The 57671-nt window shown below is 31.5% G+C and carries 68 protein-coding genes and 1 pseudogene (1 of these 69 running past the window's edge); 27 read left to right on the top strand and 42 right to left on the bottom strand.

Translation table 11 applies throughout. The annotated features are described in order from the left end of the window. From clpX to V7S50_RS09430, 9 genes are all read right to left on the bottom strand, one after another. Positions 1-221, bottom strand: partial view of an ATP-dependent Clp protease ATP-binding subunit ClpX gene (gene clpX, locus V7S50_RS09470; protein ID WP_283747731.1) — the beginning only. Its footprint begins 967 nt before the window's first position; the window shows 221 of its 1188 coding nt (coding positions 1-221); the start codon lies at positions 219-221; the stop codon falls past the left edge of the window. A gap of 148 nt (positions 222-369) precedes the next feature. Then, a complete protein-coding gene (locus V7S50_RS09465) occupies positions 370-888 on the bottom strand; it encodes a hypothetical protein (RefSeq protein ID WP_336376198.1) in 519 nt (172 codons plus the stop codon). Positions 889-1012: 124 nt separating this feature from the next. Continuing rightward, positions 1013-1369: a hypothetical protein gene (locus V7S50_RS09460; RefSeq protein ID WP_336376199.1), complete on the bottom strand. Its 357-nt coding sequence runs from the start codon at positions 1367-1369 to the stop codon at positions 1013-1015. Between the two features lie 40 nt (positions 1370-1409). Beyond that, positions 1410-1754, bottom strand: coding sequence for a hypothetical protein (locus V7S50_RS09455; protein WP_336376200.1), 345 nt, complete (start codon positions 1752-1754; stop codon positions 1410-1412). A 116-nt stretch (positions 1755-1870) separates the two neighbouring features. Next, positions 1871-2272 carry a HepT-like ribonuclease domain-containing protein gene (locus V7S50_RS09450; RefSeq protein ID WP_098434109.1) on the bottom strand — a complete coding sequence of 134 codons (402 nt, stop codon included), beginning with the start codon at positions 2270-2272 and terminating at the stop codon, positions 1871-1873. Next, positions 2244-2558, bottom strand: a complete 315-nt coding sequence (locus V7S50_RS09445; RefSeq protein WP_098297223.1) for a nucleotidyltransferase family protein — start codon at positions 2556-2558, stop codon at positions 2244-2246. Before V7S50_RS09445 ends, V7S50_RS09450 begins: the two co-directional genes overlap by 29 nt. 92 nt (positions 2559-2650) lie before the next feature. Then, positions 2651-3412 (bottom strand): hypothetical protein, encoded by a 762-nt coding sequence (locus V7S50_RS09440; RefSeq protein ID WP_242298848.1) that lies wholly within the window; start codon positions 3410-3412, stop codon positions 2651-2653. 104 nt (positions 3413-3516) lie between these two features. Next, positions 3517-3738 (bottom strand): hypothetical protein, encoded by a 222-nt coding sequence (locus V7S50_RS09435; protein WP_336376201.1) that lies wholly within the window; start codon positions 3736-3738, stop codon positions 3517-3519. Positions 3739-3743: 5 nt separating this feature from the next. Continuing rightward, positions 3744-3941, bottom strand: a complete 198-nt coding sequence (locus V7S50_RS09430; RefSeq protein WP_098297225.1) for a hypothetical protein — start codon at positions 3939-3941, stop codon at positions 3744-3746. Between the two features lie 244 nt (positions 3942-4185). Between V7S50_RS09430 and V7S50_RS09425 the strand changes: the two genes are divergently transcribed. The 10 genes from V7S50_RS09425 to V7S50_RS09380 all read left to right on the top strand — a co-directional run bounded on the left by V7S50_RS09425 (position 4186) and on the right by V7S50_RS09380 (position 7562). Then, entirely contained in the window at positions 4186-4404 is a 219-nt protein-coding gene (locus V7S50_RS09425) for a DeoR family transcriptional regulator (protein ID WP_061662738.1), read from the top strand. Positions 4405-4470: 66 nt separating this feature from the next. Continuing rightward, entirely contained in the window at positions 4471-4704 is a 234-nt protein-coding gene (locus V7S50_RS09420; protein WP_336376202.1) for a hypothetical protein, read from the top strand. 38 nt (positions 4705-4742) lie between these two features. Then, on the top strand, positions 4743-4907 hold the full coding sequence (locus tag V7S50_RS09415) for a hypothetical protein (RefSeq protein WP_172796989.1): 165 nt from the start codon (positions 4743-4745) through the stop codon (positions 4905-4907). Between the two features lie 47 nt (positions 4908-4954). Then, positions 4955-5269, top strand: a complete 315-nt coding sequence (locus tag V7S50_RS09410; protein WP_336376203.1) for a hypothetical protein — start codon at positions 4955-4957, stop codon at positions 5267-5269. Positions 5270-5321: 52 nt separating this feature from the next. Beyond that, positions 5322-5534, top strand: a complete 213-nt coding sequence (locus V7S50_RS09405) for a hypothetical protein (protein ID WP_242298842.1) — start codon at positions 5322-5324, stop codon at positions 5532-5534. Between the two features lie 30 nt (positions 5535-5564). Then, the gene (locus V7S50_RS09400; protein ID WP_000864872.1) at positions 5565-5711 is read left to right on the top strand and encodes a hypothetical protein; all 147 of its coding nucleotides are present in this window, start codon (positions 5565-5567) and stop codon (positions 5709-5711) included. Between the two features lie 282 nt (positions 5712-5993). Next, entirely contained in the window at positions 5994-6299 is a 306-nt protein-coding gene (locus tag V7S50_RS09395; protein WP_242298841.1) for a hypothetical protein, read from the top strand. Positions 6300-6341: 42 nt separating this feature from the next. After that, positions 6342-6860: a YopX family protein gene (locus tag V7S50_RS09390; RefSeq protein ID WP_001208314.1), complete on the top strand. Its 519-nt coding sequence runs from the start codon at positions 6342-6344 to the stop codon at positions 6858-6860. 74 nt (positions 6861-6934) lie between these two features. Further along, positions 6935-7093, top strand: a complete 159-nt coding sequence (locus V7S50_RS09385) for a hypothetical protein (protein ID WP_000452100.1) — start codon at positions 6935-6937, stop codon at positions 7091-7093. A gap of 271 nt (positions 7094-7364) precedes the next feature. Beyond that, positions 7365-7562 carry a hypothetical protein gene (locus V7S50_RS09380; RefSeq protein WP_000453185.1) on the top strand — a complete coding sequence of 66 codons (198 nt, stop codon included), beginning with the start codon at positions 7365-7367 and terminating at the stop codon, positions 7560-7562. 196 nt (positions 7563-7758) lie between these two features. Here V7S50_RS09380 and V7S50_RS09375 read toward each other — a convergent pair whose 3' ends face one another. From V7S50_RS09375 to V7S50_RS09350, 6 genes are all read right to left on the bottom strand, one after another. Continuing rightward, positions 7759-7992, bottom strand: a complete 234-nt coding sequence (locus tag V7S50_RS09375) for a hypothetical protein (RefSeq protein WP_086877571.1) — start codon at positions 7990-7992, stop codon at positions 7759-7761. Positions 7993-8014: 22 nt separating this feature from the next. Continuing rightward, complete coding sequence (locus V7S50_RS09370; RefSeq protein ID WP_086877573.1) at positions 8015-8203, bottom strand: hypothetical protein; 189 nt, start codon at positions 8201-8203, stop codon at positions 8015-8017. Between the two features lie 132 nt (positions 8204-8335). Next, the gene (locus tag V7S50_RS09365; RefSeq protein ID WP_098349617.1) at positions 8336-8692 is read right to left on the bottom strand and encodes a hypothetical protein; all 357 of its coding nucleotides are present in this window, start codon (positions 8690-8692) and stop codon (positions 8336-8338) included. A 68-nt stretch (positions 8693-8760) separates the two neighbouring features. Continuing rightward, positions 8761-9273, bottom strand: a complete 513-nt coding sequence (locus V7S50_RS09360) for a hypothetical protein (protein ID WP_336376204.1) — start codon at positions 9271-9273, stop codon at positions 8761-8763. Positions 9274-9396: 123 nt separating this feature from the next. After that, positions 9397-9990 carry a hypothetical protein gene (locus V7S50_RS09355; RefSeq protein WP_336376205.1) on the bottom strand — a complete coding sequence of 198 codons (594 nt, stop codon included), beginning with the start codon at positions 9988-9990 and terminating at the stop codon, positions 9397-9399. Between the two features lie 555 nt (positions 9991-10545). Continuing rightward, positions 10546-10905 carry a hypothetical protein gene (locus V7S50_RS09350; RefSeq protein ID WP_336376206.1) on the bottom strand — a complete coding sequence of 120 codons (360 nt, stop codon included), beginning with the start codon at positions 10903-10905 and terminating at the stop codon, positions 10546-10548. A 163-nt stretch (positions 10906-11068) separates the two neighbouring features. Here V7S50_RS09350 and V7S50_RS09345 point away from each other — a divergent pair, with 163 nt between their 5' ends. From V7S50_RS09345 to V7S50_RS09335, 3 genes are all read left to right on the top strand, one after another. Beyond that, positions 11069-12496 carry a hypothetical protein gene (locus V7S50_RS09345; RefSeq protein ID WP_061662749.1) on the top strand — a complete coding sequence of 476 codons (1428 nt, stop codon included), beginning with the start codon at positions 11069-11071 and terminating at the stop codon, positions 12494-12496. Between the two features lie 703 nt (positions 12497-13199). Then, on the top strand, positions 13200-14378 hold the full coding sequence (locus tag V7S50_RS09340) for a hypothetical protein (protein WP_336376207.1): 1179 nt from the start codon (positions 13200-13202) through the stop codon (positions 14376-14378). Between the two features lie 554 nt (positions 14379-14932). Next, complete coding sequence (locus V7S50_RS09335; RefSeq protein ID WP_000669342.1) at positions 14933-15346, top strand: PH domain-containing protein; 414 nt, start codon at positions 14933-14935, stop codon at positions 15344-15346. Positions 15347-15406: 60 nt separating this feature from the next. On the opposite strand, the gene V7S50_RS09330 is transcribed toward V7S50_RS09335, so the two are convergent. The 17 genes from V7S50_RS09330 to V7S50_RS09250 all read right to left on the bottom strand — a co-directional run bounded on the left by V7S50_RS09330 (position 15407) and on the right by V7S50_RS09250 (position 33169). Then, positions 15407-15952 carry a hypothetical protein gene (locus V7S50_RS09330; protein ID WP_336376208.1) on the bottom strand — a complete coding sequence of 182 codons (546 nt, stop codon included), beginning with the start codon at positions 15950-15952 and terminating at the stop codon, positions 15407-15409. 113 nt (positions 15953-16065) lie between these two features. After that, positions 16066-16626 (bottom strand): 3'-5' exonuclease, encoded by a 561-nt coding sequence (locus V7S50_RS09325; protein ID WP_336376209.1) that lies wholly within the window; start codon positions 16624-16626, stop codon positions 16066-16068. Between the two features lie 15 nt (positions 16627-16641). Beyond that, a complete protein-coding gene (locus V7S50_RS09320) occupies positions 16642-17166 on the bottom strand; it encodes a hypothetical protein (protein ID WP_336376210.1) in 525 nt (174 codons plus the stop codon). A 109-nt stretch (positions 17167-17275) separates the two neighbouring features. After that, positions 17276-18448, bottom strand: a complete 1173-nt coding sequence (locus tag V7S50_RS09315; RefSeq protein ID WP_336376211.1) for an RtcB family protein — start codon at positions 18446-18448, stop codon at positions 17276-17278. 43 nt (positions 18449-18491) lie between these two features. Then, positions 18492-19205, bottom strand: coding sequence for a hypothetical protein (locus V7S50_RS09310; RefSeq protein ID WP_336376212.1), 714 nt, complete (start codon positions 19203-19205; stop codon positions 18492-18494). 142 nt (positions 19206-19347) lie between these two features. Then, positions 19348-20346: a DevR family CRISPR-associated autoregulator gene (locus tag V7S50_RS09305; protein WP_336376213.1), complete on the bottom strand. Its 999-nt coding sequence runs from the start codon at positions 20344-20346 to the stop codon at positions 19348-19350. A gap of 24 nt (positions 20347-20370) precedes the next feature. Further along, positions 20371-21753, bottom strand: coding sequence for a hypothetical protein (locus V7S50_RS09300; protein ID WP_336376214.1), 1383 nt, complete (start codon positions 21751-21753; stop codon positions 20371-20373). After that, a complete protein-coding gene (locus V7S50_RS09295; RefSeq protein WP_080451506.1) occupies positions 21754-22404 on the bottom strand; it encodes a CRISPR-associated endoribonuclease Cas6 in 651 nt (216 codons plus the stop codon). 208 nt (positions 22405-22612) lie between these two features. Further along, positions 22613-23173 carry a hypothetical protein gene (locus tag V7S50_RS09290; protein ID WP_336376215.1) on the bottom strand — a complete coding sequence of 187 codons (561 nt, stop codon included), beginning with the start codon at positions 23171-23173 and terminating at the stop codon, positions 22613-22615. Between the two features lie 126 nt (positions 23174-23299). Next, entirely contained in the window at positions 23300-23902 is a 603-nt protein-coding gene (gene fic / locus V7S50_RS09285) for a protein adenylyltransferase Fic (RefSeq protein WP_000243323.1), read from the bottom strand. Positions 23903-24040: 138 nt separating this feature from the next. Continuing rightward, positions 24041-24403, bottom strand: coding sequence for a hypothetical protein (locus tag V7S50_RS09280; protein ID WP_000060400.1), 363 nt, complete (start codon positions 24401-24403; stop codon positions 24041-24043). Positions 24404-24492: 89 nt separating this feature from the next. Then, positions 24493-26529: a class I SAM-dependent methyltransferase gene (locus V7S50_RS09275; RefSeq protein WP_336376216.1), complete on the bottom strand. Its 2037-nt coding sequence runs from the start codon at positions 26527-26529 to the stop codon at positions 24493-24495. Between the two features lie 98 nt (positions 26530-26627). Then, positions 26628-28715 (bottom strand): CRISPR-associated helicase Cas3', encoded by a 2088-nt coding sequence (gene cas3 / locus V7S50_RS09270; RefSeq protein ID WP_336376217.1) that lies wholly within the window; start codon positions 28713-28715, stop codon positions 26628-26630. Positions 28716-29100: 385 nt separating this feature from the next. Then, positions 29101-29604, bottom strand: coding sequence for a hypothetical protein (locus V7S50_RS09265; protein WP_336376218.1), 504 nt, complete (start codon positions 29602-29604; stop codon positions 29101-29103). A gap of 27 nt (positions 29605-29631) precedes the next feature. Then, positions 29632-30018 carry a hypothetical protein gene (locus V7S50_RS09260; protein WP_336376219.1) on the bottom strand — a complete coding sequence of 129 codons (387 nt, stop codon included), beginning with the start codon at positions 30016-30018 and terminating at the stop codon, positions 29632-29634. Between the two features lie 343 nt (positions 30019-30361). Then, a complete protein-coding gene (locus V7S50_RS09255) occupies positions 30362-30670 on the bottom strand; it encodes a hypothetical protein (RefSeq protein WP_000135419.1) in 309 nt (102 codons plus the stop codon). A 54-nt stretch (positions 30671-30724) separates the two neighbouring features. Then, entirely contained in the window at positions 30725-33169 is a 2445-nt protein-coding gene (locus V7S50_RS09250) for a metallophosphoesterase (RefSeq protein ID WP_336376220.1), read from the bottom strand. A gap of 492 nt (positions 33170-33661) precedes the next feature. Between V7S50_RS09250 and V7S50_RS09245 the strand changes: the two genes are divergently transcribed. Together V7S50_RS09245 and hpf are read left to right on the top strand one after the other, a co-directional pair. Beyond that, positions 33662-34015 carry a hypothetical protein gene (locus tag V7S50_RS09245; RefSeq protein ID WP_000350848.1) on the top strand — a complete coding sequence of 118 codons (354 nt, stop codon included), beginning with the start codon at positions 33662-33664 and terminating at the stop codon, positions 34013-34015. A 151-nt stretch (positions 34016-34166) separates the two neighbouring features. Further along, entirely contained in the window at positions 34167-34703 is a 537-nt protein-coding gene (hpf, locus tag V7S50_RS09240) for a ribosome hibernation-promoting factor, HPF/YfiA family (protein ID WP_242290161.1), read from the top strand. Positions 34704-34864: 161 nt separating this feature from the next. Here hpf and V7S50_RS09235 read toward each other — a convergent pair whose 3' ends face one another. The 3 genes from V7S50_RS09235 to V7S50_RS09225 all read right to left on the bottom strand — a co-directional run bounded on the left by V7S50_RS09235 (position 34865) and on the right by V7S50_RS09225 (position 40457). Beyond that, positions 34865-37063, bottom strand: coding sequence for a type IV secretory system conjugative DNA transfer family protein (locus V7S50_RS09235; RefSeq protein ID WP_336376221.1), 2199 nt, complete (start codon positions 37061-37063; stop codon positions 34865-34867). Next, a complete protein-coding gene (locus tag V7S50_RS09230) occupies positions 37063-37980 on the bottom strand; it encodes a hypothetical protein (protein ID WP_098369006.1) in 918 nt (305 codons plus the stop codon). The genes V7S50_RS09235 and V7S50_RS09230 overlap by 1 nt, the downstream gene beginning before the upstream one ends. A gap of 122 nt (positions 37981-38102) precedes the next feature. Beyond that, on the bottom strand, positions 38103-40457 hold the full coding sequence (locus V7S50_RS09225) for a type IA DNA topoisomerase (protein WP_336376222.1): 2355 nt from the start codon (positions 40455-40457) through the stop codon (positions 38103-38105). Between the two features lie 464 nt (positions 40458-40921). On the opposite strand from V7S50_RS09225, the gene V7S50_RS09220 reads away from it, so the two are divergent. Further along, positions 40922-41209, top strand: coding sequence for a hypothetical protein (locus tag V7S50_RS09220; RefSeq protein ID WP_086877616.1), 288 nt, complete (start codon positions 40922-40924; stop codon positions 41207-41209). 34 nt (positions 41210-41243) lie between these two features. Further along, the gene (locus V7S50_RS09215; RefSeq protein ID WP_086877618.1) at positions 41244-41603 is read left to right on the top strand and encodes a hypothetical protein; all 360 of its coding nucleotides are present in this window, start codon (positions 41244-41246) and stop codon (positions 41601-41603) included. Between the two features lie 50 nt (positions 41604-41653). Here V7S50_RS09215 and V7S50_RS09210 read toward each other — a convergent pair whose 3' ends face one another. The 4 genes from V7S50_RS09210 to V7S50_RS09195 form a co-directional block, all read right to left on the bottom strand. After that, entirely contained in the window at positions 41654-41893 is a 240-nt protein-coding gene (locus V7S50_RS09210; RefSeq protein ID WP_086877620.1) for a hypothetical protein, read from the bottom strand. 77 nt (positions 41894-41970) lie between these two features. Beyond that, entirely contained in the window at positions 41971-42168 is a 198-nt protein-coding gene (locus V7S50_RS09205; protein WP_242299180.1) for a hypothetical protein, read from the bottom strand. A gap of 167 nt (positions 42169-42335) precedes the next feature. After that, complete coding sequence (gene recD2 / locus V7S50_RS09200) at positions 42336-44588, bottom strand: SF1B family DNA helicase RecD2 (RefSeq protein ID WP_336376223.1); 2253 nt, start codon at positions 44586-44588, stop codon at positions 42336-42338. Between the two features lie 15 nt (positions 44589-44603). Then, complete coding sequence (locus tag V7S50_RS09195; RefSeq protein WP_098297262.1) at positions 44604-45140, bottom strand: hypothetical protein; 537 nt, start codon at positions 45138-45140, stop codon at positions 44604-44606. Between the two features lie 197 nt (positions 45141-45337). Between V7S50_RS09195 and V7S50_RS09190 the strand changes: the two genes are divergently transcribed. The 3 genes from V7S50_RS09190 (at position 45338) to V7S50_RS09180 (ending at position 48335) form a co-directional block, all read left to right on the top strand. After that, entirely contained in the window at positions 45338-46528 is a 1191-nt protein-coding gene (locus V7S50_RS09190; protein ID WP_336376428.1) for a response regulator, read from the top strand. Between the two features lie 13 nt (positions 46529-46541). Beyond that, positions 46542-47309, top strand: a complete 768-nt coding sequence (locus tag V7S50_RS09185) for a S1 RNA-binding domain-containing protein (RefSeq protein WP_000426104.1) — start codon at positions 46542-46544, stop codon at positions 47307-47309. A gap of 78 nt (positions 47310-47387) precedes the next feature. Beyond that, a complete protein-coding gene (locus tag V7S50_RS09180) occupies positions 47388-48335 on the top strand; it encodes a hypothetical protein (RefSeq protein ID WP_000281095.1) in 948 nt (315 codons plus the stop codon). A 28-nt stretch (positions 48336-48363) separates the two neighbouring features. Here V7S50_RS09180 and V7S50_RS09175 read toward each other — a convergent pair whose 3' ends face one another. After that, the gene (locus tag V7S50_RS09175; RefSeq protein ID WP_336376224.1) at positions 48364-48723 is read right to left on the bottom strand and encodes a hypothetical protein; all 360 of its coding nucleotides are present in this window, start codon (positions 48721-48723) and stop codon (positions 48364-48366) included. Positions 48724-48922: 199 nt separating this feature from the next. Here V7S50_RS09175 and tmk point away from each other — a divergent pair, with 199 nt between their 5' ends. The 4 genes from tmk (at position 48923) to V7S50_RS09155 (ending at position 51798) form a co-directional block, all read left to right on the top strand. Beyond that, entirely contained in the window at positions 48923-49543 is a 621-nt protein-coding gene (gene tmk / locus V7S50_RS09170; RefSeq protein WP_336376225.1) for a dTMP kinase, read from the top strand. A gap of 133 nt (positions 49544-49676) precedes the next feature. Beyond that, positions 49677-50330, top strand: coding sequence for a helix-turn-helix transcriptional regulator (locus V7S50_RS09165; RefSeq protein WP_336376226.1), 654 nt, complete (start codon positions 49677-49679; stop codon positions 50328-50330). 114 nt (positions 50331-50444) lie between these two features. Further along, positions 50445-50963, top strand: a complete 519-nt coding sequence (locus V7S50_RS09160; RefSeq protein ID WP_001015460.1) for a metal-dependent hydrolase — start codon at positions 50445-50447, stop codon at positions 50961-50963. Between the two features lie 118 nt (positions 50964-51081). Beyond that, complete coding sequence (locus V7S50_RS09155; RefSeq protein ID WP_098615756.1) at positions 51082-51798, top strand: hypothetical protein; 717 nt, start codon at positions 51082-51084, stop codon at positions 51796-51798. A 218-nt stretch (positions 51799-52016) separates the two neighbouring features. Here the strand turns inward: V7S50_RS09155 and V7S50_RS09150 are convergent, their stop codons facing one another. Both V7S50_RS09150 and V7S50_RS09145 read right to left on the bottom strand, forming a co-directional pair. Further along, on the bottom strand, positions 52017-52196 hold the full coding sequence (locus V7S50_RS09150; RefSeq protein WP_086877637.1) for a hypothetical protein: 180 nt from the start codon (positions 52194-52196) through the stop codon (positions 52017-52019). Further along, entirely contained in the window at positions 52180-52959 is a 780-nt protein-coding gene (locus V7S50_RS09145; protein WP_098297268.1) for a type II toxin-antitoxin system SpoIISA family toxin, read from the bottom strand. Before V7S50_RS09145 ends, V7S50_RS09150 begins: the two co-directional genes overlap by 17 nt. A gap of 170 nt (positions 52960-53129) precedes the next feature. Here V7S50_RS09145 and recJ point away from each other — a divergent pair, with 170 nt between their 5' ends. From recJ to V7S50_RS09130, 3 genes and pseudogenes are all read left to right on the top strand, one after another. Further along, complete coding sequence (gene recJ, locus V7S50_RS09140; RefSeq protein ID WP_336376227.1) at positions 53130-54851, top strand: single-stranded-DNA-specific exonuclease RecJ; 1722 nt, start codon at positions 53130-53132, stop codon at positions 54849-54851. 285 nt (positions 54852-55136) lie between these two features. Continuing rightward, positions 55137-56729 (top strand): copper amine oxidase N-terminal domain-containing protein, encoded by a 1593-nt coding sequence (locus V7S50_RS09135; RefSeq protein ID WP_336376228.1) that lies wholly within the window; start codon positions 55137-55139, stop codon positions 56727-56729. Between the two features lie 170 nt (positions 56730-56899). Next, a pseudogene (locus V7S50_RS09130) lies at positions 56900-57671 on the top strand (hypothetical protein); the annotation flags it as partial.

Here is a 57671-nt window from a genome sequence, read left to right as displayed (position 1 = left end):
TCTTTATCTAATCTATTTTTTATTTCATGTGGTTTTAAAGGACGTGAATACAACGGTGATGCTTGTTTTTTATTTGTACTCTCCTTGTTATGCTTATCTATTTTCCCATGAAAGTGTTCAAATGCAATTGGTGAACAAGTCTTGCAAATCCCAACTCCTTCCTGCATGGCAGGTAAGAAGTCTTTTTTTTCAAAACCACAAAATGAACATTTTTTCCCCATAGACGCATCCCTCCTTATAAAATGAATTACTTCATTATATGAATATTTTTTCACTATAGTAAACAAAATAAGTGTTCTATCTCTTTCAATACAACAATTCACAAAAAAATAAAAACAGCACATCAAAATGTACTGTTTCAAAATTTCATCATATAATATTTGCGAACCTACTTAATGCATTAATTCTTAAGTGCAGTTCTTGTTCTTTTGGTGTAATAGAATTTAGATTGCCTCTCAATTCCTTTGCGAAAGATAATACTTCCATTTTGTTCATCCTATATATTTGACCTATATCATCCAATAAATAGGTGAAATCCTCTTCTAATACGTTCAGTTCTTTGATTTCAATTAAGATTCGAACAAACATTGTATGTACAACCAGTTCTCTTTCCTGAAGCACAACATCTGTAGAACAAAAATGTTCTTGTAGTACCTGATGTTCAGGATGATGAATCAGCAAATACTCAAGGAAGAATGTCTCAGCTTCTCTACATAAGGAATATGTATATTCGTCCGAAATATCCTTATCTAATGTCTTTACTTCTGCTTCCCACATATGAATATCTTTTGAAGAACTCATTCCCAATAATAATTTCCAAATTAATTCTTTCATTCGCTTGTTTTCTTCTCTGAAAAATAAAGAGTTTTCTTTATGTAATGTATTCATGATGAATCACTCCCCCTTCTGTATACCTCATTATAGTAAGGGTTATTAGATTTTATCATTTGGTTCTGTCATACTATCAGCCCAAGTCTATTCATAATAAAAAGCCATACCACGTTGATATGACCTATACTAATGAATATAAGAAATCTGTTTCTTCTGCACTGCACTCTTCTATTCGTACTGATTGAAACGTCAACATGTTTTCTCTTACCAAAAATATTAGAAATACATTTCCATACTTTGAAAAAGATGAAAATATAATCGTGTTTAATTCTTCAGCTATATCATGTTGAATGTCCACTCTTCCAAATTCGTGTTTCACTCGTTGTAAATCCATATGGACATTACGAGATTTCATAAATAAAGTTTCTTTAAATGAATTCCATCGTTTTGTCTTGTGAACCAACTCATTTATATGGATAGATTCCCCTTGTAGAGTAACTTGCATACTTTTCACCTGATTCTCAATTAGAATTGTCATCATCATTCTCTCCTTTTTAAAAGTTATCTTCATAACTTGACTAAACTAATGCATACACCTGTTTATAAAAATCTGTTTTGATTTCATTAAACGTTAATTCATTACTATTAATCTGATACCAAACTTCAACATGACCATACTTGCTGTAATAGAAAAGTCCTAATTCATCTGCGTTTCTATCAGAATCTGTTATAATTTCAAAGTCCATTGTTTCCTTATGAAGTCGTTGAAATGTTTTAAACAAACGTTTGATTAATACTTGTGTGTGCTCATAAAAGACACACCAATCATAATCTTCACAAACAATATCCATCATAGAAAAAGACTTTTTACATACTTCTTTTTTTAGTTGCTGTACATTTTTCTCAATTAATTGATTACTCATGCCACCTATCTCCTTTTAAATTGAAACCTAAGTTCACCTGTTTATATATTCCATGTATTATAGTTGTTTTTAAGCTGTTTCATAAAAGAGCAAATAAAAAACGCAAGGATTTCTCCTTACGCTTCTACTTTATGATATGTTCTTTGCTTTGATTTTTTATATGCTTTTGGATTCGATGTTTTAGGGTTTTTTAGCAATCTATCCATTTGCTTCTTTAATGGAGGCACTTCGTTTTTTAAAACGTCCCACACTAAATCTAAATCAATCGCATGATACACATGAATAAGTACATTTCTAAACTTAACCCACGCCCACCAAGAAATATCTTTATGTTTTTGTTGATATTCTTTTGGAATACGATTCATTGCTTCACCAATAATCTCTAAACTTCTGATAACTGCTTTCATTGTCTTCTTATCATTTTTAAATTCCTCAAATGACATACCTTCTACAAATTCCTCTGCATCCTTTGCTTCTGTTAAAATACCTTCAAATATTATCCTGTAATCCTTTAACATATTTAACATCCTTTCTCATATAAGGCAAAATCTCTGGCTTCACGTTCTCTTCCGATACCAAATCTACCTCTTTTAAAAATAGTTCCTCTGCAAATTGTTCTAATCCCATAAAACGCTTAAAAGTCTTTTTACCTTCTTTAAATCGTACAACCATATCTATATCACTATCTTCTCGTGCTTCATTTCTCGCATGAGAACCAAATATTCCAATTGACTCTACCTCAAATTCTTTTAATGTTGAAATATTTTCTTCTAACTTGTTTAGTATCATTTCACTTGTTAACATTTGTTTTTCCACCTAACTATTTTCATTTGTTAACTATAGTTATATCTCAACCAGGTATAAAAAAAAAGAGGCAATAAATCACCTCTTCAAATTTAAGCAACTACAAGAGCAGTAGTAGTTGTATTGCTGTGCATTGCTTCATTAAAAATAACATTTTCTAAGAAAACACCATCTGTATGTTTTTTGCCCCCATCAAAACAGAAAACATATACGCCATTTTCAAATACTCTAAACATTACATCTAATGATGTTGCATCGCCTTTTAATAACTTGTAATTCATTTTATTTAATTCTTTCATTTCTTCACTTAATTCAATCTCTACTACTTCAATTTCATTAAAATCATCGGCCGTATGATTTTGAATTTCCGTAACTTGATTTTGTTTTAAATGAATAGATGTATTAAATTTCGCATCAAAGTTAAATACTGTCAGTGTTCCATTTTCAAAGTTTTTGAATGCAACATCTGAATCATTTGTTTTTACTAATGCATAACCTTCACTTTTTAAAAATGCTTTTCTTTTTAAATTAACAAATTGTGCCTTTACATCATATTTTTCAAATGCATAATAACCAACTGCAACAATTGTAACAAAAACAATATTTACCAACCCAAAAGTCTTAACCATATATAAACCAAATACGCCTAATGCAAGTTTAAAAGCATTCTTTTTTGTAACGAATCTTTTTAATCGACTTGTAATACCAAACTTTTTAATCGCTTTATACATACCATAACCAATTATTCCACCAACTAAAGCACCTTCAATACCTACCCAAGATAATAATCCTAATAAAATTAACGCACCTAAAATTTGTTTTACTTTACGAACCTTTTTGAACATACCTAACATAATAAATAACGCTCCCTTTTAAATTAAATTTTGTCAAACACCTGTTTTATAAAATATCCATATATTCTATGTAATTTATATAGAATTTAGTCATTACTTCGACATTAAAATTCCGTATCATTTGCCATTGTTCTTGCTTCATTTCGATTTCCTGTTCCGTGAATTACATGCCAATCACAAGACATCTTTCTCACACCAGTTTCAATTTCCTCTCGTAGTGAATGTTCTCTCACATTAGAAACACAAAATAAAAATGGGATTTTCTCGCCAATAACAATACCTTCATATACTCGATATACTAATTTATTCTCAGCCTCTTTATTCATCCTCCTTAACACCCCTTACTCATCATTGTTTTCACACGACTATATAAAAAAATACCAATACCTACCCAAGAAACATATCCAATACTACAAATTACAAATTGTAGAAATTCACTATCTATCATCCGTGCAACATTTGAGATTCTATCGCTAATAATTACATAACTCATTAATAAAAAAATAATTGTTAAACTCCTGTTACGCACTATCCTATCCCCTTTAAAAGTTATTTTTTAAAATACCTGTTTTTTATAATCCCTATATTATAGATAAGCTTCATAGAAAATATTTGTAAAAACACTTTTCATTTCAAAATGAATGATGTATACTTTTCTTTGACAATAGTCAAAATAAATATAAGTTATTATTTATAGTCAAAATAAATATTATATAAAGGTATATATATATAAAAGGTATTCAAACTGAATTTATTTTAAGGAGATGTTTTTAATGAAAAAACAAACGAAACATATGTTGAATCGTTGCAAATCTATTTATCTATTCATTCGCAAGGAAGGCAGTGTAACTACAAAAAAATTGCAAGATGAATTTGGAGTTTGCCAACGCACGATTCAACGAGACATGTTAGTCCTTCAACATAACGCTCTGGTTTCTCACGATAATCGAGGAAATTGGAAAATCACAGATAGAAAAGTAAAAGTTGCCTAATTCATATTTCGCAACTTTTCTTTTTAACATTGTATCTAAAGAGTTTTAGAAAGGACGGAAAATCGTATGGTTCAAGAATTGGAAAAGAAATTGAAAGAAATTTTATTCTGCAAAAAGTGTCTAAAAGAAACACTGTCCTTATGGAGTCATGAAACTATCGAATATGTAAAAGAAGATGAGCAATTCATGTATTTTGCTATTTCCTCAGAAAACAAACCTTCTGTTTTCTATCGAGTGGATGACGATATGGATACGTTTAAATTAGAAAATGGTGAATGGAAATATATCTCCACCATCTAATTTGCAATAAATAAGAATTTATGAGGAGTTGATTCATTATGGTGATGTTTGTTCTACATATGGATGATACTCCCTTTTTTAACTTTAATATTGATTGTCAACAGTTTAAAAAAGGTGAAGTCATTACAAATGCTCATTTAGATGGTTCATATATAGTCGTCCATTGCGACCCTGCAACCGTCACAGTAAAACCTGTTTCATAAGTGATGTATACAGTAAAACAATATATCTAAAAAGTGGGGAATTATAGATGGAGATTTATAAAGTTGCTGAAGTGGATATGTATGGTTGCGAGACAAAACCACAATTCTTTCAATTATGGAATGATGCTGAAAAAGAGTTCAATAAACGAATGAAAGAATTGCAAGAAAAATTAGATGTTGCAAAATCCGATGATGAATTAATGTATGGTACACATCCAGTTCATATCAGAGCAAAAAGGGATGAAATTCTAAATCATCCTCCTGCACTAAAAGAAGGAGTTATTAACTACTGGTTTTCTTGTAAAGGTGATTGGGACATGGCTTACATAACAGTGGTCATTGAACCAATTCAAGTTTTATAACAAAAGCATGTATGTAATAGCTTAAAATTCTCTAAACAAGGAGTGACTTATGATGTCAAGGATTCATATAAACGTTACAGAAGGTGATTTCATTTTTGCTGAATGGAAAGATGAAGACTGGAAACGGTTCAAAAAGAAAGTTCATGAACTAAGAGTAAATGGTTATCGAAAAGTAAATGAATTTAATGATTTTCTTAACTCTTATCAAGTTTACAGAAAAGGGAAATCCAAAAAACGAGTTACTGTAACAATGATGCGTGTGTAATATTTAGGTAAATGAAAAGGAGGATTACTAATGAAAGTAATATACGAAGAAGAAGAATTAAAAGTATTAACAATTGACTTCTCTAACTCATCTTTGAAACTCGACAAAGGAGAAGGATATTTTGTATGGGTTCGATTTGATGAGGTCATATGTACAGAGGTTCAATTAACAGAGTAATTTTGGATTTAGATACAAGTAAATGATTTACCGTCATTTGTAGAAAAACAATAATAATTTAAGAAAGGAAAATTTACTATGAAAAATATCACAAATGGAAAATTCACTTGCACCTGCACAAAATGCGGAAAGGACAATGTAGTAATGCGTATTTCTCATGTTACTACCAGTAAGTATGGTGAACCTGAAACCCTTACGAAATTAAAGCTGTGCTGTACGAATAATGATTGCAAAGCAGAGTGGGAAGAACTTTATTAAGTAGCTTATAGAGGTGAAAATAAATTGTTAGAAAAACATGACATGATTTTAGGTGCAATAGCTTGTGTTTTAATTGTTTTACTTGCTATAGGTTTAGGTATAGATAGTTATAACAGTCCAAAACAAGTATATAAAATTGAGTATATTGATATTAACAATCAAAAACAAATCATATACGCAGATACATATAGGACAGACGATGGTTACATTACCTATAAAGAAGTTAATCATTCAGAATATAAGACAATCAGTGGTCGTATTGAAATAGAACCTTACAAACGTTTGACTTATAAGGAAATGGAAAAACATGAATTCCCCAAAAATAAGTAAATAAAATATTTACGATAAAAGAAAATGAAGTGAGGAATTATTTTGAGAGAGAAAAAATTTCGTTATACATTCAAGCATATTGCTACAGATAATATTGAAAGAAAAATATATACGTTAAGTCAATTGGAAACACGGAACGCATCTGAATTATCACCTTGTTTCAACTCTGAATTTGGTTATGAGCTTATAGGAAGAGATGAATTCACAGGGCTTAAAGATAAACTTGGTAATGATATATATGAAGAAGATTTAATTGAACGAAATGATGGGCAAATAAGACGTGTATACTGGCATGATAAATTTGCTGATTGGGTTGCTACTGATTTTGGAGATTCGTTATATCTATTTGCAGATGAGAGTGAAGTAGTTGGTACTACACGAGGAACAATGAAAATAGCATACATTATTAACGAAGATGGAACATCAAATGAGAATTTCATCATTGAATTAAAAGATTATAAAAAAGGAGTTATCATCGAAAACTATGGTGAAAAGTTTGAAGTTGTAAGTGATAATACTTCAACAGTAAGTATCCTTAGGATTAGTGAAGAAAATAAATAATTTATTTAGATAAATGTATTATTTGAATAGTTTATTATATGATTTTAATTTCATTAAGGAATGAGGAACGAGAAATGGAAGTTATATATACACAATGGCATAACAATTATGACAACTTGGTTTTAAATGAGAAATATACAGCGACTTTATATAAAAAAGGATGGTTGCTCATAGAAACAGGATTGTACCAGAAAGCATTATATCGTGAAGAATGCTTTACCGTAGTTAAGTAATATTTAATAAAATTGTTATTAATAATACAGTTTTAAACTTTATTGCGAAGAGAGGTAATAAGAATAGGTTACAATTTATATTTTTCTATAGATGAGGATGATAAAGCCATATTGCTACATTTAGGTAATGGCATTATTATTTCATTTGCGACTTTAGGTGAATACGAGGATTTTATTAAGGACATGGATTCAATGAAAAATGAAATTGAAGAGAATTTATAACAAATATGAAATTTGTTTTGAGTAAAAAATACATAGAATAGGTGATTATATGGAAGTAAAAGAAAGAAAAACATTAGTTGTTGGTGATAAATTGATGGCATTGCATGATGAAAAGTTGTTTGACCATGTTACAAAGGACAAAGTATATCCTGTTATGAAGGTAACTGGTACTGGGTTTTACATCGTGAATGATAATGGAGTTGAGTGTTTTCCTATCGGAGTTCGCTTTAAAATTATTACTGAATAAAAATATTCTTTCGAGGTGAGTAAAATGAAAAATTTATTAAATAAAAAACTTCCACTTAACGGATGGACTATGATTACTATATTTTCAATTATTACTTTGGAAATCATATTTTTTGTGAGCTACTTCAAGTTTATAAAATAGACAGTATTTATGTAAAAAAAAAGAGCGTCCTAAAAGGATACTCTTTTTTTACTGTTTACATCGCCATATGATTTACTCTTTCTTCCTGCTTCATATGTTTTGGTTTCATTTTATCTACAAGTTTTTTAAGCTTCTTAAAACAAAATAGTTGCAATACGGAAATCACACCACACATTGCTACATATCCCATATCTCCATTTAAGAAGTTATTGAGAGCATGTAATCCTGTATATGGTATTGATAAAAGAATGTTTGTTGGTAATATTTTTGCTATTTTATATTTCAACATTATCTATTCTCCTTTTCCGCTATTATGCTTGCACACTATTTGTTTTATTTTGAGTAGAAATTACCTTGTACTCAATCACCTCCCACATTCGCATTACTGCTTTTGTAATAGTCCATTCAGGGTTTCCTGCATATTTTAGTATTACGTGCTTTCTCACACTTCCTAAAACATCCTTACCTGCTATACACTGAACTACATACAAATTCCTCATTCAATCAATCTCCTTTTTTTAACTAAGTGTTTGAAACTACCTGTTTTATAGTTGTCCATTTATTATATGCACTTACTATTCTTTCAATAAAAAATAAAAGCAGACAAATTAAAATTGTCTACTTTGTAAAAATTATTCATTTATAATCTCATAAAATACTTTTGCCAGTTTTCTTAGTGTCATTTCTTTTTCTGTTCGCATATATTGTTTTGGTGTTAATGAAATTGTCTTACTACTTCCTATATCCATCTGTTTATCTGCATCCGTTAGAGAAATCTGCAATTCATAGATAAATTCCCCTTCACGGACATCCATTCTTTTCGTTAAAAACGCCCTGTATTCTGCTACACATTCTTGTTCTTTGTATAGTTCTATTTCAATCATTGTATTATCACTTAGAAACGGTAGCCATTTACACGCTAACATATCCTCATTTTCCATCGTCATAAATACCCATTTATCATCTCTATTATATTTTTTGATTTTCATGGTCGATTCCCCTTTTATATATTTTAAAAAAACAGGAATGTAACAAACATCCCTGTATATGTGTTTTCTCAGTATGAAAATACTTCATTCTCATCATTAATTTCACAACCGCATTCCCCACATTTTTTACCATCAGAATATTCATTAGTGATACTCTTCTGATAGTCTCCATCTGCAAAGTCCCATTGAATAGTTTCTCCTTGATGCTCAGTGATAGAAGTCATGCCTTTACCACACGCAGGACAAACGTATTTTCCATCTAACTGTTGTGCTAAGTTATTAGACACAGTAAAGAAAAATCCTAATTCATCTTCTCCCATAATTACTTCACAAATACTTGTCCCATTCAAATGAGGATGTGTTTCATCAATCTTACGTCCCTCTTCTTCTTTAAACGTGACAACAATATCCAATACAGTATCATTTTCTGTTTCTTTATCCTTACCATAAAGTACAGCATCTATTGTACCAAATAAGCCTTCATAATCCGAATCCTTTAATGCTACAACTTCCATACCTGGTTCTACTTGAGGTAATAATGGATATGCTTTTAATTCAACCTTTGTAAATGTGTTTGTCATAACATGACACTCCTTTTTAATTAAGTTTTGTACTACCTGTTTTCTTTATAACTTCTTATTATATGCTCTGTTTATATATGTAATAAAAAAACAGATGAAAATATCCATCCGTTTTTGAAAGTTTTATTTTAAGTCCTTACACAAATACTTCTTCTCTATAACCTTGTCCACATCAATATCTGGATATGGAATGCGGTTAGTGTTCAGAAATCTATCCAAGATACTTTTATGGATTGGGTCAATTCCTGCATCTTCCATTAGCTTTCCGTACTTAGCTTTTATAACAAGCATTTCCTGATAAACTTCCTTATATTTCTCTGGTATGCTACTTCCTTCATGCTCTCTCTCATATCCTCTTCCATTAATACTATAATCTTTTGATACATTTAATGAGCAACGTTTGTCATCATCGTACTTACTTTGTACTGACAATTCCATATCTCCTACATTTGTATTGACATACAGACCATTTCCCCATGCTCCACCAATTCGAATTCGGAATTTTCCTTCTTTAAACTCTGCTCCATGAATACTATTGAAATATTCATATTGCGTCATACCATGGTAGATTTCACGTTCAATGTCTCTTTTGCAATCCTCAATTTTCGAAGCAATATTTCTCTTCTTTTGGTCTAAGATTTGTGCTTCTTTATCAAGCTCCATTAATTCATTTTCAAGATGTTTCTTTTCTAATTTTTTAGCCTCAATAGTGTTCATTTTTCTTTTCTCCTTTAGAATCAATTTTTTAAAATACCTGTTATTTATATAGCTATATATTATATGCTAACACAAATATTACATCACCTGTTTACGAATTTTAATTATATTATTCGAATAAAATAATTAATACTTCAAAAGAATTGCCTGATAAAAATTACATACGAAATAGGATATTTTTTACATCAGAGGAAGAAAAACAAATCACTAAGGAAACTTGTAAGATGATTGATGCTAAAAACCAAGCCTAATTGAAAAATATAAAATAAATAAGAAAAAAGACTTGTGAATAATTACAAAAAATCGTGTTGATTAAGGAAAGTATTAAGCAAGGAAAAATGTCTACAATTCCTTTTATATCAGTGGATTTCATAGATTTTATTTTTACAATGTATGTAATATCGTAAATTTGATGTTCAATATACCTATTAACATATATTAATTTAGATGAAATATTAATATACAATGAGAATGCCTGTTATTGACGAAATATTAAGTCTTAATTGAGCAAATAAAAAAACTTCTATAAGAATAGAAGTTTTAAGTTGCGTAAAATTAGCTAAATTTCTTAACCAATTCTGCTACATATGTTTCTTCATGGTTTTGAACTTCAAGCCATCTACGTCTATTTGTCTGAATCATTTCTACAGATTCTTCGGACTCAACTTTTTCAATTAAACCTAAAAAGTGTTGATTCTTTTTCACAATCATATACTCTTTCTTAATTGATTCAATTAATTCTGCCAATGCTACTAATGAACCTGCTGAACCTTTATTTATAAATCTTTTTATTTCTTCTTTCTGCATTAACGCACAAACAACAAAAGAAGTAGGTTCATCTGTTTTTACAATATCCCTAATATGTTGTTCCCATCCTTTCAAAAACTCATTTACCATTGTTTGTTCATTATTCATCATCATTCTCTCCTCAATTATTGAATTTTTTTAAATACCTAATTTATATAAACTATTGTATAATACTTAGATTGCAGAAGAGATATAACATATCTTCCTTCACATCCATAAAAAAATACGGTACAATTTTTTATAAGAATGTAATAGAAAGGAGCTATTTCATTTGTTTGAAACAGACGTCCTAATCAAAAAAGTAATAGATAAGATTTCTAAAACAACATTATTAGAAAAAATGGAAGACAAAAATCTTGGTGATATTGAGGATATCATTTCTTACATATATAAAGAACATTTTGAAAATAAAGATGCAAAAGAAACATTAATTAAGGTAAAGAAAGATTCCGTAAATCGAACAAAGAGAAGATGGACACAAAATGCTATCAAGGATTATGACAAGAAAGTAAATCGAAAAAACAAAAAGGAACTTCTGGGTGAGTTCGAGCTACTAAACGATTATTATGAGAAGAATGGTAAAGAGCTTTTCTTAAAACAATTCAATAATCATCCAAATCCCGAATCTGTCATTGAAGAACGCAAACAACTTTTACTGGTATGGAGTGAATCTGATGAGAAATCACTTTCCAGCTACCCTTATCTTCATCAAAAAACAAAGAAACAAGTGGAAACAGCTATTTTTACAGATATTACAATGATTGTAGGAATGACATTATTAGAGGAAGAACGGAATTCTTATTCTACCAATATTGTCGTAGAAAGCCCCTTCTCTGCTATTGAGTATCCCATTTTTGGTAATGTAAGAGGTAAGGTAAAAGTAAATGACCATAAAGAAAAAAATACAAATGAATCTGATTTTTATGCTGATGAATACAGCCTATCAGATGGAAATAAATTCGATATTCTTATCAGTAAAGACTATGTTGATGAGTTAAATCATAACGTAAAAGATTTAGACCCTTTCGACTACAAGTTATTCTTAGAAGTGATGAGTCATAGGGATGAAACTTTTACTACACAACGCACAATCATTGTTACAATTGGTGATTTAGTAAAGAAGCTATATACATCTGATGGGAAAAAGAACTACACCGCAGTTTCGGAACGATTGCTCAAGATGGGTAATTTTAGATTTACAAACATGAAAGATGATGGCGAGGTTAACTTAGTTGGTGTGTTTTCAGATGTTAAACTAACACCAATATCAAATGGTAACGTGGTTGCAAGAATTGTAGTTGCGGATAGTATGTACCAGAACTATATACAACGCCAAACTGTTTTGGTATATAAACAAAAAGTTGATGAATTAAAAGTTGATTTAGCCCATCATCTGGTTTTTGTACTTCAAAAAGAACGAATGATATGCTATCAAACAAGTGGTTCATATAAAATCTCAAGAGATTTAATATATTTTGCAGGAAGTATCCGATTCAAGAAGAGAAGTAAGCCTGAAAATATAAAAGAAATTGAAAAAGCATTTGACGAAATTATAGAGAAACAAATCATTGTAAAAGCATATAGAAGGATTCGTGACACGTTCCATATCGAATTCTATCCAGTGGAAGAACAGGAAGCCAAAGACTTATTAGAAACAAATTACAAAGACATTCCGATGGGATTAAACACACCGTTATAGGGTGTGTTTTTTATTTATTTGTATTTTTTGCTCTGCTAATGTGTATTTTTGCTCCTAACTCCCGTACCAATACGTAATTTTGCTCTTAACCTCCGTACTAATATGCAGTTTTGTTTTTAAAACCGCTAATTCTCCGTACTAATATGTAATTTTGCTCTTAATCTCCGTACTGATATGCAGTTCATTTACATTCATGGACTTTTTTAAAAAATAAATTGTGAACATTTTGTGTCTAAACCTCCTATTTTTCATAATATTGCTCTCTGCCTCCGTACCGATATGCAGTTTTGTTCTTAAAACCGCTAATTCTCCGTACCAATATGTAATTTTGCTCTTAACTTCCGTACCAATATGCAGTTTCTCTTAAAAATTTGTGATTATCCCCTGTATTAATTGTCAGTTTTTTCTAAAACTAAACACAATTTTGCTCTTAATCTCCGTACTAATATGTAATTTTGCTCCTAATATGCTTAATTCTCCGTACCAATATGCAGTTGTGCTCTTAATCTCCGTACTAATATGTAGTTTTGCTCCTTAACTCCGTACCAATATGCAGTTTTGAAAAACAAGCTATGAAGCCTATTGTTATCACGTTTCTACAAAAAATGCTCCTAACTTCCGTACTAATATGCAGTTTTACAATGTTAGCCAAAATTTACTATACTTAATCGTAGATTATTGTCGGAGAAAGGAGGAATAAGGAATGAGCAAACCTACACTAACAATTAAAAGACATACTTTGATTGCAAATAAGCTCTTAGTACTATTCAGTGGTTTAAGCCGAAATACAAAAGTAGATGATAAGTACTATTACGAAAAACATGCTTTCGGGATTGACAGTAAGTTTTTACCTATCCCTGGTGAATTCAAATGGACAAGTTCTTTAATTAAACAAGTAATCGCATATGTTGCTAAATCAAATAGTGAAGGATTCATTTCTTTCCTTTCTGAAGAAGAGTTAGCGAATACAATTCACTGCTCTGTTCGTACTATACGCAATAACAATAAACTTTTAGAAGATAAAGGCATTATTCGTTGGGATAGAATTTTTGGTGAATATATCAAGGTAGAACTGGTGGATTATTTATTACAGTTCTTAGACCTACAACCGAAAGATATCGCAAACATAAAAAAAGATGATGTATTTGCAGAGGTAAAGGAATACATAGCAAATGTGAAAGTTGATTTATTAGGTGAAGAATTAACTGATTATGTTTCAAAAGGTGGATATACATCAATTTCCGATGACGTTATTTATGAGTTGTTCAAAATTAAAGATGTGAACGTGCTTAGACTGGCTATGAGGGCTCTTTATTCCTTTGAAAAAGAAGTAAATGTAAAAGAGAATTCGGAAGCTGTCGTTTCCTACAGTGAAATTAAGAATGTATTACCTCCGTATATTGGGTATAAGTCTGCTATTCGCAAGATGGCCGACAAACTTTCGCATATCTTCCAATTAGAATTATTCGAAGGCAATCAATGTATTCGTACCTTCTTTGAAGAAAAGAAAGCGAATAAATCAATCGAAAATAAAATCAAAGATGGTTTCGTCTTATCCTTTAACCTTGTCGGAACAAAACATAGCAAACAACAAAAGAGAACTGAAGCAATTCTCGGTGTATTTGAGTTCAACAAATTTGCTCGCAACATCGAATCATGGGGTGGCTCTTTAGATATTACAGAAAAGCATATCAAATCACTTGTTTATGAGTTTGGTTTGGACTCTCTAAATAAAACAATCGTATCTATTGAAAAGAACATTAATGAATCTATTAAAACATTAAACGATTCAAAAGGATTCCTCGATAGAATGAAAGAGAATACATATGGTTTCATACGCAATATTGCAAATGGGTATTATCAGGCAAAAATTACAGCTTAAATACCCCCTCTTTCCCATGCCCTTTTTTAAGAAATATACCTTTTTCTCGCCTTTACAAGTCAGAATATTCAGTCCTTAATTTTTTCTTTTCCGTATTCACACTAATTATACCGAAAAAATTTTTGAACATCGTACAAAATAGGATTTATTTTACATCCAAGGAAAAAAATCAAATTCTTAAAGAAGAATATAAAATTATTAGAGATAAAAAACAGATAGAATTGAAAATTATAGAGTAAACAAGAAAAAAGTAGTGTGAATAATTACAAGAAATGATGTTTATTATGGAAGGTATCAAGCAAGAAAAAACAACGACAAACCCTTTTGTATCAAGGGATTGAAGATATTTCATTTTTACAATGTATTTAATGTGTTGAATTTGAGTCTCAATATACCTATTAATCTTTATTAATACTGATTAAATATTACTTATGAATGAACTAATGGTTGTATTTTCTGAATACTTCGATTTCCTTTGTATAAGGACCTTTCAAAGATATATAAAACTGTAAAATGTTATATAATAAAATCAAGATACATAGGAGGTGATATAGATGAAGTTTAAAATAAAACACAGTCCAATTCCTGTAGCAATAGCTTTGATGTTTATGCCTTTAATATTTAGTATTCTGTTCAGTAACCACAATAATATTGGTTCAGTAAGTTTAATGCTATTTAGTCTCGTTACATTCTTATCTGTCTTTACATCTTCTTATGAGATTACTGATAAAAGTCTCATTCTAAAATACATGTGGTTTAATAAAGAAATTCCTTTTGAAGACATTCGTCATTTACGTTATTCAGGAAAACCTTCCAATTCACAAAAATGGTCCTTGCAGAAAATAGAGGTCATGTATGGCATGTATGAAACATATTCTATTGGTGTGCCACGAGAAGAGGAAAAATTCCTTCAAATGTTACAAGAAAAATGTCCTCAAATGAAGGTAATGGATAGACCTGTAATGTAACAGAAAGTTTTAGAGAATGAAAAATAGCCATCCTTTTAAAGGAGTGGCTATTTTATTTGATTACTTTTGCAATTCGATAGTTGCATAAAATTCCTTATTATGAAACATGTCGAATCGACCTACTATGTAAACTGGATATTCTTTAATCGTTAATAAAGGCTTTGATGAATCAAATTTTTTATTAACAACCTCTGCTAATTTTGAAATCAACTCTATAAATAATTCTTTTGATGGCTGTATTTTTGCTTTTTGATTAGATTCTATATCCCCAACGTAAAGGATATCTTCATTTGTAAAGGAAAAATGTACAAACCCTTCAGTAATAAACGGAGCTAAAAAACTATTATTTAGAATCTTCAACAATTCCACACTATTAGCAGTGCCCATATGCATTTGAGGATTTAATTTCTTTTTCAGTACTTGTGCAATGTCTTCTATATTCGCTTTTCGGTAATGGGATGCCGTTACATCAAAAGCTCTGGTACTTTCATTCAAGATATTTTTCCCATAATAAGAATCACCAAAATTTTCGGTTAAAATTTCTGTGATTAGATAAACACTCTGTTCATCAGTTGCATAAATAAATTCATTTGCATTAAATCGCATTTAATAACCCTCCTGCTCTTCTGTAGCCAATTTGTTTGTGTTTAGTAGTTTTATATCATGTAAATAGCAGAATCCCCTATATGGAGCTCCTGCTATGTGTGTAGAGAGTATGTTTAATTCATCAACTCATGTTTCCAACCAAAGTGAATCATATGACTTGCAATTTTAGATATATTACGAGCGTCATCAATGCCTCTATGATGAGTTCCCTCTAATGATAAATGATGCATTTTTAAAGCACGTTCCATCCCCATAGGGCGTTGTCTTGTCCAATTTCCATGTTCATGCTTTAGACTAATATGAGCATGTCCAAATGGATAATCTAAACCGAATCTATCACAAACTGATTTAAATTGTTTTTTATCATAGAATCCCCAAGAAGCAAATACGCAATCATATTTATTGTATAATGAAGCTATTTCATTCAGAGCATCTTTAATGGATTTTCCATTGTTCACTTCATCCTGCCTAATCGTAGTTAAATGCAAACAATATTCGCTCAAGGTAGGAAATAGAACAGGCTTCACAAAGGTCTGATACTCTTCTACAATTTCAAATGTTTCTGTATTTAATACGACTGCACCGATTTCAATAATTTCTGAGAAAAAATTGTGAGGTTCTGTTCCTCGTTTGAAGCAAGTAGATTCTAAATCAATAATAAGTAAATGTTTCATGTTGTTCCCCTCTTCCTATTGTTGTACGGGTAATATTTCAGGATTGTCGTATTCATTCCCTATTACTCTTGCACCTTTTCCGATTATATATTTTAAAAATCGCAATCCATTATCACGAAAGCTAAAGATAGATTTATCTTCTTCATCAACTTTGTAGTATTCACATTCAGTCAAAAATTGATTATTTCGTTTTAAATATCCCTCATACTTTACTTCCATAACATCTGAGACGAAAATATGAATAATTACTTCATCAATATTATGCTCTTTCATTATTTGTCCTGCATTTGAGTTCCAAAATCCCTCATTTTCATCAATTAATTTTCTTTCTAAAATTAGAAAATCCCCTTCAAAAACTTTCTTTTCTTCAGCAGAGATTTCGTTAAGTCCAATCCACTGGTTTACTGTTTCAGGAATAACTGGTGCTGATTGATGGTGCTCATCAATAAAAAACTGTTTTTCAGTATAATTTGAAATGAGTGAGCCATATAACCATTGATTATCAGTTGTACTTTTCCCTCGGAATAATACTTTTTTCATTTTTTAACCCCTTTTTAGACTATAGTTTATTAAGTTTATTTATTTAATGAAATATATTTTACTTAAAAGAAGAGGAGGTAACCTCTTCTTTTTCCTATAAAAGTATTTTTTAATTTGCTTTGAAGTTATATACTGGCTTAATGATTTTTTCAATATGAACAGAGTCTTGAATATTTGTCATGATTTCATCCATAGGTTTGTAAGCCATAGGACTTTCATCGAGGGTACTTTGACCTACTGATGAGCTCCAAACATGCTTCATTGTGTCTTCATATTCATCTAAAGATAGTTGTTCTTTTGCCATTGACCGACTCATTAATCTTCCTGCCCCATGTGGACCAGAAAAGTTCCAGTCAGGATTCCCTTTGCCATAACATATTAAACTACCATCTCTCATATTAATTGGAATAATGACCTTTTCATCTTTTTGAGCAGAGATAGCCCCTTTTCTCAAAATCATGTTTTCTAAATCAATATAGTTATGGATGGTTGTAAACTCTTCTACTACGGTTAAATCCATATGCCGAATAATTACATTCATCATTGCTTTTCTATTTATTTCAGCAAATTGTTGAGCAATTCGCATGTCATGTAAATAGTCATTCAATGCTGAACCCTCTAAGTAAGCTAATTCTTTCTTAATTTTAGAGTGTATAGTTTTCTTTGTAACAAGATTTCCTTCAGCAAATAACACTCTACCTGCTTCTTCTTTTGCTTGATTCATATACGTTAATGCATCATAAGCTTTTTCTTGATAGAATTTTGCTACTTGTCCACCTAAGTATCTGCTTCCTGAATGAATAACAATGTACATATTACCCTCATCATCTTGATTGCACTCAATAAAATGATTTCCAGAGCCTAAGGAACCAATATTTAGTTGAGCACGTTGAATCTTCACAATATCAGCACAACGCAATTCTTTTAGGTTAATTAGTTTGGCAAACTCATGATTGTTCCCTCTAATAGAAGCTCCATAAGGTACATATTTACGAATAACATCATCTAATAATTCAAAGTTCATTTCTTTTTCTTTTAATTTTACAGTATACATGCCACAACCAATATCTGTTCCAACTAAAGAAGGAGCAACTGCATCCTGAATGGTCATTGTTGTTCCAATCGTACATCCTTTCCCATAATGAGTATCTGGCATAATACGAATCTTACTATCCCGTACAAAATCTTGATTACACAATTCAATAACTTGAGCAATTGTCTCCTGTTCTACATTTTCTGTAAAAACTTTTGCGGATGTAAATTTCCCTTGCAATTCAATCATTCTCTCACTTCCCTTTTATTTGTTTTATATTATTTATGGATGATTAGGCTACCATCTGCATAGGAGTTCTTGTAATTACAACCTCATTACAAGGAACGACTTCCTCAACGTAACAAATCCTTTTCCTATTTACGTTCTTTAATTTATCACTAAAGATATATACATTTTCAAATTTTGTTCCCTTATCTTTTTTCCCTTTTGCATCAAGATTTGTAACCCAATCATATAATTCAAATAACTCAACATCGTATCCTTTAGAACTATCCCATTCTACCAATACGTGTTCCATCTCACGCACCTTCTCAATACTAACTAAAGACACATGACTTTCGCTGTTCCCAATTCGGTCAATGTTGTATAAATAAGCAAATAAATTAGGGATAGACTCATCTATATAAAATACAAGATGTTTCACATTTACAAATTCACGAATACCGACAGTTGTCAAAGCATTCACATCGTCAAAGGTTTGTACTTTGTCTGTATCTTTACTTCTCATAGAGTTGTTTGTAAGCATGGTAATCTTTTGTTGTGTTTTATGGAGTTTATCTGGATGCTGAATGAAAATTTGAGCATTTTTAATTTTATAGAATAAATCTTCAGCTTTTTGTTTGCCACTTCTCTCAATAACGGAAGCTAAGATTGCTCCACGAATCGTTGATAACATCGGATGCTCATAACTACGAGCAAGCAAATGGCTATCTTTATATTTCTTCAATGAAAATAATGAGTTTACTTTATAAGTAATTTTTAGCATGTTCTATCATCCTTTTTTATCTGCGCTAAACATAAGGCAAGAAGGGATTGAATCCCTTCTTTCACCAATTCGCTTTATTGTACAATTGTTCTTTTTCTAAATCTTGGTGTTCAAATCTAAATTCAGTTTCTCTCCTGTTATCTTATTTGCTTGTTTCTGCAAATTGAGAGTTAATAAAATTCATATTCCGTTCAATCATAAAGTCAAGGTATTCATCAGCTAATAATGTCTCCATGACTTTGTTGAGTTCTGTAATATCTTTGAACTCATGAGAAACCTCAGATAAGTCTTTATGAATGCTGATAAAATCATCATTTAAAGCAGAGTATTTTGTCATTAAATCTACTGCATTTGTTTTCTCCGTTACAATACCTGTTACTTTAATTAAGTGAGGCATGTTACTGGAACATTTTGCACCATGAATATCTAAAATTGTATTGCGGAAAGCAATTAGAGCTTTCTTGATACGACTCTTAATTAGCTCTTTATCTTCAGAGATGTATGTTTGACGTTCATCATCAAAACCAATACGAGATAAATTCATTTGTGTTCCTAAAGCATATTCAGAAGAACGCAATGTGCCATGGAATAACATTTGTGTATTTTGGTCTTTATTTGTATTTGCATCGGATGTTGTATCTTCTTTTTGTTTTGGTTTTGAATTCTTTTCTGTAGGGTCAACACGACTATGTAAGACTGTATATGGAGCAGGCCCTTTTGACTGAATGCCCCAAGAGAAGCTAACTGTTTTTTCACGTTTCTCATTTGCACCTTTACCTGCATTCATAAAGCCCATGATGTCATCAATTACACAGTTTTTCACTCGATTTCCACTCGCAGACAAAGTAGTATCAATTTCACGAACTGCCCCATTTCGCATGGGAGACATGATTTTACATGTACTACAAATTTCATCTACATTTGATAAAGCACGTAGATTTGATGCGAATACATGACTTAGCATAGGTCCAGATAGTGCATTTCGGATATCTCCATCTGTTAAAGTAACAACTCGTCCTTTTGTCACGTTACCAATTGTATCTTCGTTATTTAAAGCCTCTGCCACAAGTTCTACTCGTAAAGCAAAGTGTAATTTCCACATATAATCTTCAGTTGTAATTTTCGTTAAATCTCGTTTCATGGTTCGTTTCCTCCGTATGTAAGCTTATGCAACATTTTTTGTTAGATTTTGATTTTCTTCCACATTTTTATATTCAGGGTTCCCATTTTCATCTGTTAGAATATAAGCCTGATTATTATCTAAAGAAATCTTTTCATTCTTCTGCACTTTCTCTTTGTAAGTGTTTGAAGATAATAGAATGAGGTTTGAAAGTGTTTTTAATTTCACACCATCATTTAAAAGGCTCATTAATTCATTCATATTTTCGTCATTTAACAAGTACGTTTTGTAATTCCTGTTATATAAGAGAGACATTTCTTGTAATACCTCGATAAGGTCTTCCTCATGTACACATGACATAAGAGACACCTGCAATGAATATCCCTTTTTGTCCCGAACTAAACGATTTAAGCCTCGTCCTAATTTTGTAATTACTTCAGCGTTATAAATGTCTTGGAATGCATTCAATTTTAATAACTCCTTTGCAGTGTTCTCACTAATCGTTTCATTTCGTTTTACGTATTGCTGTATCATTTTAAACAGGCTATCTTCATCTGGATTTAAAACATATGAAGCAGTTGCATATTTACAATCCCGATTCACAGTAGAATAGGTAACTTTTTTCAATAGTTCTTCTAATGATTTTTCGTTTAAATTAAGAATGGTAAATACCTTCACCTTATCCATTAATGGTTTGTTATTTGTGGGTACAACCTGCATCACCCATAATCCATCATAGTTATTTGAAATTTGCTCACCCTTCAAATATTGAATGATTTCCAGATAAATACGTGACAAGGTAACCACCTTTGAATCATCTCGGATTTTTCTAAGAGATTTTATCTCTCCCGTTTCTTTGTCAACGTAAGAAAATAATTCGATTTTTAAAACATCTTCAATTTCTTTTGGTTCTAACAACCAACTAATTTCAACCTCATCACTGAGACGCACATAACTGGATGCATAATGAAATCCTAAAAAAGAAAGGAATTTTTCAAAGGGATAAACCCTTTCCGATTTAGGCGCTTTATAAGAGCGAAGTCCTTTGCTATAAAAACAAGTCCCTACATATAAAGCCCCTTCATCACGTTTGTACGATGAAATAATTGATTCATCCAATGTTTCATAGTATTTGAAGATGTTGTCCAGGTTCTGTTCACATTCAAAAAATTCTTGTATTTTTGCTAATAATTTTTCGATTTCAGATTTATTAATAGTAGAATTCAAGTTATTTACTTTTTCAAAAGGCAAATCATCCAAGAAGAATTCAACATAATCCACCTCATCGTAAATCTCGATTAAATAACATGCTTTCTTGTTACTTAATTTACAAGAAACATCATTTTGTCGAAGAATGGCTAATAAGCCGTAGGCAATACAAAGTTCTTGGATAGGATTCTCTACCTTTAGAATCTTTAATTGTTTCATTTAAACAGCCTCCCAAAGTAATCCATGAGCGGTTGCTGTATTTTCACCAAATCCAACTTCATAGAGAGCCTGAATTGCTTCATAGTCGCCTTTGACTAACAAAACAGATTTCCATGATGGGATATAGATGTCGTCTTTGTAATGAGTAGAAACAGGTGTTTTTTGAATGATTTCAAAATGAATGTCACCATCAATCCCCAATACTTTTAATTTTCTTTGAGAAATTTCTTTTAAACGTTCCTCAATTTCTTTCTCATCTTCAATGCGTACTTTTGTACCATCAATGGTATAGCTTGTAATGACTTTTCCTTTTAAAATATATTTCTCTTTTTTAGGCAATTCAGGGATTGTAATAATGTTTGTAATAGAAAGCATCATATCTCCAACTCGTTTCATGTTGGATACCTCGATACTATCAATAACCTCTTGAATCAAATGGTTCATTCCTGATAAATAAAAATGAAAAGTATCCTCATTTATGTAGATATTTGAAAATGTAAACAATCGAAACTTTTTAGATTGCTGATTGTGAATTTTTTTCGCTCTATCAGGATTCATCGTTCCTAATAACATTGAATACATTTCATGAGTATAAAATACTTTCTCATGATTTGTTTTAGAAAGAATCTTGCCAGAAACTTTAATCCTCATATATAAATACCTCCTTCAGTAGTTAATGTGTATGTCAAGACGAAACTTGTCCTATATATTTTGACTATAGGGAGATTATAATATTTTTATTAACTATAGTCAATGAAAACAAAAGAGAAAAGGGAACCTTATAAGGTTCCCTTTTATTTCTTAATCTATTTTTCATTAATTTGTTTTTAGTTATATATCATTTTACAAAAAACAGGTATTATATTTTCTCAGTTTCTTTTTCACCGTATTTCTTCATGAAGTCTTTGAAAGGTAATTTGTCTATTACGGTTTTTTCGTCCATTGGTGCAACAACTTCCTGCTCATCAAAGACCCCTTTTTTAGCTACCCTTGAAGAAATATCAACTGCTTTATCAGATAGAACAACTATAACAAAACCTCGTAATCCCTTTTCTGCAAAATAGGCTGAACCGATTACATCAGTGCTTTTTGTAAATGATGACCAATGATTATTAAAGTCAATTGCTTTAACATTATTGTCAGTTCGCCAGTTTTTATGTGCTTCTTCAAAGACTTTAGGGTAAGTGGGTTGGTCATCATAATCAGTTCGTTGTGGTTCGTCATTTCCACCAGTATGAACTCTAAATAGCAACGTTTCAGGCTCGACTATTAAATCTTTTAACTCATCATTGTTATTCTGTAACTCTTCAAATACTTTTGTCCATTTTTCGTCAAATTCAGTCGAACTTTCATCATTTTTAGCACCTATGCTTCGTTCGTGCCAATCAAAAATTATTTTCTCTATTTCCTCTATTTTCATATGTATTCACTACCTTTTCTCTATATAGTTTTTGGCATTAGGTTTTAGGGCTAAGTTTCCTATATCAGATTTTTAAGGCAGGTTTAGTCAGGTTTTTCATTATCAAATATGATGCTTTTGATATTCCTATAAATCCTCTGTTTTAAACTCTGTATAACCCTCATAGTAATAACTTGCGTCAATTCCTTTAAACAGACTTTCCATACTCAAGTCGTCCGTCAGGGCGTTCTGTACAAGGTACTTAAGCTCTCCAGTGCTTACACTGCTTCTAATCATGGCGTTCAAATACTCGTCTTTGTCTATAATATTCCAGTCCACGATTTTGCCCAGTTCCTGCTTGAGCATACAATCGAGCCATATTCTCATTGAACGACCATTTCCCTCTCGAAAAGGGTGTGCCACATTCATGTCAGCGTACTTGTCAAGAATTTCGTCAAAAGTCTTGTGTGGCAATTCATCAATGTATTTCAGCGACTGCTCTAAGAAAATACGAGGTGCAAACTGGAAATTACCTTTTGCAATATTGACCTCTCTCATCTTACCCGCAAAGCTATAAATTTCAGAGAAAAGATGTTTATGTATATCAGCTAAACCTTTGAATGTGCCGACCTCGATTTCATCAATTTTGCCCGTATCAAATAGCTCTTTGGCTTTAATTTTTGACAGGCGTTCTTCCTCACGAGCAAGTTCGGCTGAGTTCGTCAAACCAAGTTTATTTTTCAGTACCATTCTTAACACCCCATTTTTCTCAACGTATTACTCTTAATGTTTATTTTAGCATGAAATGAAAAGCCAGTAGATACATTCTACTGACTTTCTAAAACATATTGATATATATATACTTTCTTTGGTTAGCTATCATTCTGTTTAATATCCCCAATATTGAATATTGAATCCATTTGGTGTCAGTGGTTTATCGAAAACTATTAATCGAAACTTATCATTTCTAAACATAATAGGTTGATTATTTTCATCAGGTATAAGCATATTTTGTGTGCTCCTTTCAAATCCTTTCAGTACATCTAAACAATCATTTCCTTGAATGACCCCAAAATCCTCACATTGTTCATTTAAAATTCCGTGAGTAACAAGTCTGCCATTTCTAATGATAGGTTTCTCTAACTCTTTTACAACCCCAAGGAATAAAGGTTTTCCCTCAATGATACAGAATTCTTTTATATTTTTATTAGCATCCATTAACGCCATTAATTTTTCATATGTTAAAGACATGTCCCTCATCTCCTATACAAACATCACCTTCTCACCTTAATAAGGAGAAAAAGCTGATGTTTATTATTTATCACTCTGAAACAAAAGTATTACTCTGCTTTTTCTAACACCATAAAGAATGTACTATCAGGAAGTGCTACAGCATTACCAGACTCATCTTCGAAATCAATTTTCTCTCTCAAGTTAATTGTGTACCCTTCTTGTAGATAATTCACAGCTTTAACAATCTTTACTTTGTCTCCGAAAATATTAGATACGAATTCTTTATATTCATTTGGTGTGAAGATACCAAATTGTTCTTGCACTTCATGAGCAAATGAATCTTCCCCCCATGTATATGTATATAAAAATTCCATAGCATCATTAATAGGCATCTTTACTGTATTGTCCGAAAGAACTTCATATTGAATCTCACGACCTTTAAATTCACGAGCATATTCTTCTAAAAATTTCAGACCACTTTCATCTTTAAAACGAATGACACGCATTAAGTCTTTGTCTTCGGTCATAATCCCATCACGAATGATAATTCGACCACCTGGTTTTAATGCTTCATATGCACTCTGTAACCCCTTTTTAATTACTTCCTTATTGAACTTCTTCCCATCATATTCAATATAAGAAAATAGCTCATGAAAAATAGAAGAATACACAATTGTATCTACCGATTCTTTTTTGAAAGTATCAGCGAAGTTAAGAGCATCGCCTTTTATAACATCCCATGAACGAGACTCATTTTGTTTTTTCTGCTTCAATGAATCAATAACATTCTGTGAAATATCAATTCCATAAATCTCTTTTCCCTCTGTTTCTTCTTCTATCATATCTAACATGACTCCACCGCCTGGTCCTACATCGACAATGGTATCGCCTTTTATATAATCCAGAATGATTCTTTTGTCATCAGCAGAGCTGTTCATATGTTCCAAATAAAGCTCTTCATTATGGAATCTATCATAGGCATCCTTACGTAATCCAAAGAAATCAAATAAAAGTATATTTGCACGATTATGCATCATATCAACTTTTTCTGCTTCTACACAGAAAGTAATTAATGCTTCACCAACGGCAGAAAATTTAAAGGAAACATTTGCAGTTTGCATAGATTCATCCATCTCAACATGAAAAGAGACATGAGTGTTGTCAGGATTTTTATTTTTGCGGTATTCATGTAGGTATTTTTCGATAACACGTTTTCGATATACGTTATTGTGTTTCTTTCCTTTAAAATCATAATGTAGTTGTTGCATTAGTGTTTCAAAGTGAATGTGATGAATCTTACTATCAGATACAGTATCTTTTATCATCAAGAAAATCGTCCAAATATCTTCGAAACTTAAATCATGCATAGCAGGTTCCACGTACCATAAATCTTTATTTGCTAAGAAATTCTGAACGAGAAGTTCTTCATCTCCCATAATTCGTTCTTTTTCTGCTACCGTTTCTCTATGTTTATGTGTTAAACGATGCATTCGAGAAGAGAATGATTCTACATTCCCATTAAATAACCCGTCAATCACAGATTTTACGTCTTCTTTCACTTCATTCCACAAAGATGGTGAAACACCCTCGATAATACACAGATTTAAGTAATACAGAATATTTTTAAGTTTTTCTTCCGTGTATCTTTCATAGAAACGATGAATCATGCTTACATGTGAATCAAGACGTGCTTCGCCTCGAATATATTGACCGATTAATCCATGGGTTAAAATTAAATCACCAATTAAAAAACGTTCTCTTCTTTCATCTATATTTTCTACATGTAAGGCTGTCAAATTTTCTTCCCAATAAATACTTTTAGAGCCTTCATTATGAATCATGAGGTTAAAGCCATTTTCTAACCATTTTCTGCGTTGTCTCAATGAACCACCTTTTGCTACCTCACTATAAACCAATACTGTTTCAAGAATTCGATATGTTTCTTCATCAACAGAAAGTTTTTCTAATGATTCTAAAGTACGTATCACATAACTTAATAGACTATTTGTAGAAAGCTCACTAAGAGATTCTACATTTTCATAGTTTTGATGAATTTCTTCCGTTTCTACTAAATACTTTAGCCAGTTAGGGATTTTACGAGTTTTACCCGAAAGGTATGTATTAATAATTTCAATGTTTTTCATGTTTATTATCTCCTTTATAACAATAAGTTTTATTTTAAATTTAAGAATTATACCCTTGAATATTTATGCCCTTTGAATAACAGATAGTTTATTTTCAATTAGAAGAAATGTGTCTTTCTATATTTTACATTCTTTATACTTTGTATGTCTGATTGCATTAATGTCCCTAAGAGATATACAAATAAAGGCCAGTCATCATCTCCAGGTGTTAAAAGGTTTGCATCTACAATCTCACCTGAGTCTGCTTTCATAATTACTTTTTCACTCCATCCGAGCTCACGTAGTAAACAAGGAGTCTCCTTTATAAGTTGATAAGAGTTAACCCTATGAATACTGCCACTTGGCATAAATCGTCCATGATGTTGCAAGATAAGATTAAATTCTAATTTATTAACAACAGGTTTTACAGACAATGCAGAGATTATATTATGTTTCACTCCACGAATCAGACCTACTTTTCTCGGTTGAAATGGCATGTGAGCCAATGGAATGTCTTCATAACCAATGTACTTTTGCCAAGTAGTTGTTAACTTTCCTAAATCATGTATACCTGCAATGAGTGAATATCGTTCAATTTCATTTTCTTTCTGAATGACACCATCCCTAATTAAGGTTGTCTTCATAACCTCTTTTATTTCTTTCGAATGTTCAATCCATGATTCTTCTATATAATCTTCATATTTTTGCTTTTCTACTTCCTCCTGATTCTCTGAAAAAGATAGACAATTCAATCCATCTTCTATCCGAAATCCACAAGCATCATAGAAACTATTTAATCCTCGTATGACTAATGAATCTCCAATACGGACAGAATGAGGGTGTACCTCTTCTATACTGCCAGATATTCCATTCGATAATCTATATAAGACATTTGATTTTGCAAGTTTTTGTAAGGATGAAAGAGAGATAGATATAGATTCTTTTAGAAAGCTATCTTGGCTTACTTCATTATCGACAATCAAATTCACATTTTGAATTGCACGTATTAAATCATTACGACTGCCATTTTTCATAGCTCTTTTATGCTTTTTTAAAGACCTCTCAGTAATGAATTGCTCATAATATGAATTCATAATTTCATTCACCCACTGTTTTTGCAGTTGCCACGAAAAACAAATACCTTGATTAGCAAGAAGCTTTTCTTTTGTAGCGAGCACAACCTCTTCATCGTATATCCCCTGATAATGACCGCTAAAAACAGTTAGACACCCATTACCACCCCAACGGGCTACACGCCCTTCACGTTGGATAAGGCTATCAATAGAACAAAGAGAGGAATATACGTTAGTTGCTGAAATGTCCATCCCTGCTTCAATGATTTGTGTCGATATTAAGATTTTGTCATTAGAAAGAGAACCTTTTCCAAAATACTTAAATACATCTGCTTCAACTCGTTCTCTATCTTTTTGTTGCAACTTATTGTTTAACAAAATAACTCTACTCTTGTCTTGTATATGTGTATACAGTTCAATTTGCTCTTTTTGTGTGTTGCAAATAATAATTTGTTTCTCCTTAAGAGATTCAATAGAAGTATAATCAAGAGATTCTTCATAAGAAACCGTAACCTGTCTGTTTTCTATAACAGGGTTTTTAACTTCAATTATTTCAGCGTTGTATCTATGGCTCATAAATTCCATTAAGTATGTCGGCATTGTTGCAGTCATTATCATAAATTGATTTCCATTTTCATGGATAGAATCCAACATGCCAAACAATGTTTTAAGAGTTTTATTGGTTTCAAGTAATTGAATTTCATCAAATATAAAATTACTTTGCAGTACATTTTTCCCTCGGATAAAAGCTTGTCTTCCAATCCCTAAGTAACCAGATAGTACTTGGTCTATGGTTGTTACAGAATAATAACTATCAAGAAATGGGTCGTTACTTATGGAAGAATGCTGAATACTCCATTCCTTCCCTGATTCTAATGAAGACTCATATGTATTTAGTCGCTGTTGAATTGAAGTAGCTAATGTCTTCATGGGCAATACATAGGTTGTTTTTCTATCCCATCGTTTCGTCAATAAGTAGGATGCTTCAGTTTTTCCTGAACCACAAGGACTTAATAGAATTATATTTTTCTTTTTATTCATGACACGCACAAGCTTAGATTGAGGTTCTGTTAATTTGATTTTGTTCAAATCATGTATGTTAAAAATGCTTCTAAATGTGTGCATAAAGCCCATTGTTTCACCTCAAATATATCACTTGATAAATTAAATATAGCACTTTTAATAAACTATAGTCAATATAATTATAGGTAATAAGTAAAAAATATTTCACTTAATCAGACAATAACTAATAAATTTCACTAATATTTGCTCCTAATAGACTGTAAACACCAATAATAGATAAGTAAGAGTATGTCGAAATAATAAAATGTTTGTCTGTTTTGTTTTAGAAAATATCATGGTGTTTTTATGTTGTAAAAATAGTTATTAATTTTATAACATAAACATAAAAAAACCATATTAAATATTTTGTAAAATGATATGTTGATAATATAATATATCTTGTTTTATAATGGTATAAATTATTATTTTATATAAAAAATAAAACAAAGTGGATATCTCAAAATCCACTTTGTTTTTTCTTTAATGTATACCATTTAGTTAATGAGAGACTTTCTTCAATAGTGCCATCCTCTTTTTGATAGGGAACAGAATCCGCAAATTCCTCCCAAATATTCAAGCATGTTCTTGCTAATTCATATACAATGGAATGAATTTCTTTTCTATCGCTTGTACAAGCTGAAAAACGGATATTTGGAACTTGGATTCCATGCCAGTCTTCTCGTCTAAATATAATTGTATAATTAGCATCAATCATCTTATCTTCAGAAATCCATCCTCGTTCTTTCATGAGTTCACGTATTTCCATAATACCCATCGAGGGATTTAAATTCTTTTTCTTTGCTTCCATAAATTGAGTGAATTTTTCTCGAACTGATGTGCGTTGAGGAGATTCTTTACTCATATGAGTTATCAGAGTCTCGTAGTCTTCTTGCGTTGTAATATATGTAGGGTGGATAGGTCTTCTCCTTCTCCATTTTATATCCCTATTTTTTCTTTTCATGCAAATAGCCCCTTTATAAAATTTTGATTATCTCCTTAAATCAATAATTTCACCTCTGCCAACATAAAAAGAGAAAACATTTGTATTCCGTGCAAAACATCGGTCTAATACTCGTTGAATCTCTTCAATATCTTCTTGATTAAAACATTCGTATGCCTCTTGATACCATCCTGACATATACCACTCTGAGTTTTTTGGAATATCCGAATTTATATCCGATAAAGTGGAGTTAATTAAAGATTCAGCATAAAAATGGAAGTTTTCTTTTTCTGGATGATACCATTTCACTTCAAATAGTTCATCTTTATCATACTGGTCATCCTCTTGCAAAATGTCCTTAATTTCTTTAACTGTTTTCATTTCACCTTTTTGATTAATTAACAATACCTCATCACGTAAAATAGAAAATTTCATTACATATCATCTCCTTCTATTTTCTCTATCAACAATAGCCCCTCGAACATTAAATGATAAACACCATACTTTCCATCGACTGTTTCTACCACATGGTCTTCTTTACGGATAGGTTCCAAATAAAAAGGATAAATTTTACCTTTTTCAAGACCTTCCTCTTTTTTGTTACAAAGCTCATCCAATGTGTAACTTGAGAGTATAACATTTCAACATGTTCGACTGTTTTTTTCTTGTTCAAAGTCATCGACTTCTACAGCATTATATCGAATATTATCTATTAATATTTCCTTCATAAAATCCCCTCATTTCTCACAAATAAAAGGAGGAAGAATACTCCTAAGAATTAAAATGGTTGGTCGCTTGAAGTATGATTACTTGTAAAATCATGATTTGCATATTTCTTAATGATATCTGTAGGTAATAATGTCTTCATTTGTTGAAGCTTTTCTTGAATTTGTGCATCTATTTCTTCGATTTTTGTTTTTGCTTCAGACGGTTTAACACCAAGAGTCTCTAAATCATCAGCAACTTTTTTGTACTGGTCTCGTAATGTTTTCACTACAGTAGATGCTTGAATACGAATGGTTTCCCCTTGCTTAATTTGTTTTTCAAACTCTTCAACTTGTGATGCGATATTTGTAGCACTTGCCATAAATAAACACTCCTTCTTGTTTTATTATGTATTTTTTATATACTTACAGTTTTTTTAGGAAACTAATTTCTCCATGCTATATTCATCAGTGATTCGATTAATAACAGCATTATCTATTTTGCCGTGACAAACAGGGCACTTTCCAATTTCGGTTAATAAAATTTTGTAATCATTAACCAACTTTTCATTTTTAGAAATGACGTGTTCAATTTTCTGTTTCTGTTGTTTCTCTTCTTCATTAATAGAAGACAGTCTATTTGTTAGAGATTGAACGGTTTCTTTTTTCGCCATTAATTCTTTTAATTCCGATAACGTGCTCTCGGCTTCTACTAAACTATTTGTCTTTTCTATAACTTCACTACTAACATCAATTTCTTTCACTAAACGATTCTTTGTTTCAGTGAGTTTTGTTGATTGGGTCAACAATTCTTCTTGACCTAATTTAGATTTTGCTAATTCTTTAATTTCATCTAACAATAGTTGAGCATTTGGTAAACTTAATAATTGCTCTTCTACATGTTTAGATTCTTTGCCATCGGCAATAATAGTAGTAAGAGAACGATATAGTTTTTGAATTTCATTTCGTTTCTGTACCATCTCTTTGACTTGATATATTTCAGAATAAAGATTCTCAACCTGTCCCAAATCTTTAATCACATTATTAAGTTCACTAATTTTGTTATCAATTAATTCTTGTTCTTTTAGTAGAGTAGCAATCTTTTCTTTCTTGGCCATCAATACATTTACTTCTTCACTCAATTTTTCTAATTCAGTAATCTGCATATGTGTTTGAGGGAGGTGGTCAAAAGAATCAATACCTTCCTGAATTATTTTTAGCTCTTTATCAGCCGTTTCAATTTGTTTATTGTATTTCTTTAAGTCACCTTCAAGGTCTCTAATTACAGCATCAGCATAATGAGTACCGTAGATGGAACCGACAATTTTAGCTCTCTCAGAAGAAGTATAACCATCTCCAACAAAAAACCAAGAAGTACCTTGTTTCATAAAATTAATTGGAACATCATTATCTGTATCAATATTTAATTTATTGAATCCGAGAATTTCTTGTACAAGTGACAATCCTTTTGTATTTGTGCTTTCCACAGAACCATCTTTTGGGTTATAAATCTCATATCCATTCTTTCCACTTTTAGATTTTTCTACAATACGAGAAATAACATAACCAGTGGATAAATGAATTGTTACTCTTGCAAAATCAGCACCCTTTTTGATAAATCTACGAGGGTTCCTACCGAAGTTCTCAAAGATAAATGCAAAAGCTCGTATCACTGCACTCTTACCTTGACCGCTTTCTCCAGTAAATAGATTGAGACCTTTTGAGAATTCGAGCGTAGTATTTTCGTGTGATTGGAAGTTTTCCAATACCATTTTTGTAATGTAATAGGAATCAGCTACAACATTCTTTTTCATTAAAGATTTCATTTTCGAGGTGATTCGCTCAATTACTTCATCTTTTAAAACGTTACTTACATTTTCGTTTTCAGAAATAACCTCAATGACTTCAGTAATGTTTGTTGCCTTTCCAATATTCGCTTTATTTACAATGGATTTAATTTCTTCCATCTTTCCTTGTTTTTCTTTTTTCTGCATAATTTTTGTTCTGTCTAATACTTCTTCTGCTTTTTTAGCACTCTTCAAGTAAATTGTTTTTACCTTAAGTCCACTTACTTCATCAATTTCAATGAGAAGGACTTTGGGTTTTCGTTTCATTTCTTTCAAATCACTTTTCATCCGAGGGATTGCTCCTGGATTTACGAAATATTTACCGTCTACTTCTGTAATAGGAAATCCGATATGGTCATGCCCCGTAATTGTTAAATCCGCTTTTGTAAGATGAGCAATTTCATCTACTAATGTATGTCGGAATAGATTCCCCATATCCTTATTTGTTAAATAACCGTGGACAATATGGATGTGATAATCACCTGCTTTTTCCTCAATGATGTAATCTGAAAGATTCTCTTTCTTATCCATTCCATGGTGGTAGTGAGTAGCTGTAATGGCAACAGTCTTTCCGTTCTCCATTTCAAAAATAATAGGATTTTCTTTTGAAGCTAATTGCATAAATCCGATTTGTTCTAAAAAACGTAAGCTTGTTTTTTTGTAACTATTTAAAGAATCACCTATCAATTCATGATTTCCAATCGCACCAATCATCGGAATTGGTTTGGCATCTATAAATTTATTTTGGAATTCTTCATTAGATAATTGTCCTAAAGAAAATTGTTTGATTAAATTAAAGGTATCTACCATGCTCCATTTTTCTACTACATCTAATAGAAAATCATTTTGAAAGGTATGGGAGTTTAAAAAATCACCAGGTTGTAAAAAAGCGTTTACCTTATATTTAATTCCTAATCCTTTAATCTCTTCTCTTTTTTCTGAAATACTTTGCTGATAACTATCTATTCGATTACTTGGAGTAGAAGGTCTCTCATGCATATCACCGAAGTAAAGGAACCTCAAAACATTTTTCAAATCAAACCCTCCTAATTATCCGTTCTTGTAAATTTTATTTTACTTAATGTAGTTAAAATATAACACTTTTATAAACTATAGTCAATAAAACATTTGGAGCTATAAAATTGCTTGTAAAGAATAGGTCGATAGGTTTGTTGGGCAAATTTGAAATACTGTTTCTGACTGAAAGTATAAACAAACAAATAAGGTACATATAAAACCTATAAGGAATACAATTAGATACATCAAACGTTTAGGCATAAAACCATCTCCTTTTTATATTTTCTCATCCTATTCAATTCAGAAATTCTGTATTCACAGATAGGGTCTTATAAATAAAAGAGTATAAAATACGCTAATATTTGGCAATTCCTCGCAATTGCCTCGTTAATAACTGACAGAGACTGACAGGGTTTGATAAAAATAATATAAAATAATGACTATAAACTGACACACTTTTTTTTACGAAAAGGATAGGATGAATAAAAAGAAATAAAGGAGGGCGTATATGTGGATATATTCAAAACTATATCTTTTGGAGCGAGAAAGGTTGATGCTGATAGGATTGAAAAATTACAAGAAAGACATAAAAGAAAGTATGGAGGAGCTACTATTAATCAAAGTGATTTGTTAAGGCGTTTAATAGAGATTGAATACAACAGTGGAGATAGAGAAGTATTTTGTGCCAATAACGATGATTTAAAGCATATTAAGTTTCTACAAGAGCGATATGAAAAGCTATATGGGGAAGAGATTAGTCAATCAGAACTAATAAGAGAGTTACTAAGACGAGAACATATAATAGTAGAAAAAGAAGATGGTCATGAGCGAGACATGAAGTTTATGCAACGGATTAGAAAGTAATAGCGGATATCTCCTACTCGAACACACCTCAAACACCCGAAAACTTATGAAAACAGTCGAATCTTACTAAGATACAACATACAGAATAAAGAAATTTTATTCTAAAAACTATTATTCGAACTAAGAGGGTTTTGGGAAGGAGATGTTATATATGAATTTAACAATGACTGGAAAGCATGTATCTTTAACTGAGGGAATGAAATTTACAATGAATAAAAAACTGGATTTTTTAAATAAGTTCCTTAAGGAGGATACAATTGTAAGCGTTACTGTACAAGTGGAAAAAGGATTAACAATTTCAGTATCTGTTCCGTTTAATGGAGAGTTGATTTATGCAAAGAGTAAAGATGAAGATTTCTATGTAGCATTAGACAGTGTAGTTGATAAAGTGAAAAGGCAAATTACAACTGCAAAAGATTTAGAAAAATCAATGAGACGATTACATAAAAAGCATATCTTAATACCTATTGCAAATGAAACAGAAATGAAAGAGGTTAAACTTACAGATAACATTGTAAAACGCAAACAATTCGAATTAAAACCTATGCATGAGGAAGAAGCGATTCTACAAATGGAGGTTTTAGGTCATAAGCAATTCTTATTTGTAAATGCAGAACTAAACGACACAATCTGTCTTTTATATACAAGAAAAGACGGGAAGTATGGAATGATTGAAAGTTGTGCATAATATAAAATAATACAAATAAAATACAAATAATTATAAAATGATATCTATAATAAAACAAAAGATACACAATAAAATGTGTATCTTTTTTATTTGTTGACCATGTTATTTTTTATTGTGTTATGTAAATGTATTTTTGTGTTGTTTAAATAAAAAAAGATGAGTTAAATTAACTCATCCTCTACATCATTAATATTCGATTGAAAAGAATTTCCGCCTCTTTGGTATTCATTCTCTGAAATAACCGTAGTGCTTTTAACTTTTGCACCGACATCTTCTGCATCAACGAATGTATCATCTTCAATTTCAGAAAGAGGGTCGAGAACAACATCATTTGAAGAATAGTTATTCTTTGGTTTTTCAAGTTGAATATTTGTAACGACAGCTTCATCATTTAATTTTTCTTTTACTAACTCCACTTTCTTCTCTTCTGTAGGTTTTTGAGAGCCACCAAATTCTTTGTGATATTTCTTATCTTGTTCTTCGTTATATTCGGCTACCATTCTATCAAGTAAATCATTTAATTCTTTAGGGATATACTCGATTTTACTAACACCTGGAGCTTGTATACTATTGTTTTTAATTAAACAATATGTAATTTGCCCGAATTCACGATAAATAATATCGGTTGGAGAATATCTGGCTTTTGTTTCTTCAGCCTCTCTAAAACTTTCATTTACTGGTCTTCGTCCTAAACCGCCCAACACACTGAACTTTTCTTGAGAGTAGCCTTTCTGCATTGTTCTCTCAATAATTTCTCCAAATTGTTTTGAATAGTAATCAGCATCTTGAGCATTACCACCAGGATAAATGATTGTATTACGAGCATTGGTAGAGACAAGTTCAATAAAGTCTTTTCCATCTTTACCACTACCCATACCGATTAAGGCACGGTTTTGTGTTGCTAAATGTGATGCTACACGATAAGAACGACCTTGTGTTAACATATCAGCAAATCCAGGATTTGAATACGTTTGGAATTCATCTATATAAAGCATATTTCCTCGTCTTGTATTCTCATTCCCTGGTCTTCTAAATACAGCAGACTGTAATTGTAGGATAATAAAGTAACCTAAGTATTTACCTAAATCACGTAGTTTACCTTGAGCGGTAGCGATTGTAATAATCGTACCTTCTGCAAGTGATTTATCAAAGTCTACATCTGAACCACGACCTTTAGGAGGATTCAGAACTCGTCTTAAATATTTATTAGAAACAAGTTTTGCTACCTGAGAACGAACACCAGAACAATGTTCGTATGTTTTTGTTGCCCCTTTATCTCCTGTTGCACCAGTAAAATAATCGTTTAAGAACCATAATGCGATATCGTTGTTTTCTTTTGCCATTGAATCGCTTTCGGAAGGTAATTTAGAGAAATCCTGCACCATTTTCTTACCGCCACCACCTGTATTATGTAACAGGGTTGATAAATCAATTAATGTAGCATCATCTCCATATAAACGTTTTAACACTTTCAGAGCATTACGAATTAAGTTTTCGTTCATATCTAAGAAGAATTGAGGAGAATCAGGGTTTAACATTTTAAATGTTGTGGCCATATTCTCAATTACATCTGATTCATCTCCGAATAAAGGATTGAAATACGGACAATCAGGTAAAATTGGATTAAAGTATTGAACCTCTCGATTATAATAACGAGCCATTGCAAAGATTTTCTCAGCTAAATCCCCTTTAGGCTCAATTACAGTAACACCTAATTCAGGATTTTGCATATCTCTATGAATCATTGGAATAATTGTTTGAGAGGTTTTACCAGAACCTGTTGGTCCCAAAACTAACATGTGAAGATATCTATCTTTTAAAGGTAGAATTACAGGGTTTTGCGTATCTATGTTTTTACCCAGTACCGCATCACCTTGCTTAATTTCTTCTTTTTCTTCACCTGCTAACGCATTCCATATAGATGTCTCCGTGAATGCAATCATTTTATTTTGGAATTCTTCATTTCTAAAAATAGCAATAGAACTGATAATAATTGCAAAATCAACAAGATAAATAACCTTTGTCATACTACTGTATAATTTGGGGTCTTCTATATGATTTAATCCAGATACAATAAAGTGGTCAAATATAGACAATGCACCAATAACTAAAGAGGTTTTCATAATCTTGAGTGCAAATGATTTTTTCTTTTCATCTGCAAAGTCTTTTAAAAACGAAAAACCTAAAATAATTAACAATGCAATTCCCAGATGAATAAAAAAGAAGCTTTTCTTAAATAAAAGAATGGTAATGAACATGCTACATTGAAAAGCGAATAAGCCTATCATAATGCCGTTGATATTTTCACCTAATTGCTTTAATGTAGGGTTGTTTTTTAGTTCTGCTATCTTGTTGCTCATTATTTACCACCATCCGTTTTCAAGGATTGGTGTTTATCAAAATCCTTATCCATTTCTTTAAAGAATTGAATTGTTTTATAGTGGTACGTTTTATCTTTAGGAGCATACATACCGTAATATTCTAAAGTAGCGTTATTGTATTCGATAACATATGCAATTAAGTTGTTTTTCTTTTCTATCTGAAATTCTATTTTGTGAACTCGTTCCGCACCAACCATTGTATTTTGAATAGTTTTTAACATAGGGTCATCACTTTCGCCACGTAAAACCTCATGGTCTAAAATCTTTACTTCACCATTTACAATAGGAGATAAACTATCGAAATCATGAATAACTGCTCGTCTTTCTTTTTCAGGTAACATAATAGTGCCGATTACCATCATTTCAGGGTGACGCATACCTTTAGCGATTTTCCCTTTTTGGAAATCTGGTGCTGTCAGTGTAGACATCATGATAGATGCATCATAATAAATGGACGCAATTTTTGTATTCGTACCTGTTGTGAATTGATAATTTTTCACTTCATCTTTTACTTTGTTAAGTATTTTGTCATAACTTGCGGAAGAGGCTAATTGAATCAACTCTTTTTCAAACGCCTTTGCTTTGTCTTCAGGATATTCTTCTTTTCCTTGACCTTGACCAATCTTCATCAAGTTACTTTCATAATTGGCACCGTCGCCACCCATCATGTCTTTTTTCTCATCAATTGTCATTTTTGAGATTTCTTCTTTTTTGAGTGGTGTATATTTCTCTAAATGCTTATCAATCTTTTTTTCCTCTTTTTGTTTTATAACTTTTTCTTTTACTGTCTTATCCTCAGTAGCGAATGGATTTGCTACTGCAAACCAGATGCTTGTCCCGATTCCAACAACCACAGTTGCCCCAAGTAGACCAAGTAAAACTTTTTCTTTTTTCATAAAAATCCCCTCCTAAAAAAATATGTGCTATATCATATACAAGGAGAGAAATATTTATAAAAAAAATAGACTACAAGATGTGTTAATACACTTTGTAGTCTATGAATTAGTGTTTCTATTAACTATTTGGTAGAAACAGTTTGCAATTTATTGGTATATTTTAATTTAGCGCTACTTGTTTTTCCTGAACTCCAAGTCATGGTCTTTTCACCCGTCTCCTTACCATTAAGTAAGTCTATCGCCTCTTTTTTTGTGATTTTTGCTCCAAAATACTCTTTACCAATTAGTACAGTGCAAGGGTCTTTGTAATTTTCGCATAGGAAGTATTTGCTTGTTTCTTTAATAGCACCACCGCATTTAGGGCACTTACAAATCGCTTCACTTTTAGATGCTGAAGAATTGGAACCTTTTGATTTTTTAGCATCGGAATTAAAAATCATATCAATGGAACCTTTATCTTTATTTACAGCAAGTTTTGCTTTCCATGTCTTTCCATTCTTTGTAAAGTCTAATTCTTTAGAGGACTTTCCACTTAAGATTTTTTTAATTTCAGCTTTCGTGATTTTTGCTTCTAAGAATGTTTTTCCGAATAAAAAGTCACATCCGTTTTTGTATGCTTCGCATAGATAATATTTTTTGCCTTCAATTACATGTTTTCCGCATTTTGGACAAGAGCCAAGGGAGTCTTTGCTTGAGGATACAAATACTTTTAACTTCTTCAAATCCTCAACTTCCTTTTGTATGTAAGCAATCATTTCTTTATAAAAGACATTCGGGTCAAATCGACTTGCTTCAATGTCTGAGAGTTTTTGTTCCCATCTTGCCGTTAATTCTGGAGAGGTAATGTCGTGACCGTTTAAGGACTGAATAATACCAATTCCATAATCAGTTGCAAAGAAGGATTTTTTCTTACGCTCAATCATATTTAGTGAAACTAATTTTTCAACAATGCCACCTCTTGTAGCGGGCGTTCCAATACCTTTTGCTTCTTTTAAAACTTCTTTTAGTTCATCGTCATCTATGAATCGTCCTGCATTTTCCATTGCAATATTCAGTGTTCTATCTGTGTATCTGCCAGGCTTACTTGTTTGTTTTGTAATTAATTCCGATTTCTTCAAGGAAACCGTTTCGCCTTTTTTTAGTGGTGGAAGCATGTTGTCTTGAGCTTTGTAATTATATAAGGCCATAAATCCGATTGACTCTAATACACTTCCTGATGTTTTAAATAAATGTCCGTTATTTTCCGTAACAACACTTGTTTTTTGGCTCACCATAGGAGGTAAGAAGATACTTAAAAATCTTTTTGCGATTAACATATATACATTAATTTCTTTATCTGTTAACCGACCAAAATCAGGTGATAATCCTGTTGGCACGATGGCATAATGGTCACTTACTTTTTTATCATCAACATATTTTTTGTTGTTTGCTACATCTGAAAGAATTTTAGAATCACTAATAATCGCTTTTGTTTTATCTGCTAACTCAGGGATATTTTGTAAAGGTCTAAGCATAATAGCGAAGTCGTTACTGATAGCCTTTGTTAAATGAGAGCTATCTGTACGAGGATAACTTACGAATTTTTTTTCATACAGTGTCTGTGTGATATTTAAAGTTTCTTGCATTGTGTATCCATACGCTGAGTTTGCTTCATTCTGTAAGGCTGATAAAGAATGCAACTGAGGAGCGTATTTTACATCTTTTTCCTGATTTACAATTTTAACTGTACTATCCGCACTTAAGGAATCAATAATCTTTTGTGCATCTACTTGCTTCCAAAATTGTGTATCGCCATCTTCATTGAAGTAAATACCTTTGTATTTCCCGAAATCAGCTTCTATTTCCCAAAAATCTTTTGGGACAAAGTTCTTAATTTCAAGTTCTCTATCAACTAAAACTTTTAGGGCAGGTGTCATAACTCGTCCTAAATTCATTTTTTGACCACCTACAATTGAAAAAGCTCTTGTAAAGTTCATTCCAATTAACCAATCAAAATATGCACGTAATTTACTTGCTTTTGTCATGTTGCTTAAAGCAGGTTCTTTTTCATCCCGTAGATTATCAAGAGCTCGTTTTAGTTCCTTTTCTGTTAAGTCACTATGCCAAATTCTTTTTACAGGTAAGTTACATCCAATAGCATCATAGAAACTAAAGAAAATATGCTGACCTTCTCTTCCTGGGTCACAGCCGTTAATAATATAATCATAGTTTCCGTTCTCAATGGCTTTCTTTATATCTTTATACATATCTAACTTATCCTTGGTTGGTTCATAAATGAATTTGTCAGGAACCAATGGAAGGGTAGCTAAATCCCATTTTGCCCATTCTTCTTTATACTTATCAGGATTAATCAATCCCATTGTATGTCCTGCGAAGGATTTAAACTCGATAGTATCTTTATGACCAAAAGTGTGGTAAGCACTTTGGATTTCTCTCATTAAACTCGGTTTTTCTGCAATTAGTAAAGCTCTTGCCATTTTTATCATCTCCGTTTCTTTAACTATAGTCAATATTATATGTTATTTATTGACTATATTCAATAAAAAGTAAGTTTATCAACTATGTTTCGTTTTCATGGTATTCTATGTTTTTTGTAAATGATTTAATAAAATTATATTTTCTAATGTGTTGAATATATTTTTTGCTTTGTATATAGGTTTATGTTTCGGAGGGGTTTTATTTTTGCGGATATGTAGCATTTTTTGAAATTTACTTAGACAATGTTCACCAATAATAGACAATGGGTATTCCTAATAGATAAGATATCCAAGTAGACAGGTGATTTGGAATTAAGAAGAATGTCGAACATGATAGATACTTGAAATGGTTTACGATTAACAAAATAAAATATATCTTGTACATAAGATGTTTTTTTATATAAAAAAACAAAATAAATGATGATGATAAAAAATATTATTTTATAAAAGGGAGATGTTTTAATATGAAACAACAAAATGTATTCAATAAATGTGGTCAAAATGTAAATGATATATTGTCTGGTGGTACAAAGAAAGGAGAATCTACTATTAGTGAGAGTGAACTTAATCGGGTTGTGAATGAAGAAAACTTAGGAAACATTCAGCAAATGGCGTCTGATTTTCTAACTGATGGCGTAAAACATTTACCAGAGATTCGAGAACGAATGAAAGCAATGGGAATGGAAGGTCAATTAGATACAGTATTAAAGGGTTTGGGGATTTCGATGCCAGAAGAAATGAAAGGTAAGTAAAAGTTATCTTCATAACTTTTAGGTGGTGGATACTATGTTTACTTATCAAAATACATATCACTGCTGTACATTAGATGAATCTATTTCTCGATTTTACGAAGAAATTGCAATTCGCCTAAAAACAGAAATGAAAACTTCGTTAACTCTTCATAGAGGTGTTATGGAGCTATATGCTTACATTGGATTTAAGAATGATAAAGTACTTGATATTAAGATTGAGTTGAATAAAAAGAAATTAATGTGGGTCTGCATTTGTGAAGAGTTGGATAAGAAAGATTTATTGAAATCTATTCATAAAGAAATGATTTTAGATAAAGATGGCTCATCAGCTAACTCACGAGGGCGATTGTTTGAATTTCGAGCAGAGCGATTTCTAAGAGATTTAAAACTATAATATATATATAAGAATTCAGTATTTGACACTGAATTCTTTTTTCTTTTCCTTTAGTAATATGTAGTTGAGGGAGTGAGAATATCAATGTTCATTCCTTTTATCTTTTCTGACCAAACCTCTATTTTTTTGTCTGATAAATATCCAGTATGAACACACTCTCCATCAATAAATAAAGCTCTTCCAAATCTCATAATTTTATTGTATTCTACATGCTTCTGTAAATTATGGTCTGGAACAATATTTACAACGTATGTTTCGTTGTTATAGACACCTATACTAACATGATTCATTCTTAGACCCTGCTTTCTTTAATTTGTAATAAAAAAAGGATGAAACATATAGTCGCATCCGTTAATCTAATCAGAAATCAATGAATAGAAACAATTAATCTTTCTCTTTTGAATAATCCATCAACCTCTATCCAAGATGTAATCAAATCATTTTTATCCATCATGTAATCTGATAGAATGATATCTTTACTATTAACCTGTTTATCACTAAGCGTTTGTGTATCAACTGTCTTTTTATCACTTGAAACTTCTTCCAACACTACTACGTTTACCATCATTTATTCCTCCAAATTTAATTCATTTTTTCAAATACCTGATTTTAATATACAAAATATTATATGTATGTTACTCGATATAATAACGAATTTGACTATAGTCAACAAAATTATAATTCATTAACTGATATATGTAAATAAAAAACTTCTTACATATTGTAAGAAGTTTATAATTCTTTCTGCAATTTTTCTTTGATTCTTGAATTTCTATTCGTGTCACTAACCTTTAAAATTCCTTTATTCAGTGTTTCTTCATCACCAATACTAATTAAAATTTTCTTTGCTCTTGTTCTACCTGTATAAATTAAATTGCGAGTAGACATGCTTAATTGAGATTCGTGGAAAGGCATGATGACAATAGGGAATTCACTACCTTGGCTTTTATGAATGGTAATTGCATAAGCCAGTTGTAATTGTTCCATGTCTTTTTCTGAATAAGCAACAGGGTCTTCTCTATCTGGATATTCTACATCAACCTTAAATTCGCCTTCATATGTATAGATAGAAGAGACAACACCAACTTCACCATTATATACGCCTAAATCTTTATTGTTTTCTGTGTGAATTACTTTGTCACCAGTTCGGAATGTTGTAAACTCATCTCTTTGGTAATCCATTGAAGAGTTAGGTGGATTAAAATGTAACTGTATCGCACGATTTAATTCATCAGTTCCTAAGTCCCCAATACGCATAGGTGATAGTAAGCAGATGTCATCTAATTTGTAATTATATTTATCTATCATTCTTTGGATACTATCAATAATTTTTTTGCGAATAACTAATGAATTTTTCTCTTGAATGAAATACTCGTCACCTTTTGTGTGGTCAAAACTAATTCCATCAGGGTCTTTTGTTGTTTTTCCGTTAATAACCTTGTATGAATTCATTACGATTTGTGAGTTTTCAGCTTGACGAAATACCTTATCTAATTTCGTAACAGGGATTTTACCACTGTTAATTAAATCTCGTAAAATCAATCCTGGTCCTACAGAAGGTAATTGGTCAACATCTCCAACAAATAGAATACGAGTATTCTCACCTATATTATTTACCAGTTTGTTAGCTAAATATGCATCAACCATACTAAATTCATCTACAACAATAAAATCTGATGTTAATTGATTCAACTCTTTTGTTCCACCAAAGCTATTTAGACCCAATCCTCTATGAATTGTTGATGCATCCATATTTGTTAATTCTGTCATTCGTTTACTTGCTTTGCCTGTAGGGGCTAAAAGTAGGATAGTAGCTTTAGGATTTACTTTTTTTATACATTGTACAATCGTGTTTGTCGTTTGAGTTTTTCCTGTTCCAGGGCCGCCAGTTAAGATACTAATACCATTTAGCAAAGCCATATACACAGCTTCAGCTTGTTTTTCAGCTAATGGGAAATATGCTTTCTCATATTCCTGTATAAAATCATCAATTTGAATCCTTTGACATAATGGAGTCTTGAAAGAGTGTACTAATTCTTTTAATCCAGAAACGATATTGTTTTCAATTCTGTGATAATCTGCTCGATAGATGCATACCTTTCCATCGTTGTTTTCCTCGGTCACAAGAGCACCAGAAGTAAATAATCCTTGTAGTATCGCATCTATTTTTTGAATCGGTACTGAAATCATCTGGTTCTTTGGATATGCCCCGACTCGAACAATGAATTCTTCTAATGAATCCAGTAACTCGTCTTTAAAAATACAAATATCACCTTTAGATTGCATTCTATGTTCGATGTAGAACAAGATAGCGTGTTTAATTCGCTCTACACCATCACTCGGTTTTCCTAATGCATAAGCGATTTTATCTGCATGTGTAAAATCTAATTTTGAAATAGAACATACGACATATGGATTTCCTTTTACTTTTACTAAACTGGTATCTCCTAAATCTTCGTAAATTCGAATAGCTACAGAGGATTCCAAGTCAAAGGATTGAATGAATGTAGCTAATTCCTCAAATCGTTTATGTTCAACTAATTGGTTTTGAATACTCTTTGCTCTTTTTTCTGTAAGACCGATATTTACTAAAACTTTATAGTCTTTTTCAATAAGTGAAATGGCTTCTAATCCCAATTCATCTACAATTTTTTTCGCTGTTTTCATTCCGACTCGTGAAACACGTTTTTTTATAAAATCTATTAATCCTTTTTTTACTTGAGGGATGGTGGCAGTTGGAGTAGCAGTAAGTTTAATGGAATACCCATATACTTTGTGTAATTGAACAACACCTGTCCCTTCGAATTTGTCACCTTTATGAACCGTGTTGAAATTTCCTTGAATTCTCATTTCTTTAGGGAATTGATTTTCAGAATCGTGATTTAAAATATTTGCCGTAATAATATAGAATCTACTTTCGGCATTTTCGTGAAGTATTTTCTTTACTTCGAATTCTAATGTGAATTGTTTTCCTGTTTTAAACATGATAATACGCCTCTCTTAGCTGTGTAAAAGTAATCCTGTTTCTGAATGGATAATAACTGGAGTGTTAGCTTCACTTTCCACAACGATATATTCCTCTCCATCAATTACTGATGGATATAGTATGAAATTAAGGTTATCTTCTTCTTCAGGTACATCACTCTCGATTAGGATAGTAAAGAATAAAACACCTTTATGATTTTTAATACCTTCTGAAATCCCTCTTTTTCTTAAATTGTATCTATCAGGTCTTACTAAATGTCTGTTTTCCGTAATAAAACAATCGGGTGCATTCGATAAAGCAGTGTTTGAATCTAATTCAGTAAACAATTCTTTTCTTATAAGAACAGGTATATCGGTAGATACATTAATTCGAATAATTTCTTTGTCAGGATAAATATTCTTTAAATTGAATTGAATTGAGATTTCTTTCGCTTCTCCCCCAAAATTTGATTTATAAGATGTATAAAAAATAAATCCTCTATGAGGCACATTTAAAACTTTTTTAGGTCGAAACATTTTTCCGACAGAACAAATCCCGATGATTTCAGTCATGGAATAAATCCTCCTTCACTATATTAATCTTTCTTCAGATTAGCATTTCAATCGCATTTTGTCAATTATTCTTTACTAAAACGTATTAATCGAAGTAGGTAAAGCGATGTTCGTCTGACTGAAAACGAATATTTTTTTAAAAAAACATATAATATAACATACTTTGATAGGAAATATGTTTGAGGAAGGTGAGAAAAATGGAAAAGGTTCTGCGAGTTTTAGTTATAGATGATGCCCATTTTGTTCGTGAGTTAATAAAAAGAGCGATGGAAAAAAAACCAGATGATGAATTTATGTATGAAGTTGTAAAAGAATCTGAAACAGGAAAAGAAGGGATTATTGATTATTTTAAAATGAAACCTGATTTTATTGTCTTGGATTTAAGTCTTCCTGATATGGATGGATTTGATGCGATGAAACAGATTCTTTCAAAAGAACCAAATGCTAAAATCATAGCAATGTCAGAAGACTATAGCGATTCTATGAAAGAAAAAGCCCTTGCAAACGGAGCTACATACTATGTACCAAAACCATTTCAAAACGCATTTCTTTGGAAGGGCGTAGATGTAATCATAGAACGATTAAGAGAAGAAGGGTATCAGTTTCCCTACGAAAGCTCTGAGGAGGAGCTTAATTCAGAAGTTATTTGGGAAGAAGTAAGTGAAAGTGATGAAAGTCAAAACAATGAAGCTAAAGAGGGTGTCGTAGTCATCTCTTCTTCTGATGATGAAGAAGATGAGCTCTTTGCTATCACACCCCAAAAAACGGAACAAAAGACCGTTGTTATTTTTGAGAATGAAGAGTTCGAAGAGGTTAAAGAGAGCGAGTCGTTATTTCAGATTCCAAGGATTATAGAAGAAAGCGGTAATGAGGAAACAATTAATCTTGAAATTATGACAAAAGATGACAATGATATACAAAAAGAAGAAAATAATATGTCCATAATCAAAGAAGATAAAATAATTAATGATGAAAAAATAAAAAAAGATGAACATATTATAAAACATAATAAAAACATTATCGGTAATAATGTTGCTGATAAAACATATGATATTGAAAAAATAGAAACATCTGATGTGGATGAGGTGAACTTAGAAGGGAAAGAGGTATCTCCATCTGAGGGGGGTCAAACACCATTAGAACCAGTTAATGAATTAATTAGTGAAGAATCATCATATAATGGATTAACAAAAGATAATGGTTCACATCCAGTGGTGCATTCAATTCGACCACCAAGGGATAAAGTTCTGAAACAAATGTATGAAGAACAATACCGAAATTATCCTAAGTTTTATGATGCAGAAGATGTTGAAAAGCCAGAAGAAAATGCTGATAAAAATAAAACAGGTTTATTTTCTTCATTAAGAAAAATTTTTCAGAAAAAATAAGGGGGAATTACACATGGAAATGACAAAAATTAAAGAAGCAATCGAAAAAGGAACAGTATTTAATGGGATGGTACGTTTAGTACAGCGAAGTGAATTGCTAAATACAGATATTCTGATGACTGAATTAAACGGAATGCAAGTAATTATTGCCCGTGAGGAAGTTGATATGAGAGATGTTAAAACTTCACTTGTTAATTATATTGGGCGAAAAATTTCATTTGTTATCGTATCGGTTGATGAAGACAAAGGAGTTTTAATCGCTTCTCGTAAAGTTGTTCAAGAAAAACAACGTGATGCGTTAATTTCTGAATTAGAATCTGGAACTGAGTTCGAAGCTAAAATCACAAAAATCTTACCATTTGGTGCTTATGTAGAGATTAAAGGAATTGCTGTACTATTACGCAACTCGGACTTCGCAGAAGGCTATACTGCTTTACGTGAAGTAAGCAAAGTGGGTGATGTTTTACAAGTGAAATTAGCGAAAGTAACGAAAAATAATCGTATTTTAGTTCAAGCGGTTGAGAAATACAAAACAGATTCGCCTATGAATTTAGAGAACTTTGAACCTAATCAAGTTGTATTAGGTCGAATTAGAAGTGTGAAACCTTGGGGTTGTTTCGTATGTATCGCAGAAAATATTGATGCGTTATGTCCAATTCCTGGAACAATTGAAGTCGAGGAAGATATGCGTGTTAGCTTCCGAATTACACAAGTACGTAAAGAAGAAGAAAAAGTCAGAGGTAAAATCATTAACATCTTACCAGATGACATTGAAGAATAGAATTCTAATAGAACAGAGGATAAGATAGCAAGAGTATTTATCTCTTGCTATCTTTATATCACGAAAGGAGATGTTGTCATGTATCTAAATGAGTTAAATAAAATATCTGATATTCCTGACGACTTAAGACAGACGTTTCAAAATAAATTTACAAATACCGTTTCTAAAAATGAAATTATAAAAATGAAAAACGATGGAAAACTAACAGAGCGAGATTTAGAGATTGCTAAATTCCTATTCAAGTTTAGATTTGCAACAGCAAGTCAAATTCAACAATATTTACAGATTCTAAACGAGGATTCTGAGGAGAGTGCATCCATTTATGCAATTCGAAATCGATTGGAAAAATTAGTACAAAATCGAGTTTTAAATAAGTTTATGCTTGGTGATTTTGAAGAAGAGCATATTAAACAAGATTCGTATCCTTTTTATTGCTTGGATTTAGGTGGGAAATATTTAGTTACGCACTATTCTAAAGAAGATACATTTGATTGGTATATGATTACAAATATGAAATCATCTGAAATCATTGCAAAAGACTTGCTTTCTACTCAATTTTACTTGCAGTTAATGGAGACTTGTCCTGAGAAAATTGTATTCTTTAATGTAAATCCTGAATTGCGAGTAGGAAATAAAAACATTGTTCCATCTTTTGAATTTTGCATGAAAATAGGTGGCTTGGAAGGTCAACATAGATATTTCCTTGGTGAAATTGGTAGAGATGCTGATGTCCCTCTATTATTTAGGCAAAAAGCTGAAAAATTAGAGCAACTTATTATTACAAATGCATGGAAGAAATACTACTATGATAGTGATATTGCTCCAGTTTTATTTGTGGTAAGTGAAACGGATGTCTTAGCGAAAGAATGCGGAAAAATCTTAGATACTTGTACAGAAATTAAAAATTATCGCTTTACTACATATGAAAGGATGAAACGACCTTTATATGAAAAAGGTGCATTTTTAAGATACCTTCCAGATGTAGAAGCGTTAATGGAAACCAAAGCCTCTACCTTTAAACGATAAAAAGTACCGTAATTTACGGTACTTTTTATTATGCTCCTATGGAGATATAGACAAATAGCATATACACAAGAGGTATTGCACCTAATAAGCTTGTACAAATCCCTACAATAAATAACTCGTGCGTGATTTCTTTTCGTTTTGTTGGATTATCTGCATGTGCCCCTAATTTCATGAATAAAGTGATGAAAGCTAAAATACCTGTCATGACTCCAAATCCAATACCACCTGCAATATGGAATTTATATTCAGCCATAAAGTCATTAAAAGCATCTGCAAACTTTTCACCTAAAAGAGATTGTGCATGTGTTAAATATGTAGACAATAGAAATGTATAAACAAGTGTAACAATAAATAGACTTTTTTGAGTTGTATTTCGTATTAATTTCATTCGAATATCCCCTTTCTATAGTTGTTTAGATTCTTTATCATATGTTTTTAATAGGTCATATTCTATGATATTTCGTTCTATCATTCTTTATAATTAATTTGACTATAGTTAATAAAAGTATTATAGTCCTACTATATTTATTTATGGATATATAAATTTGGTATATAAACATATTTGTTTGAATAGGAGGATATTATAAATGTGTACAAGAGGATTGTTTGTTTCTATTGAAGGTGGAGAAGGTTCAGGTAAATCAGCTTTAATTCAAGGTCTCTCTCTTTATTTAGAAGAACAGGGTATGGAATGTTTAACATCAAGGGAACCAGGCGGTGTAAAAGTAGCAGAAGAAATTAGAGAACTTATTATGGAAAATGAGATGGATGCCATTACAGAAGCTTTATTGTTTGCTTCTGCAAGGAGAGAACACTTTAAAAATAAAATTTCCCCTGCATTAACAGAAGGAAAAATCGTTATTTGTGATAGATTTGTTGATAGCTCAATTGTGTATCAAGGATATGTGCAAGGTATTGGTATGGATAATGTCTTAAGTATCAACTCGCAAGCTCTTGAAGGATTAGTCATGCCACATCTAACGCTTTATTTAGATGTAGAACCTACTATTGCATTGAATCGAATTGCTCAAAATAATCGAGAAACAAATCGGTTTGATGAAAAATCTATGGAATTTCATAAAAAGGTTCGTGAGGGGTATTTGCTTATTGAAGAAAAATATTCGAATCGAATTAAGAAAGTGGATGCGTCATTATCTAAAGATGAAGTATTACAGCAATCAATTGAATATATAAAAAATATCTTATAATCACTTGTATAGCAGGTGATTATTTCTTTTTAGTTAAAAATAATTGACTAAACACTAAAGGGAATTATATAATGAAGTCAAATTACAAAATATAATAAAGGAAAGATATCATAGAGAACGTGAGGTTTTGATTATGAAAATTAAGGATTTTGATGAGCTAAAGAGGAAAGGATACTTAATTGTTGATGGTGAAATTACCGTAACAAATAAAGTAGAAGAAGTTTTAAAAGAACGAGGTTTAGAACAAGCAGACTTAGCAAAGATGACAGGATTGTCAAAACAATACATTAGTTCTGTAATAAAAGAAAATGTAAAGCCTGGTATTGATTCGGCAATAAAAATAGCTTATGTATTGGATATGGCAGTAGAGGAATTATTCCATTTAAAAGAAATCGGATGGACTTCAGGTATAAAAGAAACAGGTGAAGAAACACTATTTTTAGATATGTATGAAATGGAGATTATTCGTGATAAGGAAATGGAAAAAAGAACGAATGATGAAATAGAAGATTCGAACTCCACTACAGCAGGGTACACTTATTTCGATAAAGATACAAACGAAAAGGTATCAAAAGAGCGATATGATGAAATGTTAGAATTATTTATTTCAGAACGTATCCATCAGGAAATTCAAAATGTTAAAAACGCCTTAGAGCGTGGCATGGCTAAAAAGGCTGTTGAATCAAGAGCGAAAAAACAACTTCAAGCAGAGTTTAATAAGCGATATACAGAAAGATATAAAAAATTAGATAAAATTGTAATGCCACTTGTAAATAAGAGAAAATAAATTAGAGCTGAGTCTGAATATATCAGGCTCTTTTTTTGTACGCCCATTTTTTCGATTGAAATTCTTTTGAAATGAATACAATAAGGCATTTCAATAAAGAAAGGGTGATATAAAATGAATCATCATGCTCATAAAATTGGTGGGGTCTGTGCAGGGGTTATTGCTTGTACGGCCATGATGAATGCACCGATTACTTACGACAAGTGCTTATTGTCAGGAACGTTATTAATTGGAAGTTTTATAGGTGGTTTATTACTTGATATTGACCATCCTGATAGTAAAATGGGAAGGAAATTTAGATTCCTATCTTGGGGTATTAATAAGGTCTTTGGTCATAGAGGTCTTACGCATACTCTTATATTTACGATGCTTTTATCCATCTTACTCTTCTTTTGTACAACGTTCTTTGATGGATATTTACAGGTTCTATATTCGCAATTTGTTATAGGTATTACAGTTGGATGTCTAAGTCATCTATTATTAGATAGTATGACGAAAGCAGGTGTGCCTCTCTTCTATCCATTTACCAAAAAGCATTTCCGAATAGCTAAGTTCAGGACAAATCGTGATGAATTTGTAGTTTCAACGATATGTATTGTGGTTACATTAGCAATCGTTGCAATTTTAATCTGAAAATAGTGTTGACGCTTTTTTCTTTGTTTTGTAATGGATTTTAATTTGTAAAACTATAATAAATGGATATTTAAAAAACAGGGATTTTACAAATTTAATTACTAAGGAGAGAAAAGTTATGAACACAACTTTAAACAAAAAAGGTATGGAATTGGTAGAATTAAAGACTCGATTAGAAGGTGCTTTAGCTGATAATTTTATGAAGGAAGCTATGACGGATTTAATCCACAAGAAATTAAATACGGAAGAAGCGAAAATAGTTCTATCTGCTCCCTCTGCTAATGCTCTTATGAGACAATTAGAAGGAATGAGCCAATATAGAATGCCTGAAGAAAAGATAATGCTAAAAAAAATCATTGAGATTACTGATTCAATAAAGAAACATGCACAGCCTGTTCAATCTGAAAGAAATTGGCATCAAAGACACTCGCAAAAACAGTATCATTTAAAATTTTTTGTTGATGTAGATATCGAAAAAAACACTGCTGTAGTTGTTAAACATATTGGTTTAGGTGCAGAGTTTTTAAAAAATTATTTCAAGGTATCGGATGATAAAAAACTAAAAACTCTAATGAGGAAGAATGGTTTTTTACATCAATATGTTGATATGCGTTTGTGTGCTGTAATTAATAAAGTATTAAAAGGTATTAGCGACAATCACAAGCAAGGAATACGCATTTTCACTTCTGAATCATACTTTGCATCAGATGTAAAAATGTATAATATTAATGTTCAATTTGAATTTAGTTCTAAAGAGAATATTAATGATGTTGGTAAACAAATAGCTTATATGCTTCGTAGATTAGAAGATGATGTAAGGCTAAAAGAGATTTAAGAAAGGCTCCCTCAAAAGGGCCTTTTTATTTTGGATGTAATCACCTATTGGAAGATGAATTCTTAATAGCATTCTCAGATTTCTCAAGTATCTCTTTTGTATGTGGAGATATCCCTGAATCAGGAGTTTTTGAACCAGATTTTTTACTCATAAATTAACCACCTCTCAATGGAATGAAAAAGAAGATGTACCTTTGTACATCTCCATTTATTCCCGTTTTAACGAGAGTTTATACTGTATTCTTTAAGAATGTTTTCATTTTTATCAATGATTCGTTTTGTATATGGACTCATACTGGCAGTTGTTGGAGTAGAAACCCTACTTCTTCTCTTTTGTCTTATATTGCGAAAATCATTTTGTACAGCTTGTCCATTAGATTTTTCAGACGTTTTCCCCATCTTCAACAGCTCCTCTCTCATCACGTTCACAAATTGCTAAATCATAGACATGTATTAGTAAGAAAAAAATATCTACATCTATTTCTGTTATAACTTTCTTAGAAGAGATTTGCAAAATATACTCTTGTTCTAACACCGTTATTGGAGCAAGGGCGATTTTACTATCTTTGCTATAAAAGGTTTTTTTGTCAACTAATGTCCCAATAGCTTCTGTACGGTTGTCCAAAGAGAGAAGGTCAATAAGTCCTCTCATTTCGGCATGAGAACTGAAACGATTTAATGATATATCAATTCTATTATCTTCTCCATAGTTTTTTAATACATTGGACAACCCTGTTATGTACATTGTATCATCTTGTATATTTTCTTCAATAGTTACATCTCCTATATATGTAACAAGAGACTTCATTTTTTCGCTAAAGGATAGTACCAATTGATTACTATCCTTTAAAGCTTCTATCGGTTCATTTAATTCGGTAGGACCTATTTTTTTGACTAAAGGTGTTTGAAAGACTGCTATATCTATTAATACAGCAGAGATAAAAGCATATAGGAATTGTAATGAGTTCTTCTCAGTAATGGGATAATTCGTAACAACATAACATGCACCGATTACAAATAGTAGGTACCAAAATTTTCTAAAGAGCAAAATATTGAACCTACTATCCTTCTTTGTTAGTTTATCTGTAAAAGACAACAATATTAAATAAGTAAAAAGATATACGACAGCAAACCATAGGGCTACTTTTCCTGCAACTATCAATCTATCATCCCCTTGTATCTATCTATTTTCTCTTATCTCTTATCTTTTAGTATACATTCTATAAGAGTTCTCGATAATCTTTTTTTATGTAAAACCTTTTTTTATTGACTATAATACTTTACAACAATATTTTTATTTACTATAGTTAATAAAAGGAAGGTGATGGTAATATGAATGAACATTTGAAGACAAAGTGGATTCGCCCAGAGAACACAGTTGAACGAAGAAGTAAGTTACAAGATTTAAGAAATGCTAAAGAGTTAAATCATTTAGCAGATTGTGTCTTGGAGATATTATATAATAGAGGATTTGATACGGTAGAAAAAATTGAATCGTTTCTACATATGGATATTACTGATATGCATAATCCGCAATTAATGAAAGATAGTGATAAAGCAGTCTCACTTCTTAGTCACGCAATTGAAAACAACCTACACATTGTAGTATATGGAGACTACGATTGTGATGGGGTATCGGCAACCTCAGTTGCTGTTTTAGCTTTAAGGAATTTAGGAGCAAAGGTTAGTTACTTTGTTAATAATAGATTCAAACATGGATATGGAATGAATGTACTTGGATTAGAGGATATGATGAAGAAATATCCTGATGTAGATGTTGTACTAACAGTTGATAATGGGATTGTGGCATATGAAGGAATTAAGAAAGCGAAAGAATTAGGGTTAACAGTGATTGTTACAGACCACCATGACCCAGGCGACCATCTTCCAGAAGAAGCTGATGCAGTTGTAAACCCAAAGAGACATGACTGTGAGTATCCTTTTAAAGATCTTTGTGGAGCAAGTGTTATTTATAAAGTAATGCTTCAGCTTTATTGGGAATTAGATAAAGATTTAGACTATGTACAAGATATGATTGATATTGTGGGGATTGCAACAGTAGGAGACATTATGCCTCTTATTGATGAGAATAGGGTGTTTGTAACAGAAAGCATTCGCCAAGTAAAACGTGCCCAAAGACATGTGTTTAAAGTATTACAAGAGAAAACGGGAGTTAAGGAGATTACAGAAGAGACATACGGATTCAAATATGTTCCCATGATTAATGCATTAGGGCGAATTACGGGTGATGTTGATGAAGCCATTGAAATGTTTGTTTCGCAAGATGAGGAAAAAATTCCTGAGATTGTAGAGAAAGTTATTGAAACAAATGAGTATCGCAAACAAATTACGGAAGAGCAAGAAGCATTAGCAATTCAGATGGTAGAAGAAAAAGGTATCAAACCTGTCATTGTTATTTATCATCCTTCGTTCCATGAAGGGATTGTTGGATTAATTGCAGGTAGATTAAAAGAAAGATATTTTAGACCTGTTATTGTTCTTGCGGAGGGGCATGGATTCATTAAAGGTTCAGCTCGTAGTATTCCTAATTTTCATATTAAGAAAGCCTTTGATGAAACGAAAGAATATTTAATTAGCTATGGTGGACATCCAATGGCAGGAGGATTATCTTTAAAAGAAGAGCATTTAGAAGCATTTGAAGAAAAAATTTGTAGTCTTGCCGAATCTCAGTTGACGGAAGCTGATTTTATCCCTCGTATTATGGTAGATACAGTTGTAGAACCTAAAGATGTTACAGTTGATTTGGTGGAAGAATTAGATGTGTTAAAACCATTTGGTGAGGCATTTTCCAAACCAAATTTTGGACTGAAGGGTTTTAAAGTGGATAAAGTTTACTATATGGGCGAAAATAAAAATCATCTGAAGTTAAAAGAGAAAAAATTAGAAATCATTATGTTTAATAGAGCTAATATCTATCAAGAAATGCAAGAACCAAGAAATATAAAAGCGTTAGGGTATCCTTCTCTTAACATATGGAATAATAATGTTAGTGTTCAATTTAATATAGAAGGCATAAACCTTGCGGGGTGCTAAACAGAGTCTTATCCATATAAAATGGGTAAGACTTTTTGTTTATTATGGACTGGATTTAGCAAATATTAGCGAATGTTGTGGAGTTTTAAGAAAAAACATTATAAACATAAAACAAAATATTATTTTATAGGAAAAAATAAAGCGTTGATAGTAGAATATAATATTTTGTTAAATAGTAAAATTAAATAATAGTTGTTGATAAAATTTTAAAAAATAAATTTAAATAAAATATAACAAAAAAGAATGTTTGATTTTTGATATTACATAACGAAAGAGGGGGAAAATATGAATAAAAAATTAATGGCAGTTCTTTCAGTAGGAGTTATAGCGAGTAGTTTTATTGGCAACACAACAATGGCTCATGCTGATGAGGATGTAAAAGAAGCTCAAATTCAAAAAGAATTTAACAAAAATATTATTGATAATGCAAATGAATTGATGAAGATAATTGATAATGCGGAACAGACAATGAATCCAGAAGATATTGATAAGGCTATTGTCGCTTTTATAGATATGCATAAACCGTTGGAACCTAAGGATTATATTGTCCATAAAAACAACGATATCTATGACCAAGCCTTTGATAAAATCTTTAATACGATAAATAAGTTAGAAGGTACAGAGAAAAACAACAAGATAATATCATTCCATAATCAATTGACTTCTCAAATCAAGAAAGGTACTGGTACTTTCTATAAAACGTATCTATTCTATATCAATAACACAAATCAAATCCCTGAGATTCGAGATACGCTGATGAAAAACGTTTCTGACATCCAATTTATTATAACAAGTCCTCCTGGTATGGAAGCAATGAACCCTGATGGTTCTATTAAAGTACCCGATGCACCATCGAAAGAAGAGATTCAAAGAGTTATAGATGAAGGTAGAGAGAATAAATTAGCGGAATTTGAAAAAAGTGGTGAGATGGAAGGTAAGCAAGAAAATCAAGAGTCAGTGAAACCAGAGCCGATTCGCTCAGAGTCTGTTACGTATGAAAAAGAAGGGGATATGTGCTACAAAATTACAACGTTCTATGCTGATGGTGTACAGGAAAAGAAAGATAAAGGTGAAGTACCTAAAATGGACTATGTATATTGTGGTATCTTAGATTACGTGGATTATGGTGGTGGAAATGTGAAACAAGAGGTTCCTGAGAATTGGGATTATCTTGTGAAAGAACAAAACCCTGAAAGCAATTTGACGCTACAATACACTGTAGATAAAAAGGGGGAAAAACCCTACTACTATGATTCGGGTATTCGTGTAGCCTTAAACGGGACAGCTTCCTATGAACAATTTAAGGACATTCTCTATCAAGTATCTGTTAAGTCTAAAGGATACGTTGTAGAAGATAAAGGAAAGATGCTTGTAATTGTGGAAGGGAAACCTATCCTCGTGAAAGATGCGAAAAAAGAATACTCAAAAGAAGAGATAGAGTCAATTTTTAAAGACTTTGAAAAAGTAGACATACGAATTATGGAAACAAGAATCGGGAAGTCTGAAAGCTTAGAAGAAAGAATTGTAAGTAAGCAAGCGAAGAACGTAAAAATTGCTGATAAATCAATAGAGTTAGAAACAAATCCAATCGTAAAAGATGAGCGAGTGTTATTACCTGTTGAGCAAATAGCTAAAGAGCTTGGAGCAACTGTTGAGAGAAAAGAAGATGTCTTAACGTTGAAGAAGGATAATAACGTTGTCGTGTACAAAGACAAGAACGACACAATCTCTCTAAATGGAAGAGACGTAAAAATAGCTACAAGTCCTGAATACAAGAATGATATATTTATGGCAGAAATTCAAGAAATGATAGATATTTTTGGTTTCGATATGCTTTGGGATGGAGAAACATCTACAATTCAAATTAATAACAAATAAAAAGAGGAGTTGCATTCTAAAGGTGCAACTCTTTTTTTGTAATAACAATGATATATAAAATAATTCCAACATAAAATAAAATAATTCAATGATAATAGTGAAATATAGTTTACTGAACATCAGTTAAATTATATACTATAGTTAATATATTTTTGAGAGGAGTAGATAACATGAACATTAAAAATAAAAATAAAATGCTTTCTTTATTTGCGACAGGAGTTGTTTTAACAGCGGGGTTACCTCTTACAGCTCATGCTGATACAGAAAAGAAAGAAATTGCAGTACAAGACGTTCAAGGAGAAAAGGTAGTCCCTATGAAAAAGTTACTTGATGAAATGAAAGGTCAAGTCCAAGAAGGTAGCGATGAGAATGGTAATTACAAAGTATACATTGTAGGTAACAAATCAATTAAAATACACGAAAAATCTGCCTGTGCTTATGTAGATGGTGAATTACAACCATATAAAAAAGAAAAAGTAGGAGGTTTTACATTCCCTACGTATTGGGAGCCGATGTATACATCAGATGATGTGTTAGTACCTGCAAATTTCGTAGTGGATGTTTTGCCTGTTAAATTAAACGGAGACAAGATTGAATTTGATGTGGAAAAGAAACAAGAAGCTCCAAAGGAAGAACCGAAAACAGAGATTAAAGAGCAAAAACAAAGTAATATCCCTATCCCGAAAGGACAGGAAGAAAGTAATAAACAATCAGTGGTAGAAAAGAAGCTGGATTCAACAAACGTTCAAAAAAGAGAGACGAATCAAGGGAATCAATCAACACAAGGGAATGGTCAACCGAACGCATCTCAGCAACAGGTAGTGAAACCGAAAGAGCCAACTCATCCTAAGAACGATGATACAAATAATAAAGAAGTACAAGGGAAAGAAGAAAAGCCAGTTCAACCACCTCAAAACAATCAAGATGGAAATCAGAAAAAAA

Source organism: Bacillus sp. CCNWLW194 (assembly GCF_037120585.1).
Taxonomy (GTDB): Bacteria; Bacillota; Bacilli; order Bacillales; family Bacillaceae_G; genus Bacillus_A; species Bacillus_A basilensis.
The sequence above is the reverse complement of the archived record's forward strand: the minus strand, read 5'-3'. Positions and strand labels throughout refer to the sequence as shown.

Bases quoted from the DNA above. Each gene is read 5' to 3' on its own strand.
- V7S50_RS09465 (WP_336376198.1), bottom strand. From the start codon at position 888: ATGAATACATTACATAAAGAAAACTCTTTATTTTTCAGAGAAGAAAAC.
- V7S50_RS09460 (WP_336376199.1), bottom strand. From the start codon at position 1,369: ATGACAATTCTAATTGAGAATCAGGTGAAAAGTATGCAAGTTACTCTA.
- V7S50_RS09455 (WP_336376200.1), bottom strand. From the start codon at position 1,754: ATGAGTAATCAATTAATTGAGAAAAATGTACAGCAACTAAAAAAAGAA.
- V7S50_RS09450 (WP_098434109.1), bottom strand. From the start codon at position 2,272: ATGTTAAAGGATTACAGGATAATATTTGAAGGTATTTTAACAGAAGCA.
- V7S50_RS09445 (WP_098297223.1), bottom strand. From the start codon at position 2,558: ATGTTAACAAGTGAAATGATACTAAACAAGTTAGAAGAAAATATTTCA.
- V7S50_RS09440 (WP_242298848.1), bottom strand. From the start codon at position 3,412: ATGTTAGGTATGTTCAAAAAGGTTCGTAAAGTAAAACAAATTTTAGGT.
- V7S50_RS09435 (WP_336376201.1), bottom strand. From the start codon at position 3,738: ATGAATAAAGAGGCTGAGAATAAATTAGTATATCGAGTATATGAAGGT.
- V7S50_RS09425 (WP_061662738.1), top strand. From the start codon at position 4,186: ATGAAAAAACAAACGAAACATATGTTGAATCGTTGCAAATCTATTTAT.
- V7S50_RS09420 (WP_336376202.1), top strand. From the start codon at position 4,471: ATGGTTCAAGAATTGGAAAAGAAATTGAAAGAAATTTTATTCTGCAAA.
- V7S50_RS09415 (WP_172796989.1), top strand. From the start codon at position 4,743: ATGGTGATGTTTGTTCTACATATGGATGATACTCCCTTTTTTAACTTT.
- V7S50_RS09410 (WP_336376203.1), top strand. From the start codon at position 4,955: ATGGAGATTTATAAAGTTGCTGAAGTGGATATGTATGGTTGCGAGACA.
- V7S50_RS09405 (WP_242298842.1), top strand. From the start codon at position 5,322: ATGTCAAGGATTCATATAAACGTTACAGAAGGTGATTTCATTTTTGCT.
- V7S50_RS09400 (WP_000864872.1), top strand. From the start codon at position 5,565: ATGAAAGTAATATACGAAGAAGAAGAATTAAAAGTATTAACAATTGAC.
- V7S50_RS09385 (WP_000452100.1), top strand. From the start codon at position 6,935: ATGGAAGTTATATATACACAATGGCATAACAATTATGACAACTTGGTT.
- V7S50_RS09380 (WP_000453185.1), top strand. From the start codon at position 7,365: ATGGAAGTAAAAGAAAGAAAAACATTAGTTGTTGGTGATAAATTGATG.
- V7S50_RS09375 (WP_086877571.1), bottom strand. From the start codon at position 7,992: ATGTTGAAATATAAAATAGCAAAAATATTACCAACAAACATTCTTTTA.
- V7S50_RS09370 (WP_086877573.1), bottom strand. From the start codon at position 8,203: ATGAGGAATTTGTATGTAGTTCAGTGTATAGCAGGTAAGGATGTTTTA.
- V7S50_RS09365 (WP_098349617.1), bottom strand. From the start codon at position 8,692: ATGAAAATCAAAAAATATAATAGAGATGATAAATGGGTATTTATGACG.
- V7S50_RS09360 (WP_336376204.1), bottom strand. From the start codon at position 9,273: ATGACAAACACATTTACAAAGGTTGAATTAAAAGCATATCCATTATTA.
- V7S50_RS09355 (WP_336376205.1), bottom strand. From the start codon at position 9,990: ATGAACACTATTGAGGCTAAAAAATTAGAAAAGAAACATCTTGAAAAT.
- V7S50_RS09350 (WP_336376206.1), bottom strand. From the start codon at position 10,905: ATGAATAATGAACAAACAATGGTAAATGAGTTTTTGAAAGGATGGGAA.
- V7S50_RS09340 (WP_336376207.1), top strand. From the start codon at position 13,200: ATGAGCAAACCTACACTAACAATTAAAAGACATACTTTGATTGCAAAT.
- V7S50_RS09335 (WP_000669342.1), top strand. From the start codon at position 14,933: ATGAAGTTTAAAATAAAACACAGTCCAATTCCTGTAGCAATAGCTTTG.
- V7S50_RS09330 (WP_336376208.1), bottom strand. From the start codon at position 15,952: ATGCGATTTAATGCAAATGAATTTATTTATGCAACTGATGAACAGAGT.
- V7S50_RS09325 (WP_336376209.1), bottom strand. From the start codon at position 16,626: ATGAAACATTTACTTATTATTGATTTAGAATCTACTTGCTTCAAACGA.
- V7S50_RS09320 (WP_336376210.1), bottom strand. From the start codon at position 17,166: ATGAAAAAAGTATTATTCCGAGGGAAAAGTACAACTGATAATCAATGG.
- V7S50_RS09315 (WP_336376211.1), bottom strand. From the start codon at position 18,448: ATGATTGAATTGCAAGGGAAATTTACATCCGCAAAAGTTTTTACAGAA.
- V7S50_RS09310 (WP_336376212.1), bottom strand. From the start codon at position 19,205: ATGCTAAAAATTACTTATAAAGTAAACTCATTATTTTCATTGAAGAAA.
- V7S50_RS09305 (WP_336376213.1), bottom strand. From the start codon at position 20,346: ATGAAACGAGATTTAACGAAAATTACAACTGAAGATTATATGTGGAAA.
- V7S50_RS09300 (WP_336376214.1), bottom strand. From the start codon at position 21,753: ATGAAACAATTAAAGATTCTAAAGGTAGAGAATCCTATCCAAGAACTT.
- V7S50_RS09295 (WP_080451506.1), bottom strand. From the start codon at position 22,404: ATGAGGATTAAAGTTTCTGGCAAGATTCTTTCTAAAACAAATCATGAG.
- V7S50_RS09290 (WP_336376215.1), bottom strand. From the start codon at position 23,173: ATGAAAATAGAGGAAATAGAGAAAATAATTTTTGATTGGCACGAACGA.
- fic (WP_000243323.1), bottom strand. From the start codon at position 23,902: ATGGTACTGAAAAATAAACTTGGTTTGACGAACTCAGCCGAACTTGCT.
- V7S50_RS09280 (WP_000060400.1), bottom strand. From the start codon at position 24,403: ATGTCTTTAACATATGAAAAATTAATGGCGTTAATGGATGCTAATAAA.
- V7S50_RS09275 (WP_336376216.1), bottom strand. From the start codon at position 26,529: ATGAAAAACATTGAAATTATTAATACATACCTTTCGGGTAAAACTCGT.
- cas3 (WP_336376217.1), bottom strand. From the start codon at position 28,715: ATGGGCTTTATGCACACATTTAGAAGCATTTTTAACATACATGATTTG.
- V7S50_RS09265 (WP_336376218.1), bottom strand. From the start codon at position 29,604: ATGAAAAGAAAAAATAGGGATATAAAATGGAGAAGGAGAAGACCTATC.
- V7S50_RS09260 (WP_336376219.1), bottom strand. From the start codon at position 30,018: ATGAAATTTTCTATTTTACGTGATGAGGTATTGTTAATTAATCAAAAA.
- V7S50_RS09255 (WP_000135419.1), bottom strand. From the start codon at position 30,670: ATGGCAAGTGCTACAAATATCGCATCACAAGTTGAAGAGTTTGAAAAA.
- hpf (WP_242290161.1), top strand. From the start codon at position 34,167: ATGAATTTAACAATGACTGGAAAGCATGTATCTTTAACTGAGGGAATG.
- V7S50_RS09235 (WP_336376221.1), bottom strand. From the start codon at position 37,063: ATGAGCAACAAGATAGCAGAACTAAAAAACAACCCTACATTAAAGCAA.
- V7S50_RS09230 (WP_098369006.1), bottom strand. From the start codon at position 37,980: ATGAAAAAAGAAAAAGTTTTACTTGGTCTACTTGGGGCAACTGTGGTT.
- V7S50_RS09225 (WP_336376222.1), bottom strand. From the start codon at position 40,457: ATGGCAAGAGCTTTACTAATTGCAGAAAAACCGAGTTTAATGAGAGAA.
- V7S50_RS09220 (WP_086877616.1), top strand. From the start codon at position 40,922: ATGAAACAACAAAATGTATTCAATAAATGTGGTCAAAATGTAAATGAT.
- V7S50_RS09215 (WP_086877618.1), top strand. From the start codon at position 41,244: ATGTTTACTTATCAAAATACATATCACTGCTGTACATTAGATGAATCT.
- V7S50_RS09210 (WP_086877620.1), bottom strand. From the start codon at position 41,893: ATGAATCATGTTAGTATAGGTGTCTATAACAACGAAACATACGTTGTA.
- V7S50_RS09205 (WP_242299180.1), bottom strand. From the start codon at position 42,168: ATGGTAAACGTAGTAGTGTTGGAAGAAGTTTCAAGTGATAAAAAGACA.
- recD2 (WP_336376223.1), bottom strand. From the start codon at position 44,588: ATGTTTAAAACAGGAAAACAATTCACATTAGAATTCGAAGTAAAGAAA.
- V7S50_RS09195 (WP_098297262.1), bottom strand. From the start codon at position 45,140: ATGACTGAAATCATCGGGATTTGTTCTGTCGGAAAAATGTTTCGACCT.
- V7S50_RS09190 (WP_336376428.1), top strand. From the start codon at position 45,338: ATGGAAAAGGTTCTGCGAGTTTTAGTTATAGATGATGCCCATTTTGTT.
- V7S50_RS09185 (WP_000426104.1), top strand. From the start codon at position 46,542: ATGGAAATGACAAAAATTAAAGAAGCAATCGAAAAAGGAACAGTATTT.
- V7S50_RS09180 (WP_000281095.1), top strand. From the start codon at position 47,388: ATGTATCTAAATGAGTTAAATAAAATATCTGATATTCCTGACGACTTA.
- V7S50_RS09175 (WP_336376224.1), bottom strand. From the start codon at position 48,723: ATGAAATTAATACGAAATACAACTCAAAAAAGTCTATTTATTGTTACA.
- tmk (WP_336376225.1), top strand. From the start codon at position 48,923: ATGTGTACAAGAGGATTGTTTGTTTCTATTGAAGGTGGAGAAGGTTCA.
- V7S50_RS09165 (WP_336376226.1), top strand. From the start codon at position 49,677: ATGAAAATTAAGGATTTTGATGAGCTAAAGAGGAAAGGATACTTAATT.
- V7S50_RS09160 (WP_001015460.1), top strand. From the start codon at position 50,445: ATGAATCATCATGCTCATAAAATTGGTGGGGTCTGTGCAGGGGTTATT.
- V7S50_RS09155 (WP_098615756.1), top strand. From the start codon at position 51,082: ATGAACACAACTTTAAACAAAAAAGGTATGGAATTGGTAGAATTAAAG.
- V7S50_RS09150 (WP_086877637.1), bottom strand. From the start codon at position 52,196: ATGGGGAAAACGTCTGAAAAATCTAATGGACAAGCTGTACAAAATGAT.
- recJ (WP_336376227.1), top strand. From the start codon at position 53,130: ATGAATGAACATTTGAAGACAAAGTGGATTCGCCCAGAGAACACAGTT.
- V7S50_RS09135 (WP_336376228.1), top strand. From the start codon at position 55,137: ATGAATAAAAAATTAATGGCAGTTCTTTCAGTAGGAGTTATAGCGAGT.